General features: G+C 48.5%; 32 protein-coding genes and 1 other RNA gene (1 of these 33 running past the window's edge). 28 read left to right on the top strand and 5 right to left on the bottom strand.

Translation table 11 applies throughout. The features are described 5' to 3' along the window. Nucleotides 1-2: a 2-nt sliver of a hypothetical protein gene (locus MHN31_RS17730; RefSeq protein ID WP_155946265.1), read on the top strand. Its footprint begins 157 nt before the window's first position; only 2 of the gene's 159 nt are visible here; its start codon lies beyond the left edge, outside the window; only part of the stop codon is in view: it crosses the left edge, with 2 bases visible at nucleotides 1-2. A 635-nt stretch (nucleotides 3-637) separates the two neighbouring features. Here MHN31_RS17730 and rapA read toward each other — a convergent pair. After that, complete coding sequence (rapA, locus tag MHN31_RS17725) at nucleotides 638-3,532, bottom strand: RNA polymerase-associated protein RapA (RefSeq protein ID WP_239444935.1); 2,895 nt, start codon at nucleotides 3,530-3,532, stop codon at nucleotides 638-640. Between the two features lie 386 nt (nucleotides 3,533-3,918). Between rapA and MHN31_RS17720 the strand changes: the two genes are divergently transcribed. The 16 genes from MHN31_RS17720 to MHN31_RS17645 all read left to right on the top strand — a co-directional run bounded on the left by MHN31_RS17720 (nucleotide 3,919) and on the right by MHN31_RS17645 (nucleotide 42,213). Next, nucleotides 3,919-5,319 (top strand): PhoH family protein, encoded by a 1,401-nt coding sequence (locus MHN31_RS17720; protein ID WP_058797530.1) that lies wholly within the window; start codon nucleotides 3,919-3,921, stop codon nucleotides 5,317-5,319. A 753-nt stretch (nucleotides 5,320-6,072) separates the two neighbouring features. Continuing rightward, a complete protein-coding gene (locus tag MHN31_RS17715) occupies nucleotides 6,073-9,144 on the top strand; it encodes an efflux RND transporter permease subunit (RefSeq protein WP_343224703.1) in 3,072 nt (1,023 codons plus the stop codon). Further along, nucleotides 9,145-9,906 carry an HlyD family efflux transporter periplasmic adaptor subunit gene (locus MHN31_RS17710; protein ID WP_239444933.1) on the top strand — a complete coding sequence of 254 codons (762 nt, stop codon included), beginning with the start codon at nucleotides 9,145-9,147 and terminating at the stop codon, nucleotides 9,904-9,906. Between the two features lie 2 nt (nucleotides 9,907-9,908). Then, nucleotides 9,909-22,247: a non-ribosomal peptide synthetase gene (locus tag MHN31_RS17705; protein ID WP_239444932.1), complete on the top strand. Its 12,339-nt coding sequence runs from the start codon at nucleotides 9,909-9,911 to the stop codon at nucleotides 22,245-22,247. 112 nt (nucleotides 22,248-22,359) lie between these two features. Beyond that, complete coding sequence (locus MHN31_RS17700; protein ID WP_125562016.1) at nucleotides 22,360-23,643, top strand: ATP-grasp domain-containing protein; 1,284 nt, start codon at nucleotides 22,360-22,362, stop codon at nucleotides 23,641-23,643. Nucleotides 23,644-23,682: 39 nt separating this feature from the next. Then, complete coding sequence (locus MHN31_RS17695) at nucleotides 23,683-24,543, top strand: oxaloacetate decarboxylase (protein ID WP_125562014.1); 861 nt, start codon at nucleotides 23,683-23,685, stop codon at nucleotides 24,541-24,543. A 157-nt stretch (nucleotides 24,544-24,700) separates the two neighbouring features. Then, nucleotides 24,701-29,281 (top strand): non-ribosomal peptide synthetase, encoded by a 4,581-nt coding sequence (locus tag MHN31_RS17690; RefSeq protein ID WP_239444931.1) that lies wholly within the window; start codon nucleotides 24,701-24,703, stop codon nucleotides 29,279-29,281. Between the two features lie 11 nt (nucleotides 29,282-29,292). Next, a complete protein-coding gene (locus MHN31_RS17685) occupies nucleotides 29,293-30,555 on the top strand; it encodes a SidA/IucD/PvdA family monooxygenase (protein WP_239444930.1) in 1,263 nt (420 codons plus the stop codon). A gap of 10 nt (nucleotides 30,556-30,565) precedes the next feature. Continuing rightward, nucleotides 30,566-32,119, top strand: coding sequence for a class I tRNA ligase family protein (locus MHN31_RS17680; RefSeq protein WP_239444929.1), 1,554 nt, complete (start codon nucleotides 30,566-30,568; stop codon nucleotides 32,117-32,119). Between the two features lie 7 nt (nucleotides 32,120-32,126). Beyond that, entirely contained in the window at nucleotides 32,127-32,462 is a 336-nt protein-coding gene (locus MHN31_RS17675; protein ID WP_125562006.1) for a cupin domain-containing protein, read from the top strand. Beyond that, nucleotides 32,459-33,484, top strand: coding sequence for an FAD-dependent oxidoreductase (locus MHN31_RS17670; protein ID WP_239444928.1), 1,026 nt, complete (start codon nucleotides 32,459-32,461; stop codon nucleotides 33,482-33,484). Before MHN31_RS17675 ends, MHN31_RS17670 begins: the two co-directional genes overlap by 4 nt. A 12-nt stretch (nucleotides 33,485-33,496) precedes the next feature. Continuing rightward, entirely contained in the window at nucleotides 33,497-34,678 is a 1,182-nt protein-coding gene (locus MHN31_RS17665; protein ID WP_138538889.1) for a CaiB/BaiF CoA-transferase family protein, read from the top strand. 5 nt (nucleotides 34,679-34,683) lie between these two features. Further along, nucleotides 34,684-35,967, top strand: a complete 1,284-nt coding sequence (locus MHN31_RS17660) for an FAD-binding oxidoreductase (protein ID WP_239444927.1) — start codon at nucleotides 34,684-34,686, stop codon at nucleotides 35,965-35,967. A gap of 79 nt (nucleotides 35,968-36,046) precedes the next feature. After that, nucleotides 36,047-37,360 (top strand): hypothetical protein, encoded by a 1,314-nt coding sequence (locus MHN31_RS17655; protein WP_239444926.1) that lies wholly within the window; start codon nucleotides 36,047-36,049, stop codon nucleotides 37,358-37,360. 241 nt (nucleotides 37,361-37,601) lie between these two features. After that, nucleotides 37,602-41,306 carry a response regulator gene (locus MHN31_RS17650; RefSeq protein ID WP_239444925.1) on the top strand — a complete coding sequence of 1,235 codons (3,705 nt, stop codon included), beginning with the start codon at nucleotides 37,602-37,604 and terminating at the stop codon, nucleotides 41,304-41,306. 4 nt (nucleotides 41,307-41,310) lie between these two features. Continuing rightward, nucleotides 41,311-42,213: a diguanylate cyclase gene (locus tag MHN31_RS17645; protein ID WP_239444924.1), complete on the top strand. Its 903-nt coding sequence runs from the start codon at nucleotides 41,311-41,313 to the stop codon at nucleotides 42,211-42,213. Between the two features lie 43 nt (nucleotides 42,214-42,256). On the opposite strand, the gene MHN31_RS17640 is transcribed toward MHN31_RS17645, so the two are convergent. Both MHN31_RS17640 and MHN31_RS17635 read right to left on the bottom strand, forming a co-directional pair. Continuing rightward, nucleotides 42,257-42,622 carry a DUF3192 domain-containing protein gene (locus MHN31_RS17640; RefSeq protein WP_125561990.1) on the bottom strand — a complete coding sequence of 122 codons (366 nt, stop codon included), beginning with the start codon at nucleotides 42,620-42,622 and terminating at the stop codon, nucleotides 42,257-42,259. Nucleotides 42,623-42,998: 376 nt separating this feature from the next. Next, complete coding sequence (locus MHN31_RS17635; RefSeq protein ID WP_239444923.1) at nucleotides 42,999-43,946, bottom strand: D-2-hydroxyacid dehydrogenase; 948 nt, start codon at nucleotides 43,944-43,946, stop codon at nucleotides 42,999-43,001. 132 nt (nucleotides 43,947-44,078) lie between these two features. On the opposite strand from MHN31_RS17635, the gene zntR reads away from it, so the two are divergent. The 3 genes from zntR (at nucleotide 44,079) to MHN31_RS17620 (ending at nucleotide 46,931) form a co-directional block, all read left to right on the top strand. Continuing rightward, the gene (zntR, locus tag MHN31_RS17630) at nucleotides 44,079-44,492 is read left to right on the top strand and encodes a Zn(2+)-responsive transcriptional regulator (protein WP_138538883.1); all 414 of its coding nucleotides are present in this window, start codon (nucleotides 44,079-44,081) and stop codon (nucleotides 44,490-44,492) included. Continuing rightward, entirely contained in the window at nucleotides 44,479-45,699 is a 1,221-nt protein-coding gene (locus MHN31_RS17625) for an SO_0444 family Cu/Zn efflux transporter (RefSeq protein WP_239444922.1), read from the top strand. The genes zntR and MHN31_RS17625 overlap by 14 nt, the downstream gene beginning before the upstream one ends. Nucleotides 45,700-45,833: 134 nt before the next feature. Beyond that, complete coding sequence (locus tag MHN31_RS17620; RefSeq protein ID WP_125561984.1) at nucleotides 45,834-46,931, top strand: 1-acyl-sn-glycerol-3-phosphate acyltransferase; 1,098 nt, start codon at nucleotides 45,834-45,836, stop codon at nucleotides 46,929-46,931. Nucleotides 46,932-47,337: 406 nt separating this feature from the next. Here the strand turns inward: MHN31_RS17620 and ssrS are convergent. Further along, a non-coding RNA gene (gene ssrS, locus MHN31_RS17615) (6S RNA) lies at nucleotides 47,338-47,520 on the bottom strand. Nucleotides 47,521-47,740: 220 nt separating this feature from the next. Between ssrS and MHN31_RS17610 the strand changes: the two genes are divergently transcribed. The 5 genes from MHN31_RS17610 (at nucleotide 47,741) to MHN31_RS17590 (ending at nucleotide 54,092) form a co-directional block, all read left to right on the top strand. Beyond that, nucleotides 47,741-48,298, top strand: a complete 558-nt coding sequence (locus tag MHN31_RS17610) for a UPF0149 family protein (protein ID WP_010385254.1) — start codon at nucleotides 47,741-47,743, stop codon at nucleotides 48,296-48,298. A gap of 5 nt (nucleotides 48,299-48,303) precedes the next feature. Beyond that, nucleotides 48,304-49,620 carry a Xaa-Pro aminopeptidase gene (gene pepP, locus MHN31_RS17605; protein WP_239444957.1) on the top strand — a complete coding sequence of 439 codons (1,317 nt, stop codon included), beginning with the start codon at nucleotides 48,304-48,306 and terminating at the stop codon, nucleotides 49,618-49,620. Nucleotides 49,621-49,639: 19 nt separating this feature from the next. After that, a complete protein-coding gene (ubiH, locus tag MHN31_RS17600; protein ID WP_239444921.1) occupies nucleotides 49,640-50,812 on the top strand; it encodes a 2-octaprenyl-6-methoxyphenyl hydroxylase in 1,173 nt (390 codons plus the stop codon). A 9-nt stretch (nucleotides 50,813-50,821) separates the two neighbouring features. Continuing rightward, a complete protein-coding gene (locus MHN31_RS17595; protein WP_239444920.1) occupies nucleotides 50,822-51,988 on the top strand; it encodes an FAD-dependent monooxygenase in 1,167 nt (388 codons plus the stop codon). Nucleotides 51,989-52,511: 523 nt separating this feature from the next. After that, nucleotides 52,512-54,092: a hypothetical protein gene (locus MHN31_RS17590; protein WP_239444919.1), complete on the top strand. Its 1,581-nt coding sequence runs from the start codon at nucleotides 52,512-52,514 to the stop codon at nucleotides 54,090-54,092. 242 nt (nucleotides 54,093-54,334) lie between these two features. Here the strand turns inward: MHN31_RS17590 and MHN31_RS17585 are convergent, their stop codons facing one another. After that, nucleotides 54,335-55,180 carry a LysR family transcriptional regulator gene (locus MHN31_RS17585; RefSeq protein ID WP_125561976.1) on the bottom strand — a complete coding sequence of 282 codons (846 nt, stop codon included), beginning with the start codon at nucleotides 55,178-55,180 and terminating at the stop codon, nucleotides 54,335-54,337. A 129-nt stretch (nucleotides 55,181-55,309) separates the two neighbouring features. Here MHN31_RS17585 and MHN31_RS17580 point away from each other — a divergent pair, with 129 nt between their 5' ends. The 3 genes from MHN31_RS17580 (at nucleotide 55,310) to gcvH (ending at nucleotide 57,513) form a co-directional block, all read left to right on the top strand. Next, on the top strand, nucleotides 55,310-55,900 hold the full coding sequence (locus tag MHN31_RS17580) for a hypothetical protein (protein WP_125561974.1): 591 nt from the start codon (nucleotides 55,310-55,312) through the stop codon (nucleotides 55,898-55,900). 78 nt (nucleotides 55,901-55,978) lie between these two features. After that, complete coding sequence (gene gcvT, locus MHN31_RS17575) at nucleotides 55,979-57,061, top strand: glycine cleavage system aminomethyltransferase GcvT (protein WP_058797543.1); 1,083 nt, start codon at nucleotides 55,979-55,981, stop codon at nucleotides 57,059-57,061. 62 nt (nucleotides 57,062-57,123) lie between these two features. After that, the gene (gene gcvH / locus MHN31_RS17570; protein WP_010385245.1) at nucleotides 57,124-57,513 is read left to right on the top strand and encodes a glycine cleavage system protein GcvH; all 390 of its coding nucleotides are present in this window, start codon (nucleotides 57,124-57,126) and stop codon (nucleotides 57,511-57,513) included. Nucleotides 57,514-57,671 lie beyond the last annotated feature (158 nt).

The raw sequence follows: 57,671 nt of genomic DNA, 5'->3' as shown, positions 1-57,671 counted from the left end.
AATCGCTAATTTATGATCGACTCAGGGTGACCTGAGAGGTTATATCTTTAGTTTCTTGCTAGACAATGTTGTTGATCGTAGGCCAGTTTACTGGCCTGCTTTGTGTTTCTGCGGGCATCGTAGCGATGCATTTAATTGCGAAATGACTCTCCCTCTCTCATCTACAGGTGTAAATTTGATAACACTCGCGTTTGTCATCATCCGTGTGATTGTTATCACAGTGCACAGAAGTACCTATCAATGAGTGTTCTTGTACTCATGAATTTCAGATAACGCTTATATTGGGTAAATTTCTGCACATCGGTTTCTCTGTTGGCCGATTAATGTGGAAGAGGTGACCTGCCAGCTGTTTGTTTAAGCCAATGGCATGACACTGTATTGGGTCTGACGCAGGAAGTTTACGTAAAACTGATGAGCATCTCTCGCAAAATACGCTCAGATATAGAAAACTCTGTGGCAGCTACAAAACGAAAGTATCGAACAAAATCTTTAAGCCATCTGGCTTGAAGATAAGACGTGATTTCCACGCTCCGAACCATACTAATGGCTTTGTTAGGGGAGACAGAAACCTCTTACTTAGTAAATCAAAATGTATGGGACACACCAAATAGTGTGCCCCTGTTTCTTGCTATGGTGTTTAATGCGCCACTACAATCAGGCGAATGGCGTCCAGTTTTACCTGAGCCTTGCCGATGTGCTCGCTGAGCGCGCTGCGTTGTTTATCGAATACCTGAATTTCTTCGTCACGGATATTCGGGTTAACCGCTTTCAGTGCCTGCAAGCGGGCCTGCTCGTCGCTCAGGCGGGTTTCCATCTGTGCTTGTGCAGCTTGTTGCAGGTCAGCCATCTGTGCTTTGGCCTGCTCTTCGGCTTTGCTGATCAGCGGATGGATACCCGATTGCAGTGCATTGGCCAGTTTACTGGCGGTCTGACGACCAACGGCAGAGAGCTGGTTGTTAAAGGCATCAAATGCCACGTTTTGTGCCAGATCGTTACCGCTTTTATCCATCAGTACCCGGATCGGTGTGGGTGGCAGGAAACGGCCAATTTGCAGTGATTTCGGAGCCGATGTTTCGGCCACAAAGATCAGCTCAACAAAGAAAGTACCTACCGGCAGTTTGTTGTTTTTCAGCAGAGCAACAGAGGCACAGCCAAAATCATCGTCACAGATCATGTCCATCACACCTTCCACCATAGGGTGATCCCAGCTGATAAACTGAGCATCTTCTTGTGACAGCGACGTAGCACGGTCAAAAGTCACGGTGATGCCATCGTCTTTCAGGCTTGGGAAAGACGGGTTGAGCATATGCTCGGTGGGCTTCAGGATAATGGTGTTTTCACCTTTGTCTTCCTGGTTGACCCCAAAGATGTCGAACACATTGATCATGTAAGTGGGTAAGACAACGTCGTCGTCGAGCGCTTCAATTTCTTCAACAATGCCATCGGCTTTGCCCATACCGCTTGAATGCAGCTCTAGCAGACGGTCGCGACCTTGCTCCATTTTAGCGCGCAGCACAGTGTTTTGCTTGGCAACCTGCTCAAGTAACGGATCCAGTTCTTCTTCATCACAGTTATGCGCGGCAACCAGTTCGAGTAAATCCTCTGAGAATTCTTTATAAAGCAACTGGCCGGTGGTGCTGGTGGTTTCGAACGCATCCAGTGCTTCGTCATACCAGCGTAGCAGCACTTCCTGGGCTGTATTGGCAAAGTAAGGCACATGAATATTCACATCCTGCTGCTGACCAATGCGGTCCAGACGACCAATACGTTGTTCCAGCAGATCCGGGTTCAGCGGCAAATCGAACAGCACCAGGTGGTGGGCAAACTGGAAATTACGACCTTCCGAGCCAATTTCTGAACACAGCAGCACCTGGGCAGAGTCATATTCATCGGCAAAGTACGCCGCAGCGCGGTCACGCTCTAAGATAGACATCCCTTCATGGAATACGGCTGACTTAATGCCTTCGCGTTCACGCAGGGTTTGCTCCAGACTGATGGCGGTTTGTGCTTCAGCACAGATCAGTAGCACCTTTTGCTGTTTAAGCTCTTTGAGCTTATCGATCAGCCAGGCGACACGCGGGTCGAACTGGGTCCAGCTGGCGCTTTCGCCTTCAAACTCCTGGAAGATTTTTTCCGGGAACAGGGCACGCAGAGCACTTTTATCTGCACTTTGAATGCCGCCCAGATTACCCATGACAGAGATAGCGGTTTTGTATTGCTTTGGCATCTCAACAGGACAGGCATGCAGTATACGGCTTGGGTAGCCGTCAATACCACTGCGGCTGTTGCGGAATAAAATACGTCCGGTGCCATGGCGGTCCAGCAGGTTGTTTAGCAGCGTTTGCTTGGCCGACTCCTCGCCCTGTTCAACCTGGCTAAGCAGATCGGTGATGTCGGTTTCTTTTAACAGCTCAGTCAGGGTTGCTTTGGCTTTGTCGTCCAGCGCGGCGTCTTGTAGCAGTTTGTTGGCGGCATCGGCGACTTCTTTATAATGGCTTTCTTCTTCCACAAAGGCGTCGTAATCGTAGAATCTGTCCGGGTCAAGCAGTTGCAGACGAGCGAAGTGGCTGCGGTGGCCAAGTTGATCTGGCGTGGCGGTCAGCAAGATCAGGCCTGCGATGTCCTGGCTCAGTTCCGCAATGCGCTGGTACTCGGTGCTTGGTTTGTCTTTTTCTACCGTCAGATGGTGCGCTTCATCAACAACCAACAGATCCCAGTCCGCTAATGTTGCTTGCTCAAACCAGCGGCGTTTCTTGGTGATAAATTCCAGGCTCACCAACACCAATTGCTCGGTTTCAAATACGTTTGGTGAATCCGCAAAGGCTTCGTCACAGCGGTCTTCATCAAAAATAGAGAAGTGCAAGTTGAAGCGGCGCAGCATTTCAACCAGCCACTGATGTTGCAGGCTTTCAGGCACGACGATCAGTACACGGCTGGCACGGCCCGTCAGAATTTGCTGATGTAGGATCATGCCGGCTTCAATGGTTTTACCTAAACCAACTTCGTCCGACAGTAAAACTCTGGGCGCGAAACGTTTGCCTACTTCATCGGCTATGTAAAGCTGGTGGGGGATCAGACTGGCACGCTGACCAATGAGGCCTTTTAAATGAGACTGCTGGCGATTGAACTGATGTTGCCAGGTTTGATAGCGCAGCGTGTAACGGTCAAATCGATCAACCTGACCTGCAAATAGACGGTCCTGAGGCTTGTTAAACTTAATGAAGTGATCTAAAAAGGTTTCTTTCAGTGTGACCGGTTCTTCGTTATCGATACGTTCGCCGTGATAACACAGCAAGTCGCCTTGTTCTTCGACTTTTTCAACACGCATTTCCCATTCGTCAACACAGCGGATCACATCGCCGGGATTAAAAATCACGCGGGTAACCGGGGCTTCCTGTACAGAATACACGCGGTTTTCACCACTGGCAGGAAACAATATGGTCACCTGGCGACCTTCCAATGCCACTATGGTGCCCAATCCTAAATCTGATTCAGTATCACTGATCCAGCGCTGACCTAAGGAAAAATTCATGCTTGTCTCGTCTCGCGGAAAAAAGGCGGCCATGGTACCGAGAAGCACCGCCTTGTTCAAGGTTGTGAGACAACGATAAACGTACATAAACTGTGATTTTTTTCACATTATGCTATTGACCTGAGCGAACACAGGAGCCTGGGCTACTTGTTGTCCTGTTTGGCGTTATTTCTGGCCACAGTGTTTACGTCCTCACGACGAAAAATAAGCATAGCTCAAGTGTTCAAAATTGACGTAGCGATGGCGCATTGTCTTACCGGGTGGTTAACGTGGCTGTCATAAAAACGACTTTTGTGACAAATAGACTAAACTTAGGGTAAGAGCATTGGCTTGCTTGGCGACCAAGTCTTTGTTCAGTAGTAGTTTTCACTAAATAGGAACGCACTATGGGAAATGATGACCTCGACCGTAAAATGTATGTGTTAGATACCAACGTACTCCTTCACGAACCCCTCGCTTTCTTTTCATTTCAGGAACACGACGTAGTAATCCCCATGACAGTTCTGGAAGAGCTGGACCACATAAAAGACAGAAAACGCGACGTCAGCAGCGATGCCAGGGTGGCCATTCGCAGCCTTGATGACGTGTTGCGTAACGCCTCACCAGAGCAAATGCTGGAGGGGGTTTCTTTGCCCAAAGTGCAGCGCGATACGCATAAACCCGCGAGCAGTGGCAAGCTCATCGTGATCAACGATCACTTGTATCCGGATAGCATCTCTGGTTTACCGGGTAACGAAAATGACCACCGAATTATTAACTGCGCCATTCAATTACAGAAACAATACTCAGATAAAAAAGTGGTGCTAGTCACCAAAGACATTAATATGCGCCTCAAGGCCAAAGGGGCCGGCCTCAAATTTGTAGAGGACTACCGCACTGACCAGCTCATTGATGACATTAACCTGCTGACCTCGGGGTATAACAAGTTTACCGGGGATTTCTGGGCCAATGTGGGCGAGTGCCAGACAGAGCAGCAGGGCCGTTACACCTTGCATCAGGTGCCCGCAAAACTGATGCCGGAAGTCTTTGTCAATGAATACCTGATAGATGATGGGGAGCACTTTGCTGCCCGGGTGGTGGGTTATGATACAGAGCACGTGACACTAAAAGACATTAGCGTTGAGCGCCTGATGCACCAACAGGCCTGGGGCGTTGCGCCTAAAAATGTCTATCAGGGTATGGCGCTGGATGCGTTGCTGGACCCAAATATCGAGCTGGTGATCCTGACAGGCCCGGCTGGTTGCGGTAAAACCTTACTGGCGCTGGCCAGTGCGTTGGAAATGATCATTGAAAAAGGCGTATACGATAAGGTGATTGTGACCCGCAACACCCCGGAAATTGCCGAAAGCATAGGCTTTTTACCTGGCACGGAAGAAGAAAAAATGGCCCCATGGCTGGCGGCAATCACGGATACGCTGGAGGTATTACACAAACACGACGAAAGCCCGATTTCGAGCCGTAACTACATTATGGAAAAGGCCAACATTCAGTTTAAGTCGGTCAATTTTATGCGTGGACGCAGTATCCAAAATGCGGTGGTGATTCTGGACGAGAGTCAGAACCTGACCGCCTCTCAGTTAAAAACCATTATCACACGCTGTGGCGAGGGCACTAAACTTATCTGTACCGGAAACCTGGCGCAGATAGACAGCAATTATCTGACCCCTGTGACTTCAGGGCTTACTTATATTGTTGAGCGCTTTAAAGATTTTGAAGGCTCTGCGACGATTAATCTCAACGGAGTCGTTCGAAGTCGTCTGGCCTCATTTGCTGAGCAAAACCTGTAAGCGAGACAGCGCAGTGGCGTCAAGCCATTGCGCTGCATCAGTGCAGTATGTGTATTGCTCTTCTTGCAGATGGCACGTTTATCCGCATGGAAAATTACCAGTTATCGGCTGAGTATCTCATTCTACCCGAAACGTATTGCGATGGTTACTTGCCTATTTTCACACCAACGACTTCGCAGTGGGTAAATTATACCCATTTCACTTAATACCTACTCCATTTGAAGGAGCAAATAAGACGCTAATGGCGTTAAAAATTTCTCACTTAGAACCTTCACCTAAGGTATAGGTTCGTACATGTTTGCCACGCCTACTTGGACGTAGGTGCCTCAGCGATAGCAGGACACGGGAGCGGTGTTATCGACCCTATTTTCTCGCCTCAAAACAGAACACTTAATTAAGTAAATTGGTATTAGCAAACTCACCGACCAGAGTGAAAGCACACTCGATGCTTTAAAACATACCTCATTAATCTTTGTAAATGAGCTGGTGACTTTAAAGAATTTAAAGTGCTATATTTTTTACATCTTAGGGAATGGATAGCGCTTTTCTGAGCGCCAGCTTGAATATCATTATTGCTAAACTTGGCTTTTTTTGTTTTATTTATGTTTATCAAGTTAATTTTGTGGTGTTTTGTTTCTATTTTTGATAATGCAAGGTTTGGCCAGTTGTGTATCCTAGCTCTATTTTATTGACATTTGTTTTTCTCATGATACTTTTTTTGCGTTAAGTGAATGTAGTGTAGATGGACTTGTAGTGTTAAGTAGTTATCTTTATTCCAGAACATTGCTCTTTGTTACTTGCGTGTCCATATTCCTCTTCGGTTTAATTGGTGCCTATAAAAACAAAGTTCAGTTGTTGCCAGATGTTGAGCCTCCCAGGATCTCTTTTTCAGTGAAATGGCCTAATGCCAGTGAAGCATTTTTACTGGCCAATATCGTTGAGCCTTATGAAAAAGTGCTCAACAGTAAACTTAATACGCTTGAAACTATAAAAGTTACGTTTAGTGATGAAAGTGTCAGGTTCGAAGTTCAGTTTGAATACGGAACTAATCTTGAAACTACAGAGCAAAAGATGCGCACTTTGTTGTCTGGGGTGCGAGCATTTCCAACCTATGTTGCTCCGTTAAGGTTTCATCAAGGCGGTAACAATGTGTCGAATCAAGTTGTCGGCAGCTACTTCTTTACTTCAGAAAATGGTCAATTCACTCAGGCTCAGACTCAGTTAATCAAAGACATCGCTAAAAAACAGCTAGTCAGTATTTCGGGAGTGGAAAAGGCAGAACTGTTTCCTAACCTCGAGCAGCGAGTTGTTATCCGGCTTAAACCTGAGCAGCTAACGGCATTTGGGTTAACTCTTGGAGATGTACAGTCACGTGTTCGAACACTCTTGCAGGATTCAACGGGCACATTCGAACAAGATGCGTATTTATACACAGCAAGCTATCAAAGTGTTGACTCAATCAGTTCATTACAAAATGCAACTCTGGCAACCAAACTGGGGACTGTTATTCGTCTCAATCAAATCGCCAATGTCTCAGTTGAAGCTACACCTTCAAAATGGATGACTCGATTTAACGGACAATCGGGGATCCTGGTACGTGTTTTACGTCAGAAGCAGGCTGATCTGTTGACCATTCAAAACGCAGTTGACGAACAGCTTGCGCTTAATACCACTGCACTCGATGTGGTTGCGTTAAATTATGAAATCACCTTTGATACTGGCCTGTTTATCAAGCGAGCAGTGTGGATGATGGTAGAAGCCATTTCACTGGGATTTGCTTTGTCTTTGCTGGTGTCGTTTATCTTTTTTCGCAGGGTAATACCAACTCTGTTGAGCAGCCTTATCACCCTGTTATCGATTATGGGGGTCCTTGGTGTCCTTTATCTGTTCGATGTTTCAATCAATGTTATCTCTTTGGCCGGGATCACTTTCGCGATAGGTATGTTTGTAGATGGTGTCCTGATTTTAATTGAGTATCTCGACAGACAGCCACACGCACTCAAACGGTCTCCGCAAGCAATTTTTAATGCGATATCGACCATGATCCCTGCTTTATTAGCGTCTACGGTGACGTCTGTCGTGGTGTTTTTACCCATTATCTTTAGTGAAGGAGCGGAAGGGCAGTTATTTTCTGGTTTGTCACTGGCGTTTGTATCTGGGCTACTTATTTCTCTGGCATTGACCATTCTGATTGTGCCTGTGTTTGTGCACGCTTTTATGTCCGGCGAAGCAGGCCAAAAGGGTCGCTCTTTTGTGGCTGGTAAGTTGACGCATTTGGTTTTAAATAACATACCCGCCAGATTGGCGGTGATAGTTGTATCTACGGTGGTTTTTCTTTCATCGGCAATAATGTTGCTGCCCTCTTTGGGCTATTTACCTGATATTAAGCGTGATGCAATTGATGTTTATATTCCGCTTAAAAATACGGAGTCTAAGGAAAAAGTCAAAGAAGAGCTTGTTGAGCCATTAAATCGCCTTATTCCTCAATTAGTTGATGGGGATATTAAAAACTATTATGTGATTAGTCTGGGTCGGCTTGTTACCGTAGGTTTGCGCCTTGAGGACAACGAACAATTGCCTCAGACATTGGCGAAATTGAAGGCTGAGTTACCAGATGCATTTGCAAACTATAATGTCATCACAATCCATGGCAATTTATTCGGTGGAATTGAAGCAAAAAACAATCTAAAGATATATCTGCATGCGCATGATAAACAGTGGCTGGCGGCCAATCAGGACAATATTAAAGCACTATTTAATAAACACTTATCTGGCGTATCACTGCGTTTCAAACCCGATTTAACGGCACAAAAGAGTGTTTATAAAATTATCCCTAAATTCGACAACGCCAGTTTCATTGGTGTCAGCGAAGTCGAGCTTAAACAGTTATTTAAATCATTAACTCAGTCAAATTATCTTGAAACCTGGTCAATGAATGGCGAGGCCATCAACGTTTATATGACCCTCGGTGAGGGACAGTCTTTAAGTGAATATGCCAATGTGCCTTATGTCACACAGGCCGGGCGGCAGACCTATATAGGAGAACTTTTGGCGTTCGAGCAGACACAAGTCATTCCGTCACAAGTTCGCTTTAATAGCAGCTATGCCATTGAACTCAATATTGGGATCACCGATAAAGCCCTGTCTGTCAGTGACGTAATGAGCCAAATTGAACAACATATTGCGCCTGAGCTAACGGCGTTATTTGGTGACAAGGGACGGTTTGAATTAGAAGGCAGTGCTGCGAGCATCACGAAAGCTAAGCAGGCACTCAGCGGTATGTTTTTGTTTGTGGCTTTATCCCTGTTTGCAATCGTCACGTTCACCCTAAAAAACTATAAAGCCGGCTTGTATGTGCTTGCGAGTCTTATTACGCCGTTACTCGGAGGGGTGATAGCCATCATTTTACTTGAAGTGATGACTGGGATCCGACTCGATGTACTGAGTGTGATCGGGTTTATCATTATGCTTGGCACGGTTGCAAATAACTCAATTTTGCTGGTCGACACGGCTGCTCGTCTGGCAGAGTCTGGGTTGGCGCAATCACAGGCTATATTGCAGGCCATTGCGCAAAGGAAACGAGCAGTATTGATAAGCTCTTTGACAACCATTGCCGGGATGGTGCCGTTATTACTATTCCCGTCGGAAGCGGGACAGCTTTACAAGGGAATCGCCGCAATTATTATTGGCGGAATGGCGTTTAATTTACTCAGTATTTTTACAGTCGTTCCTGCTTTTATGGCCCAATTTGGCTGTAGCTCAAATAAATCCCCTGAAATCGAACAACAAGAAAAACATCAAAACGAGTATCAAGGAGCTGCTTAGATGAAATATTTGGTGGTCATGGCACTGCTTTGCCATGCAATCGGTGCTGCGTGCGCGTCAGAACTAAAACAGAGTCGTTTCCCTGCACAGGTCTACTCTAAACATAATTATGTTTTGTCTGTGGAGCTTTTCGGAACGTTGGAGATGGTGTTAGATGAGGGCGCTAAGTTTAAAAAAGGTGATACGGTGTTCCGCCTTGATACGTCCCTGGAGCAGGCTCAGTTAAAAGCATATCAGCAATTGGAACTGCTTACACAAGATCAGCTGGCGATCAATCGTACGATCTTTGCTAATTATAAGCAGATGCATGAAAGAAAGGCACTGAGTGAAGATCTGTTATCTGAAAAAGAACTTTCAGTCATTAACAGCGAAATTCAGCGCACGCGCAACTCTGTAGACATCGCACAAATGCGCAGTGCTATCAAAAGAAAGCAATTTATAGCGCCGTTCGACGGTGTCGTACTTGAACGCTTGTCCAGCCCTAGAGAAGTTGTACAGCAGGGTAAAAAAGTGGTCAGAATACTCAAAGACAATGATCTTTACCTCAAGGTAAAATTGCCTGTCTCCAGCCTGTCTAACTTTGCACTTGGTAAAGCGTCTGTGATCAACGGGCACTTGTCTTTGCCAATAGAGTTGGACTATGTATCTCAACAAGTTGATAAGCAGACGAATACTGTAGAGGTCAGCTACGCGTTACCTGATGCGCCGTTTAGGGTGAATGAGACCGTGATGATCACCATGCCATTGAACAAGGAGGTGTGATCATGACAACACAACTTAATGAAGCTCAGGCGCATTTTTTGTCTTTTTTTGTGCAGGTGCTTGGGCAGCCTCTGGGCTGGCAAGAGAACTTTTTTGAAGCCGGTGCCGACTCTGTTGATGTGATCACGCTAGTCGAACGACTCGAAGATGAGTGTGCTTTGTATGTTCCAGATAATCTGGTGTTTGAATATGAGACGCCAATGGCCATTTGGCAAGCGCTCGAAGAGAATGCACCGTTGGCACCTTTTCAGTCACCTGAGCATGCACAGGGGGATGTCCCAATTTCTGCCAGTCAGTATTCTTTCTGGCCCATCTATCAGGACCCGGATAAAACGCCCGCATACAATGTACCTTTGGTGCTAGAGTTGTCAGGAAGGGTGGATCTGGACAAACTCAAAGCGGTATTTCGTGATATTTATCTGGCACATGATGTGCTGCACAGCGTATTTCGCTATCAGCACAATGACGTGGTTATGTCTGCGGCCGTTGACCCGAACTGGTGTGTGACTGAGGTTGAGGCATCTGAGGATGATTTTGCTGAGTACATTTCAACTGAGATGGCCCATATTTTTGATCTGTTTTCAGGCCCTTTGTTTCGTGTCCAGATTGTCCGCTCTGGATCCGAGAAAGTGCTGGTTCAGCTCAATGCACCCCATATCATAATGGATGGTGTTGCTATGAACCTGCTTTGGCGTGAGTTCATCCAAAGGTATGAAAATAATTATAGGCCTAGCCCTGATCAATCAGATTACTTTGCTTATCTGGCAACTCAAAAAGTCGAAGACAACGCATTCTGGCAGCAGTACCTGAGTGGGTATCAGCCTTTTGCATTGCACTCCTTTGCGGAGCCTGCCAGGGACAACGCGTTTAACTGTCAACTGGCCTTAGATAACAAACTGAGCTCTCAGCTGGAGACGATGGCCAGTGAGCACAAAGTGTCAGTATTCACTGCCGCAATTCATGTTTTTGCTCACACTCTGGCACAGTATGTTGGTGAGCAAGAGGTGGTAATAAGTACCCCTTACGCTAACCGAACACAGCGCCAGACAAGAGCAACGATTGGTCAATTTGTGTCAATGTTGCCATTGCGTTTTCGCACCGCATCTCAATCGATATGGCAGCATGTGGACGAACAGGATAAAGCCATAAAGCAGGCAATGGCCTGCGCAGAGTTTGATTTAGCTGCACTCAGTGAGCAACTGGGACTAGCCAGTCAGGGAGGTATTCATCCTCTTCAGCAAGCCGTTTTTTCCTGGAAGTCTGGTTTACTGGAAGCTGATGATTTCGCTGCCGTTACTGTATCACGGCGCAATGACAGTCGGGCTGCGAGCAAGTTCCCGATTGCCCTAACCATGTACAAAGTGGGTGAGCAGTATCAGATGGACTGGGAGTTTGATACCCAGTTATTATCAAAATCAACCATTCAGGTGCTGCAATCTCGTTTTGAGCAGCTGGTAGCGCAAAACGGTGCACTGAGTTTTATCGATCAGACAGCCATTCCAGCAGACCCTGGGGTGACCGTCACACTGCCAGAACAGTTCAGTCAGGTTGTCGCACAATATGGTGATAAAACAGCTGTGCGACATGAATTACGCTCACTCAGTTATATTGAGTTAGATAAACACAGTAGTGCCATTGCTGCTTACCTTCAAGCACAGGGATACGGTCTTGGGGCGCCGATAGCTGTGGCCTTACCTCACGACTTGGAACTGATCATTGCCGTACTGGGTATCATCAAAGCGGGATGTGTATACGTCCCCTTATCGCTGAGGAACACGTCTGAGCAAAACTTAAAGATGATGCGCCTGGCACACTGTGATATGTGCTTCAGTGCACAGCAGGATTATACCGACATTACGCTCGCGTCGGTGTCGGAGATAATCGCAGCCGGTGCCGTCGATTACACTGATCCTCTCATTGCGCCTACCGCTGCGGCCTACATCAATTTTTCATCGGGAACCACTGGGGAGCCAAAAGGCATTGTATGCCCGCATCAGGGCATTACACGGATGGTGCTGAACCCCAATTATATGTCATTGAGCAGCGACACTATCATGCTCTGTACTTCCAGTATTGCTTTCGATGCATTTACGTTTGAGCTGTGGGGTGGGCTGCTCAATGGGGGCACTCTGGTTCTGAAAGAAAACGGCACCTTAGACACGCAGGGTTTACGCCAACTGGCAGCCGAGACTCAGGTCAATACTGCCTTACTGACCTCAGCATTGTTTAATACATTAGTCGATATTGATGTTGGGGCATTTGAGGGGATAACTCAACTCCTGGTGGGAGGGGATGTCGTCAGTGCCGGACACGTAGCCTCTTTGTATGCCAGCAATGAAAATATTCAGGTTATCAATGCCTATGGGCCGACCGAAAATACCACGATGACCAGTTGCTATTTGGTCCCCAGAAGTGTTGCGGCAGGGAGTAAATTGCCGATTGGCAGGCCGCTAAATGGTACTCAGGTTGTGATTTGTGATCCGCAAGGTCAGATCCTGCCGCCTGGTTTTACGGGTGAAATAGTGACAACTGGTGCTGGGTTGGCACTTGGCTATCTGGACAACGCGTTAAACGCAGGCAAGTTTATCGAGTTAAACATTGCCGGAAACACAGTACGGGCTTATCGTACCGGTGACTTGGGCTACTTTGATGCGCAGCATACTCTGCAATTTCTGGGGCGACGCGATCAACAGGTTAAAGTGAACGGCCAACGAGTTGAATTAGAGGCTGTCAATCACTGTGTCGCCCAACTGACCGGAACGCACACTGTTGAAACCTTGGTTATTAAAGCAAATGGCACGGGATTTTTAGTCAGTTTTGTCTCTGGCCAGAGTGTCGATATGGACGAAGATACGCTATTGTCGGCTGTTTCTGCACAGCTTCCTCCTCATCTGACACCGAACAGTATTCTGGGCATGGAAACCTTGCCTGTCACCTCAAATGGTAAGGTCGATAAACGTGCCCTGGAGCAGCATTATTATGCCCATACCGTGCGCCAAAATGCCGAGCCTGTCAGCCTTACGCCGGCGCAATCTGAACTGGCCGATATGTGGCGTGCAGAGCTGGGAGACGTTGCCTTACATCCTAGAGCGCACTTTTTTAAACTCGGTGGTAATTCTATTCTGGCACTGAAAGTAAAAAATCGGATCGAGCAGAAGCTGGGACACAGTATTGCGTTTTCTCGGTTGCTGACAGCACCGTTATTAATGGATATGGCGAAGCTGTTGCAAGCGAGGCAGCCGGAGCAACCTAGGTTCAATGAGTCCATGGATGAGGTTAACCGTGGCGTTGCCTTGTCGGCGCAACAGCAGGGGCTTTGGCCAATCTATCAGGATCCGACACTGAGTCCGGATTACAACATTGTATTTGCCATCGCCGTAGATGGTCCATTGGACACGGCCAGGCTGGAGCAGGTACTAAAAGATGTTTATGAGCAGCACGATGCGCTCCACGGCAGGTTTGTGCAAGATGGCGAGCAAGTATGGTTTGCCAGCCACTCCACTTCTCAGTGGTGTGCCCAGACCATCAGGGTGACACCCGAGACACAACAGGAGCACATTACACTGGAGTGTCAGCGGGTGTTTGGGTTATGCACTGATCCCTTGTTTGTCGCAAAAATTCTAAAGCAAGACACAAATACGCATACCGTGTTACTTAATATGCCGCACATTGTGAGTGATGGCTGGTCGATGAACAAATTATGGGCGGATATTGTGGCTCGTTACGAAGGGCTGGATAAGCCGGCACCTCAGCCTGGCTTCAAAGCGTATCTGGCCCAACAGGTCACTCCTGCAGACAACGCTGTGTGGCGCGATGTATTACAGGGATATGAACCGTTTAGCCTGCATAGTGTCTCAGTGCCACAACAGACTGGGCAATACGTTGTTCACTCGACTTTATCCGCACAACAGACTGAGGCATTGCGGAAACTTGCAGAGCAGTACGAATGCTCTGTATTTTGTGCTGCCCTGAGCGTGTTTGGTCAGAGTATTGCTCAGTATACGGGCAAAGACGATGTTGTTATTAGTACGCCTTTTGCCAATCGCCTGGACGCCCAGTTTGCTGAAGTCGTCGGTTTTATGGTCACTATGTTGCCGATCCGGATGCGGTGTGGCAATTTAACTCGGGATCAGCGTTTTACTCAGCTAAAACAAGACTTAACAAGTTTGTTTGATCACACTGATGTGGATATTAATCAGCTGGTGTCTGACCTGGCTTTAGCGGTTACAGAGGGGCACAATCCGCTTCAGGAGGTCGTGTTTTCGTGGCAGGAGAGCTTGTTATCGCTGGACGCATTCACTGATACGACAGTGTCCAAACAGGAGGTGATGCTATCTCGTGCTAAGTTCCCGGTATCACTCACGGCGTGCCAAAATGGTGATGAGACTGCGCTGAGGTGGGAGTTTGATACGACACGTATTTCCGCGCAGACTATCGAGCTATTGGATGAGTTGTTTAAGGCCAACTTGCTGGAGACATCTCATGTTAAAGCATTGGATGTATCGTTTGATGAACCACTGAAAGCAGACCTGAATCGCCGTTTTGCAACGGTCGCTGCTGAAAACGCCAATGCCATTGCCCTCAGGCAGGGCACACAAACACTGACTTACACACAGCTGGATGAGCTGTCGAATAACGTATGTGCTCATTTGCAGGCCGCGGGCGTTACTGCTGGCACCCGGGTAGGGATCACCCTTGCCCACGGACTTAAGCAGGCGATTGCCTTGCTGGGGATTGTGAAAGCGGGTGCTGTTTACGTGCCATTGGATATGTCAGATCCTGATGAGCGGTTAGTGAGCCTAATTGAGCTGTGTGAGATAACACATCATGTTCACGCCGAACAACCAATTGTGCATATCATTCACAATCACCCTATCTCAGCCTTACTTGAGCCGTCGGCTCAGCCTGTGTTAGTTGCTCAACTTGATGGTCCTGCGCCGTTATACATAAACTTTTCATCTGGCACTACGGGCGAACCCAAAGGCATTGAATGCTGTCATCAGGGAGTATTACGCCTGGTGGATCAGCCGAACTTTATGCGTTTAGATGCCGCTACTACCATGCTGTGTTCAGCACCACTGGCCTTTGATGCTTTTACTTTGGAATTCTGGGGGCCGCTACTCAACGGTGGTCAGGTCAGTTTTCGTCAGGCTGGACAGATCGACAATGCTGAGTTGAGCTACCAAATCCAGACATTGGGTGTTAATACAGCCTGGCTGACTTCGGCCTTATTTAACACCTTGGTAGACATTGACGTGAGTGCATTTAAAGGCCTTAAGACGCTCCTGGTTGGTGGGGATGTTGTGTCTCCTGCGCATGTTCAGCGTGCTTACCGTGAACATAGTGAGCTAAGCATAATCAATGGTTATGGCCCAACGGAAAATACTACTTTCACTTGTTGCTTTCATATTCCCAGAGACTGGCCACAACAAGCAAGCTTGCCTGTCGGGCAGCCTATTCAGGGGGGGGCAGTGCATGTACTCAATAATCGGGGAATGCGTTTGCCAGACGGTTGTGTGGGGGAAATTGCCGCTGCGGGACTAGGGCTGGCAACGGGCTATCTGGATAGCGCCCAAAATACCGGGCGATTCGCTTACCTTGAAGAGCAGGGTATACGCACTCGTATCTACAAAACCGGCGATCTGGGTTTTATTGATGTTCAGGGAGACGTGCACTTTATGGGACGCCGCGATGGCCAGCTTAAAGTGAATGGATTCCGGGTGGAACTGGATGCCATTGATCGAGTGCTGGCTGAGCAACGAGGAGTCCAGCAGGCACAGACAATCGCATATAAGCAGCAAACTCAACAGCAGTTGATTAGTTTCCTGGTTCTGGACGCAGAGACTATGTGCTTCGATGCAGATGAGGTCGCGCGGCTTATCAATGAGTATAAACCAGACATCAGTACTGCTTTGCCATCCTACATGCTGCCAAATACCATATTGGCTATACCGGCCTTGCCTGTGACGGCCAATGGTAAAGCGGACCGTCGTGCGCTGAAGCGTATTTATCAGCAATGGCTGACTACACGAACTCAGACAAGTCATACCGGGTTTTCTGCACTGCAAGCCACTGTTGCCCAGGTTTGGTGTGATATTCTGGGTTGCGTCGATGTCACGCTTTACGATCACTTTATGCAGCTGGGAGGGACGTCTCTTCTGGCGCTGAAAGTATCTCATCAGTTATCACAACAACTTGGTTTTGAGGTCAGCTTTATTGATGTGATGCAGAACCCCGTTTTGCAGCAGTTATGTGATGAGCTAGCTGCTCGCAAGTTGACGTTTAACCACACCAAAGAAGCCATTTTTAAACGCAATATCACAGCTGCACAGCTGGATGCACGGCAGATGCAGTTGTGGCCTTTGTACGTGCAAAAACAGGCCGCACATTACAATATACCATTGTGTTATGACCTCAAAGGGTCACTGAATACCCGCAGATTGTGCAGTGCATTTAAATATGAATATCTGCACAGGCAGGCGCTGCACAGTGTGTTTGAACAACGTGGCGATGCTATTTGTATGGTGCCCAGACCACAGCTTGACTGGCAGGTTGAGCTTCATCAAGGGACAGAATCAGACTGTGTTGCCTTGCTACACCGCGAGCAGCATAGAGTGTTTGATCTCAGTTCGGACCCTTTATTAACCGTGCACCTTATAAAGCTGACGGACGAGCACCATGTACTACTAATGAATACGCCACATATTGTCACCGATGGCATGTCGCTTGATGTGCTTTGGCAAAGCGTCGCTGAGGCATATAACTCGGGAATAGGCCGCAGTCAGAGTATTGATTTTTATGACTATGTGGATGCCAGTACACAAGGTGATTTGGATCAACATTACTGGCAAAGTCGGTTAGCAGGTTACGACCCTGTGACGTTACACAGCTTTGGCCGGACAAATACATCGGGACCTCGTCGCCATCGGGTGACTGTCTCGGCTGAGCATACCCGGTTGCTGAAAGAGGCTGCTCAATCTCATGATGTGAGCCTATTCAGCTATACATTACAACAATGGGGTCAGACGGTTGCAAGGTACCTGGGTGAGCAGGATTTAGTGATCAGTGTTCCCCTGGCCAATCGTCAGGACGCTCAATGGCAGTCAGTGGTCGGCTATCTGGCTTCGGTCGTGCCAGTCAGGTTAGATACCAGCCTGGCAGCACAGCCCTTTTATCAGTCTCTGCTGCGCGATTTAGATGCCCCGGCATGTGACTATCGGGCAATCTTACCCGAACTTGGGCTGCAGATGGCCGGAACAAGCCACCCTCTGCAACAGCTGGTGTTTTCCTGGCAAAGTGGTTTACAGCTATCAGCTGAATTAGACCAGCTAACCACATCGCGAAGGGATACATCGGGTGTCAGTGCCAAGTTCCCATTGAGTGTGTCCGTTACGGAGCAGGATGACACGCTCGTGATGCACTGGGAGTTTGATAATCACACTCTGAGCTTGTCAACTATCGAACAGTTACAGCTCATGTTCGTTGCGCAACTCGAAAATGCGTATTGCCGGGAGCTGCCAAAGTCTGTACCTCAGGCAAACTACCCTGACGTGATCACGGTCTTTGCAAAGCAGGTTGCACAGCACCCGGAGGCTATCGCCCTCAGAGCCGGTACCATGTCAATGACCTATCAAGCACTGTGGCAGCAAAGCAGTCAGGTGGCACACTATTTAGTTGCTCAGCAGGTTAGACCTGGTGAGCGCGTGGGTATCTGTATGGCACGTGAGCACAGTCTGGTACCTGCTATTATCGGTATTGTGATGGCCGGAGGCGTGTATGTACCTATGTCGGCAGAAGACCCCTCAGAGCGCTTGTCCGAACTAGCGACGCTGGCAAAAATAAGCCATTGTCTGGTTGATTTACCTCGGGAAGGGGCCTTTACTGCACATCAAATATCTGAGGTGCTTGCACAGACCACCGCGGTGCAGCCTCTGCCAGAGCGTTCCGGAAATGACCCAATTTATATTAACTTCTCGTCCGGGACTACAGGCAAGCCCAAGGGAATTGAATGTGTGCATCAGGGGGTGACACGACTGGTGTGCGCGCCGGACTTCATGCAGCTGAACACACACACCCAGATGTTGTGTGCAGCGGCTCAGACGTTTGATGCTTTCACCCTTGAGTTCTGGGGGCCTTTACTGAATGGCGGTTGCTTGCATTTGCTGACAGAGCCGCAGCTCAATGGCGCATTATTAAACACCTACAGTGAAACCAATGGCGTGTGTACCGCATGGCTCACAGCTGCGCTATTTCATACCCTAGTAGACATCGACCCCAGTGTGTTTAAACACCTTAAACAATTGCTGGTCGGTGGCGACGTCGTTTCGCCTGCTCATGTTCAGAAAGTTTATGCAGTCAACCCGCAGATTGACATTATCAATGGTTATGGACCAACTGAAAATACGACCTTCACGACCTGTTATCGGATCCCAAGAGATTGGCCAGCAGATGAAGCATTACCCGTAGGTAAGGCCATTCAGGGGACTGCTGTTTATGTTATGGATGCACACAGGCAGATACTCCCTCATGGCTGTGTAGGTGAGATAGTGACGTCAGGTTACGGTCTGGCTAAAGGCTATCTGGAAATAGCATTGAATCAGGATAAGTTTATTACCCTGTCGCTACCCACAGGAGACGGTCGGGCCTACAGAACCGGTGACTTCGGTTACTTTGACAGCGAAGGGTTGCTGCGTTTTGTCGGGCGTAAGGATCATCAGGTCAAAGTGAACGGCTACCGTATTGAGCTGGATGCCATTGATAGAGCGTTACAAACGCTGGAGCCGGTGGAGTCAGCACTGACACTGGCAATAACTCAGGGGAATAGCCAGATTCTGGTAAGCTTCGTGGTTGCCCCCAATTTGCCTGTACAGCCGGACGGGGCGGCACAATTGCTGCACCCGTTGGCTAATCTGCTACCTGGTTATATGCAACCAGGCACGCTAATCCAGTTACCCGCACTTCCTTTAACTGCGTCCGGTAAAGCGGATCGCAAACGACTCACTGACATTTACGCTCAGTGGCAGGCTAACACCCAGCAAAGCGATCGTCAGATGACACCGACAGAGTGCTGTGTGGTATCCATCTGGAAGGAGGTGCTGGGTGTTGAACAGATTTTTGCACAGTCACACTTTTATCAATTAGGCGGTAACTCGTTGCTAATGTTGAAGGTTCATGCGGCGCTCAGCGAGCAGTTGGAGCAAGATGTTCCTCTGACTACGCTGATGCAAAATCTTACCGTAGCCACCTTGGCCCGTGCGTTAGAGGCGTTAACGAGTCAGGCTGTGGCAGTGTACCCGGAGGGCATCGATGACTTTGAAGAGGGTGCCGCTTTACGATTGACTGCCCAGCAGGAGAGTCTGTATCTGGCAATGGCCAAACATCCTGACAGTGCCTATAACGTCCCTTTATTTGTTCCAGTGGATACAACATACAGCACGGCACATATTTTGGCGTGTGTCACAGCGTTGCTAGACGCATACCCTTCACTGCGTTTGTGCCTTTCGGAATCTGCAAACGGTGTTACGCAAACGGCACTACCAAGTCATGAGGTTGCACTGAATCATACTCGTATGAGCCAGCAACAGTGGCAGGAGTTTAGACATACAGCTAACAGTGCACGTATTGACCTGAGCCAGTGTGTTTCCGATATACAGCTGGTTGATGTGGATAATGGTACGCGCTGGTTGTGTTTGAATGTGCACCATATTGCGATTGACGGACAGTCCGCTGCGCCACTGATTAATGCGCTTTCCCGCGTGCTACAGGGTGAGTCTTTACATCAGGATACGGGCTTTATGCGGCAAGCGAAATGGCAACAAAGTGACGACTACCAGGCATTGCTAGCTACTCAGTTGCATTACTGGTCAGACAGACTTGCAGGATTACCAGAGTTTACCGGGGTAAGCTACCTGAGCACGCCGGATAACGCCCGCCCCGCGGCATATCTGGATACTACATTCTCCTCTGAACTCAGCACAGCGGTGACGCGTCTGGCTCAACAGCTGGAGATCAGTGAATTTACCTTTTGGTCCGCTATTGTGACTTATGTGTTGGGACGTCTAAATCAGACGACTTACGCCAGTGTGCTAACGCCAGCTGCAAATCGTCAGTTTGCTGAAGACCGCAACAGTGTTGGGTATTTTGCTAACACCGTTTTACTTTATGCTCATTGGGATGAACAGAGTAGCATCTCCAGTTACTTACAAAACTGGCAATCCCGGATCACTGACGATCTGTGTCATCAGGCTGCTCCCATTGATCGTGTTCTGGCGCAACGAGCACTGCAACAGGCTGCACCAGAGGGGGCGCCGGGCGTCATGTTTAGTTTCCTGGCAGGCGGAGAACCTCCGTTTGAAACAGGGCGTAATAGTGAAGTGAAGGTTGATCTGGGGATTAGCATTCGTAAAGGTACCGACAGTACCCACTTAACGCTCGAATACAGAGCTAATGCATACAGTGCACAGATGCAACGTGCATTGGCTGATACAATTAGCCTGGTTGCTGAGCAGTTTGTCTCTGCAGATACTTTGACGTTAGGTGAAGTAGCTTTATATCAGGGGATGATGGCAGGTGATACGCTGGCACCTGACTATGTGCATAACATTGCTGATGTGATTCTGACCAAGGCGCTGATGCAGCCTCGTAGTTTTGCATTGTCATGTCAGGCTGAGCGCTATACCTATCAGGAAGTCGCTGAGCAGGCGCAGAGCATAGCAGCCAGCCTGCAGCACCGGGGAATTGTAAAAGGCGACCGTGTTGCGGTGCTGATGGGACGCCATGCTGGACTGCCTATTACGCTGCTGGGGATCTGGCTTGCGGGAGGAGTTTATGTGCCACTGGATCCGGACTACCCTGAGTCACGAACAGAATACATTTTGCAAGATACTCAGCCCAAGTTGGTGATTTGTGACAGTAAGACACAGTATCAGTCTGAGCAATTTACCCTGGTTGAGCAGTCCATGCTTACCTCATCGACTGGACAGGCCCTGCGCACGTTAGTGCGTGTTACTGAGTCCGATCTCTCCCATCTGATCTATACATCAGGATCAACCGGAAAGCCCAAAGGCGTTATGGTTCGTCATGGCGGCGTACTGGCGTTGCATCAGTGGGCCAAAGCTTACTACACACCGGCGGAGCTGGCTCTGGTTTACGGTGGTACATCTGTTTGCTTTGACTTATCCGTGTTTGAGATTTTTATTACCTGGAGTCTTGGCGGGCAGTTGCACTTTGCGAACAACGCACTGCAATTGCTGGATGATGCATCTGAATTGCCGATTACTCTGCTTAATACCGTGCCTTCAGTACTCACAGAAGTGCTGAAACACCAGCCTCTGAGTGACACTGTGAAAGTGGTCAACCTGGCTGGAGAGCCTTTGCCCCCTGAACTGGCAACCACACTCTATGAGCAGCAGCCAAAGTGCCGGGTGGTCAACTTGTATGGTCCGAGTGAGGACACGACCTATTCTACCTATTATCAGGTACCGAAAGAACAGTCTGAACCTATGCTAATTGGTGCGCCACTGACAGGCACACAGGCTTTTGTGGCCGATCAGTCAGGCCGGTTGATGCCGCCTTTATTCAGTGGCGAATTGTATTTAAGCGGTGCCGGATTGGCACGAGGTTATTGGGACCGGGAGGACCTGACAGCCGAAAAATTCGTCACTCTACACGGCAGCCTGAGCTATAAAACGGGCGATCTGGTGCGTGATATGGGCCAGGGGCAATATGCCTACCTTGGCCGTATTGATAACCAGGTTAAGCTCAATGGATTTCGCATAGAACTAGATGAAATTGATAATGTGTTGCTCCGTTGTGACGGTATTGTCGAATCCTGTTCGATTGTGGTTGAGCTGCCCGCTGGCAAGCAGATAGTGTCTTTCGTTGTGACAAATGGGATGTTCATGGACCTCAATCTTGCTTATCAGAGGGCAGGTGAGTACTTACCACCATACATGGTGCCGGCGCATATTCAGCTGATAGATACTATGCCTAAGACGCTGTCTGGCAAACAGGATCGTAACGCATTGCAGCAACAGGCTCAGACGCTTGAAAGTCCGGTCTGTGAGATAGACTGGTCTAAGTATTCAGCAACGGTCAAGTGGTGCTGCGAGCTATACCGTGAGCTGCTCGGCTCAGACGTGATCACGCCACAAAGTGGGTTTCTTGCTTGCGGAGGTAACTCATTGTTGGTGGTGTCGGTGATTAAGCGTATCAACTCGGAATTTGAAGTTGAAATATCGTTTGCGGATGTCTTTGCTGCCTCAACACCTGAGCAGCTTGGAGCCGTTATTGATGGCCTTGGCGTGGAAGATAACGCCGACGACGAGTTAATTTTGATTTAAGTGTGCACCGGGGTATCCGGTAAATACATCCGATTGACAGGATATAGAGTGGCGCTCAGGTAGCCACAAAAGCAAAAATAGTGAAACAAAAACAACCCAATAAGGAACGTCAATGTTAGACAAGTACCAACAAAATGGAAGCAAAGTACTCTTATACCTAGATACCCGGGAGCTCCCTCTGGAGAGAAAACAGGAGATAGCTGCGGCAAAACAACAGGGTTACAAGATACTCATGGCGACCCCAACCCCGCGCGCTTACGATGCGTATTGTCTTGACTACGTGCTGGACGTAAATGTCGGTAATTTTGCTGAAGCTGAGCCGGTGATTCTCGACTATATCGCGACACATAAACTCAATGTGACCGGTATTTTGGTCTGGAAAGATCGCGAAGTCGTACTGGCATCCAAACTAGGACAGGCACTGGGATTACCCCATACCACACCTGAGCATGCTGAAAATGTTCGTGATAAAAGTAAAACACGTGCCTTACTGGAGAAGTTTCCGGGTCTGAATCCTCGCTTTTCAGTGGTAAGAGATGAAGCTTCTTTCATGAGCGGATTAGCTGAAGTAGGCGTTCCCGCAGTATTAAAACAAGCTGGTAATTCAGGTAGTCGTGGTATGTGTGTGATCACTGACCTGGAAACGGCTCTGGATAAGTACCGCGAAGTGGTTGCTGTTAACAAACAGCAGGCCGGTGATATGTATCATTACTATGAAGATATCATGCTACTGGAGCAACGCCTGACAGGCAGTGAACACTCTCTAGCTGGGGTTGTGGCCGATGGCGAGGTGATCACATTTACCATTGCTGATAAGAAGTTTGATACAAGTCTGCCTTTGCAGTATGAAAATGTAGTACCCTCTAAGTTAGCAGTTGATCTACAAACAGAAATTGTAGCACAACTGAAACAAGCTGTAGCTGAAACAGGTATAAATTGGTGCGGCTTCCATGTCGATTTTATGATCACCGAAGCAGGCCTGAAGATCCTGGAAATTGGCGGTCGTCTGGGTGGTGAGATGATTAACTCTCATCTTATCCCACTGACCCTGCCTGGTGTCAGCAGTTACGCTGCACTGATTGAGGTTGTGCAGGGTAATAACCCGCTTGCACATACGGATTACACCCAGCTTGCTCACTCCCGTGCTGCATCTCGTGTTGTGATGCCAACAGCGAAAGGCGTGATAAGTAAGATCGAAGGGGTACAAAATGTGATCAAAGATCCCCGTTGCCGCGAGTTTATGCAAACCTGGGGTGTGGGAGATGAAATGGTCTATCCGGACGTCAAATTCAAAGGGTATGAAATCGGCTACTTTATCGCTCAGGTTGGCCTGGATGACGATATTGAACAGGCTATCGAAGCACTGAATAACAAAATAACAATCACAATTGAATAGAATTTTCTCACAGGATAGTTCTACACAGAGGCAAGCGAAATGAAAAAAACAACTCTTTTAAGACAAATGCTAAATGACCAAAACATCCACATTGCACCGGGTGTCTTTGATGGAATGAGTGCACGACTGGCAGAGCAGACAGGCTTTGATGTCATTTATGCCAGTGGTGGTGCGATTGCCCGAAGCTGTGGTTTCCCGGACATTGGTATCATCAGCTTTACTGAAGTCATGAATCGCGTTGGTCAGATGGCGGAAGTTACGAAAGTCCCTGTGATTGCGGATGCGGACACAGGGTTTGGTAATGCAATTAATGTCAGCCGAACAATCAAAGCGTTCGAGCGTGCTGGCATTGCTGGTGTGCACCTGGAAGATCAGACGTTCCCGAAACGTTGTGGTCACCTTGATGATAAATCACTGATCAGTGCAAAAGAAATGGCACACAAAATTCGTGTAGCTAAAGACAGCCAAACTGATGAAGACTTTGTGTTGATCGCGCGCACCGATGCCATCGCCGTTGAAGGGTTTGATGCGGCTATTGAGCGCTCACAAATGTATATGGAAGCGGGTGCTGATGTGATCTTCGTTGAAGCGCCTGAAACTATCGAGCAGATTGAGCTGATCGCTAAACATATTCCACAACCTAAACTTATCAACATGTTCCACAGTGGTAAAACCCCTCTGGTACCAAAAGAGCGCTTACAAGAGCTAGGCTACAAGTTTGTTATCATTCCATCCGACTTGCAGCGTGCCACGATTCAGGCTTGTCAGAATACTCTGAGCACCATTTTAAAATATGGCGACAGTGGCAGTATTGCTGACAGCATGGCGTCATTTTCTGACCGAGAGCAAATCATCCGTACTAAGGATTACCTGGCCATCGACGACGGTTATGAAAAATAACCGTTAGCTCGGGATAAACGAGCCAGGGGGGCTCAGCTAAGTTAGCTGAGCACTTCTCCCAATACGTTAATGAAAAAAATCATGGGCCTGTTTGGCTTCGGCCTCATGCGGCCAAAATTTAATGATTTATCAGCTCTGTGGGAAAGTGGAGTTAAATGTGAAAAAAAGAACAATAAAGGAATTGTTGCAGCGAGTATGGCAGGCAGGTTGTCAGCTGACGCTCAAATCGCAACAGCTAGCTCTAAGTGGAAATACCAAGAATATCGACCGTGCACTGTTACAGGAAATCAAAGATCACAAAAGCGATATTATCAGTTACCTGAGTAACACGAGTGACAACCTGGTACTGACGGATCAACGACCAGCTCAGTTACCACCGACTGCTAGTCAGTCTTCACTGTGGATGGCGCACAAGCTGGCTGAACTGGGTAACGCCTATTCAATGCCGTTAGTTAAAACATTCGATAGCTTGCTGGATATTCAGCGGGTTGAGCAGGCTTTTCAGGCCTTGCAGATTCGTCATGAAGCGTTACGTACGAATCTTGAAGACACAGACGGCGATGTATACCAGGTGATCCATCAGACGGCGAGAGCCTCTGTAGTGCATCTGACGCAGGAAGCAGATTTATCTGCACAGGTACAAAGATTATTGGCGGTGCCTTTTTCGTTGCAACAGGAACCGTTGATCCGGCTGTATTGCATACGGGGTGAAGCGCAGACGACCCTAGTGTTTAATATGCACCATGTCATCAGTGATGGTGTGTCTTTGGGTATTCTTAGCCAGGAATTCGCAAAATTATATCATGGCGAGGCCTTGTTACCGCTGACCTACCATTATGCGGATTATGCTGTTGCACAGGCAGCCTGGTTGGACTCGCCTAAGTTGCATGCAGCGGTCAGTGCCCTATGCGGGCCTCTACAAGATCTGCCTGATTACACTAACCTACCGATAAAAACGGCGCGCACCGCTGAGCGTTCAACACTCGGGGAAACCTATTCGTTTGCCATTGAGGCGGCGCATACCAAGCTGGCTGGTGAGGTGGCTAACCGCGCGCAAGTAACCCGGTTTACAGTCATGATGGCAGCCTTTTTCGTGATGCTGAATAAGGTCAGTAGCCAGGACTCTCTGTGTATCGGTGTGCCATTTTCAAATCGTCAGGCAAACCACACCGACGACATGCTGGGGTTATTTGCCAACACGCTGCCAATTGCCGCTCATATTTCTGGCCAGCTGGGCTTTAGTGAGTTTGTTGAGCAGTTGCAGACGCAAATTCTGGATACCTATGAATGGCAGGGTGTACCACTTGATCTCATGCTTAATGAGCTGAAACTCAAACGCAGTGCGACTTATGCACCGCTGTTTCAGGTGATGTTTGCTTACCAGAATATCGCGGCGGATCCTTTAGTGCTGGACGGTGTTAGCAGCAAAGACATTGAGTTTGATGTTAGCCATATCAAGTACGATTTGAAGTTGACAATAATTGAAGAGGACGACGAGTTGCGCGCTGTGTTTGAATACAGTAGTGCATTGTTTGAACGCGACACCATAGTGCAGCTAGGTCATAACTACCTGCAAGTGTTGTCTAACCTTGCATCGGCCGCTCCGTTGTCTCAATGGTCGCTGTTAAGCGAAGCTGATCAGAGTCAACTATTGGAACACACGAGCAATCGCTCGAATGACACGCCTGTTAGCCCCTTGTGCTTACATCAGCTTTATGAGCAGCAGGTCAAGGCACAACCAGACTTTGCAGTATTGAAGTGTGGTAGTGAGACTTTGAGTTACGCGGCGCTTGATAGCAGAGTAAATCAGCTTGCCAATGGGCTGATCGCACTGCCCGGTTACCAGGCTGGCAAGCTCATCGGTGTGTGCACCGATCGCAGTTTTGACATGGTTGCGGCCATCCTGGCTGTACTCAAAGCCGGCTGTGCTTACGTGCCTTTAGACCCGGAATATCCGTCTGACCGCATCGCTTATATTTGTAAAGACGCAGCGTTGGAGTTGGTGCTGACTCAGCCAGAATTGAGTGCACAGTTTGAGGCCATGGGAGTTACGCCGCTGAATGTCAGTGATACTCATGGCGAACTCTGGTATCAGGCTTATAGCAGTACAGAGCCTGATACAGCGGCTCAGGTAACAGCAGATCAACTTGCCTATATCATCTATACCTCTGGTTCAACGGGTAATCCGAAAGGGGTGATGGTTGAGCATGGTAATGCCGTGGCAATGCTTGAATGGGCAAAGCGTACGTACTCAGAGCAGGAGCTGGCTAAGGTATTGGCTAGCACGTCGTTATGTTTTGACTTGTCTATTTATGAGTTGTTCTTGCCGCTGTGTTTCGGTTCTCAATGTGTGATCGTCGATAACCTAATTGCGTTGTTGGCGGAGCCGGTCGAAGTAACGCTGATTAACTCAGTACCTACCGCCATTGAGCTGATCCTGGAACAGGACGGATTACCGTCCGAAACATTGGTAGTGAACTCCGCTGGTGAACCTTTGTCAGCCACGTTGGTGAATAAATTACTATCGGCTGGGGTGACTAAAGTGTGTAACCTCTATGGGCCTTCTGAAGACACCACTTACTCAACGTATGCAGAGTTTACATCACCGCTGAGCGCTGCGCCCAGTATTGGCCGGGTCATAGACAATACTCAGGGTTACGTATTGTCAGAACACAACCAGCTGCTGCCTTTTGGGGCGGTAGGAGAGTTGCATTTGACTGGTAAAGGGCTGGCCCGTGGCTACCTGAATCAGCCACAGCTAACAGACGACAAGTTTATTACGAACCCTTTCTATCACCCTGAATGTGCCTCGACCAGTGATCGTATGTACAAGACCGGTGACTTAGTACGCTATTTGCCCAGTGGTGAGCTGGAGTATATTGGTCGTGCTGATGAGCAGGTAAAACTGCGCGGCTACCGGATAGAACTCAATGAGATTAAAGCGCAGGTTGAATCTCAGCAGGCGGTTGAGTCAGCACTGGTGGTGGTACGTCAAAGTGGCACTCAAAAACAGCTGGTGGCATATCTAAAACCAGCTTGTGAGGATTTTACCCCTTACTTGGCACCGCTTAAGGCAGCACTCGAATCCCAGTTACCTGGTTATATGGTGCCGGATGCTTTTGTGGTACTCGAGAACTGGCCGCTATTACCAAATGGTAAAATTAATAAACGCGCCTTACCCGAGCCGGAGCTTACTAACCTGACTGACAATTATGTGGCGCCACAGACGCAACTGCAGACTGAATTGGTGGCCTTGTGGTCGACGCTACTGAGTCTGCCTGAGAGTGAAATTGGTATCCGTCACAACTTTTTTGAGCTCGGAGGTAACTCCATTTTGGTGGCCAAAATGTTGTCTTCTATCGCCAAGCAATATCAGGTTTCTATATCGTTTACCGATGTGTTTAATAACGCAGCGATTGTTGAGCTGGCTCGCTATATTGAACAGGGTGAATTGTCTGATCTGCCGCAGCTATGCAATACAGATCCTGTTGATTCATTACCTGCATCACCGCAACAGATCCGTTATTTCGAAACCTATAACATAGATGCCCCAACGTCTAAGCGGATGACGAATACCTTTGACTACTGGGAAGACATTGAGATTTTGCAGCAGGCGGTTCAGGTTCTGGTTGAGCAAAACGATATTTTCCACACGGGTTACGACTTTGATGAGCAAGGCAAGTTGCGCATTTCATTCAATCCTAACCCGGTGGTAGAGCCCATTTTCTTTACACAAGAAGTGGAAAGCGACCATGAATTGCAAAAAGCTATGTATGGACGCATTGCTCAGGAAACATTTGAGCTGGCTCACCCACCGCTACTCAAACTATTGATCTGCAAGTCGCCTAACGGTGGTGGTCATGCGGTGATAGGGATCTTTAATGGGATCCTGGATGCCTACTCGGGCGGTCTGGTGACGACTGAAGTTCGACGACTTTATAACCTGATTGCTGAAGGGAAAACCTGTGCAGCGCCGGATGTTGCCTATCGGGACTTTGTGCAGTGGCAATATGCCCTGACGGACAGTGAAAAATACACTGAAGCCCGCACATTCTGGCGCACTCAATATCCTGACGGGTTCACGCCTTTTTATCTGACCGATCACCCTCAGGGTAGTCAGGGCGGCACCATGTTCGCGTTTTTACTGGGCGAAACTTTGTCAGAGCAGGCTGCAGCAAAAGCAAAGCAAACGGAATCAAGCTTGTTTAACTTTTTGCTTGCTAACTTCGTGGAAGTGGCAAGCGGCTGGTATAAGCGCGATGACGTGTCGGTAGGTCTGTTATATCACGGCCGCGATCAGGCCGAACTGGAAGATAAAATTGGTTACTTTGTTGACTTGTTATGTCTCAAAGCAGAGTACCAGGCAGGCCAGCCATTTGCGCAGTTGGTAGAGCAGGTTAATAAAAACCTCTTTGAAAGCATAGATAATCGCATTTATCAGTACCAGGATTTGGCTGCTGATTTTGGTCAGTCACTGACGGAGCCACGTTTTCCATTGACGGGATTTCACGTCAACAATGTCATCGTACCTGGCGAGGAGAAGCAAGTCCCGGCGCACTTCGAACAGCAAACAGCGCCGCTGCCCTATGAACCTAAGTTTGACTTCAACATTTATGTTCATGAATCAAACCGCGGCATTTTAATCCGCATGGCGTACGCAAACCGCATCTTAACCGCAGAAGAGGCAGAGCAGTTTGTTACCACCTTCAAAAATACCGTTAATAAAAATAGTCAATAAGGAAGTCTTACGTGAATAATAATAAGGTATATGATCTCATCGGGATTGGCGGCGGCGTGTTTAACCTGTCGCTTGCAGTTATGTTAGAAGAGCAGGGCTTTGAAAACGCCATTTTCTTCGAGCGCAATGAAACCATCCATTGGCATCCTGGGTTACTGCTGGATACCTCAGAGCTTCAGGTTAACTTTATGAAGGACCTGATCCTGCCGGTGTCGCCCACCAGCAAATACACTTTCATTAACTATCTGCACCACAGGAACTTGTTGTATCAATTCTTGAACCGTAAAACGGATACGATCTCCAGAAACCAGTTCCAGGCGTACTTTCGTTGGGTGGCTGACATGTTGCCGTCACTGAGAATGAATAGCACCGTTGAGCAGATCCGTCATGACGGTGAGCTATTCATTGTGACGGTGAATGGAGAGGATTACTTCGCCAAGGATATTTCGATTGCGGCGGGGATTAAGTCAAATGTCCCTGAATGTGCCAAAGAGGTTATCTCTGATGATGTTTTTCATGTCACAGAGTTTGCCAGACGTCGAGATGCACTGGCGGGACAAAGAGTATCCGTGATCGGTAGTGGCCAGAGTAGTGCTGAAGTCTTTGCAGATGTTTTCTCGCAGAATCATTGTAAATCCATTCACTGGCTGGGAAGACGTTATTCCTTTGCTCAGCTTGAAGATAACTGCTTTGTGAACGAGTTTTATTCGCCAAGTTTTATCAAGGTGTTTAAGGGACTGACTACAGATAAGAAGAAAGACTTCATTCAACGTATGGAAATGTCCAGTGATGGTATCAATCAAGGCCTGCTGGACAACATCTATCGCAGTATCTTTGACAGAAAGTTCTTTACGGAGCACGACTGTGATTATGCGATCCGTCCTTATCATGAGCTTCAGGCCATTGAAAAGTCAGGTAGTGCTTATGTATTGACCTTCAAGAACCTACTTCAGGGTGACACCTATACGCTCGAATCTGACAAAGTGATATTGGCAACCGGATTTAAGTCTGCGTCCTGGGATCTGTTGCAGTCTTTGGTGAGTGATGAATATCAAAGCGTGGACGAACTAAAAATTTCCGACGACTATGAGTTGCACTGGCAGCACATGGGGAAAAATCGAATTTACGTGCAAAACACCAGTAAAATGCAACTTGGACTGGGTGATCCGAACCTTAGTATCTCAGCTTATAGAGCTGCGATGATAGCGAATTCTATCTTGAAAAAACCGGTATTCCAGACCCAACCTGATACGCCGTTGCTAGGCTACATGTAGGAGCTGAGCGATGAAAAAGAAACAGTACTTACTGATTTCAGCTAAGCCTGCGCCAAATGGTCAGTTGCATTTGGGGCATTTGTCAGGTCCTTATTTGTCACAGGACATGTACTACCGCAAGTTGTGTGCAGACGGACACGATGTGAAGGTGATTTCAGGAACCGATGCGATTGACTCGTTTATTCAGTTGAAAGCTGTCCAGCAAGGTGTGCAGCCCGCACACCTGGCTGCGCAGCACTTTGCAACGATTGTTGACAGCTTCGCAGGCTTTTCAATCCATTATGATAACTTCATTAATCCTTTCTCCGAACAGTGGCAACCTCGTTATGTCGCCACGATGCAGGAGGTGGTGACGGTTGCCGAACGTGAAGGCAAAGTCATCACAAAGGAAGCTCCGTTTCCTGAGAATGAGGCGGGCGAGCCTGCATCGGGTGCCTGGATTGAGGGAATTTGCTGTGATTGTGATTCCCCCATGAGTGGCTACTTCTGTGAGCAATGCGGCGCGCATCTGGAACCTGGTGAAATCCTCGATGCTCGGCACAGAAACACTGCACATACCTTGTGTTTTGAGCCGCAGAGTGACGTGTTTTTTCAGATAGCGAACAGTGATGGCTTATTGCAATCGCTACAACAGGCTCAGGTTCGTGAACAGGAATATGCCATTGTCGAAAAACAGTTTCAGAATAACCGTACTCAGGTGCGGTTGACGGAACGTGCTGCTTGGGGTGTCTCGTGTGGCGATAATCAACAGGTATATTTCGGGCACGGTATGTTGTATGCCTACTGCCGTATGATAGGTGAATCTTATCAGGCGCTGACCGGGTGTCAGACCCATCCATTTGATGCCGAGTCTGAAGTGACCACCATCAACTTCTTCGGCATGGATAACACGGTATCACACATGGTTAATATTAATGCCATTGGTGCAGAGATCCCTCAGTGGAAAGGGTTTGACCACTTTGTGGTGAACCAGTTTTATCTGCTCAACGGCCGTAAGTTTTCCACCAGTGCTGGCCATGTTGTGAACGGTAATGAAGTCATCAGTAATCCGATGATACAGGCCGAAGGCGTGCGTTTTGTACTGGCAGCTACCTCACCGGCAAAACACACGATGGACTTTACTCAGGCGTCTTTGCTGCATTGGTATAACAATGTATTGATCAACGAGCTGATGCAGCCACTGGTGATGGCTGCGGAGCAATTGAGCGGTAAAACCTGGCCAGTATTACCAGCTGGACAAGACTTCGCGCCGGTGTGGGAAAAACTCACACATATCTATGAATATCGCAACTTTGACCCGCAAGAGGTTGTAGCCATTGCGCGGGATTATATTGCTACTGGTGCGGGGATTAAGCGTGAGGATGCACTGGCACAGTATCTTGCTCAGTCGGCGTTACTGCTGTATCCGCTGATCCCCGAAACGGCACGCACCCTATGGCAGGCCTGCGGCTTGTCGGGCGACCCAAGCCTTGCCGGGTTGGCCTGTGACAGTGCGGCTTTTAACGCATTTCCTTGTCCGTTCGAACGGATCTCTATGCATATGATTGATGGATTATTTAGGTAACAGTACTATGTTGAACAAATTTACATTACTTCCGCCCACCTCAAGCCGTCCGGGCGTTGAACTTAAGATGGTGGATTTTGACCAGTTTGGTGAGCAGCGTATTCCGTTTGAAGGCGGGCAGTTTTTTGTCGAGCCTGGTAAAACCTCTAAGCCGGATACGCATGATGTTTCTGAATGTTGGTTTATTGCACAGGGTCAGGGGATCATCAATTACGATGGTCAGGAGTATCACATTACGCAGGGAGATTACTTGTATTTTGAGCCGCGCAAAACCCATTTTGTCCATAATGATGGTGAGCAGCAGCTGGTGATTTTCACTGTGTGGTGGATGGCACAGTCATGATGCAAGCATATGATATTGCTGTGATAGGCGCGGGTGTCATGGGCACCAATGTCGCCTATCAGGCAGCACGAGAACATCCTGATAAACGCATTGCCCTAATTGACAGAGATAAAATTGGAGCTGGCTGTAGTGGTTATGCGGGGGCGATTATTTCACCGATTTCATTGACTGCAGCTCATCAACAGCAAACCGCTTTGTCGAGGGATTGGTATGAAGACCCGGCATTGGGCTGTCAGCACTTGTTACGTCAGCTAGATACACTGATTGTATATAGTGATGCATCGCAAGAGACACTGAATCAAAAAACCGATCTGCTGACGCCGGTGCAGTGTGAGGTACCAGGGTGGTTGTCGCCCCCGTCTGATCTGCAGTTGTCGCAAAGTCGTGCCACGTTATGGGGCAATGTGTTTGAGATCTGTCAACATCTGGCGTACGCAAACGACAGTGTCGATGTCTATGAGTGTCTGGCTGTTCGAGATTTTAAGCGCTCTAACGACGGTTGGCAGTTATCTATGAGTGACGGCAGGACGTTGCATGCAGGCCAGGTCGTGGTTGCCAAAGGTGCCTGGCTTAGCGCAGAGGAACAGTCTTGCGACTTGATTATAAACCGCAAGAAAGTCGTTGCCTATGAAATTGATGCACCTGTTGATGAAACCAGTCCGCTGGTCTACCTCTATGATCATGGGGCGTTTTTATTGCCCCTACTGCATAAACAACGCTGGATCATGAGTATTACCTCTCAGCAGTGGGGTTGCATGCCTGAGCGTAATGAATGCGAAATCTCACAGGAAGACCGTCAGATTGCAGAAACCATTTTGCAGCAGCATGCTCCCAGCCTGATTGGCGCTTTACGTGGCGGACGGTGCCACAGCGATGGCTATGTTCGTGAGCGTCGTCCTCAGGTAGTGGCCAGTCAACCGGGTCAGCTGGTTATCGGAGGTGGCTCGGGGAGTGGCTTTCGATTTGCCCCAGCGGTAGGGCGGCAGGCTTGTGAACTGCTATTTTCAAATTCAACAGTTTAAAGAAGAATAATAATGATAAATCAAACTCAAGAAAAACCGCTTAGTGGGATCACGGTGATCGATCTTACCCGGGTGTTGGCCGGTCCTTTTTGTACCATGATGCTGGCCGATCAGGGGGCACGTGTTATCAAAGTTGAGCTCAGCGGCAGTGGTGATGATGCTCGCCTGTATGGTCCCAATGTGAACGAGATGTCTGGCTATTTTGCTTCCATTAACAGGGGCAAGGAAAGCATAGCGTTGAACCTAAAAGATGAAGAAGATCGGAAGGTCTTTGAAGCCTTACTGGCCAAAGCGGATGTACTGACCGAAAACTTCAGGCCGGGCGTAATGGAGCGGCTTGGTTATGACTGGCCGACTTTACACAGTAAATTCCCTCGCCTTATTTACGGTGCGATATCAGGGTTTGGTCAGCATGGCAGCCCTCACCGTGATAAGCCAGCGTATGATATGGTGGTTCAGGGCATGGGTGGCATTATGACGGTGACGGGACACAAAAATACCCCTCCGACCCGTGTGGGTGTCAGTATTGGGGATCTCAGCTCGGGCTTGTATCTGACCATTGGTGTTCTGATGTCACTGAACATGCGTCATCGCACTCAGGTTGGCAACCAAATTGATATCGCGATGCTGGATTGTCAGCTGGCATTACTTGAATACTCTATTATGCGCCATCACGCAACGGGAGAAATTCCCAGTCCTGTAGGTACTTATCGTCCAGCAATTGCCCCACCATTTGGCATGTTTGCTGCGCGCGGTGGTTACATGGTCATTGCTACGGGTAACGAAACCTTGTTTGGTAAATTATGTGATGTGCTGGGTCACAGTGAACTGAAAACAGATCCGCGCTTTAATGGCCCTGAGGCACGTAAAGATAATGAAGAGGAATTACAGCAGCTATTGGAAGACATCTTGTCTCAGGCAACACCCCAAGTCTGGGTCGAGCGGCTGAGTGCACATGGGGTACCGTGTGGACCAGTTAATAATGTTGCACAAATGCTGAGTGATCCACATGTGCAGTTGCGCAATATGCTGGTGACTACAGAGGGCGGATTTGGGCCTGAGCAGATAGTGGGTACGCCGCTGAAGTTTTCCAATGTGGCAGACATGACCAGCGTACGTTGTGCTCCGACACTGGATCAGGACAGAGACACTATCCTCCGAGACTTTGGTATTGTTGAGGAGGCACTAGGGTGAAACCCGTGAACACTCAACCTCTATGGCTTGAGGAAGCGGTTACGCTCGAGACGCAAGCGCCATTGGCTAAGGCCGATGCCGTTTTCGTCGGTGGCGGTATCACGGCATTGAGTGCCGCGATACCTTTGCTCAAAGCGGGATTTACGGTACAAGTTCTGGAGGCAAATGCACCACTCTCAGGGGCCAGTAGCCGGGCCTTTGGTAACCTTGATGTGGGTGTATCTGTGTCTAACAGTGCTTTACGCGCGCAGTATGGTACTCAGTTGGGTGACGAATTGTGGCTCGAAGCGGCAAATGCAGCAATAGAATTGCAGGCATACATCGCTCGGTGCCAGATCGCGTGTGATCTGGATACCAGCGGTCATTTGAAAGTTGCCTTCAATTCGCGTCAGGAAGCGGGGCTGGTGAACGAGTACCATGAGCTTAACGCAGTTTTTCCTCACTCGCAGGCAAAGTTAGTGCGTGGTCAGGAAGTGAGCCACTATTGGCCGGGCCGTAAAGCAACTTTGGGGTTTTTTAATCCGCTGAGTGCGACCGTCAATCCCTACAAGTTTGCCAGCGCGCTGTATGCACAGTTTTTAGCGCTCGGTGGTCATTATAGCGCCTATTGTGCTGTCAAACAGGTGAGACCAGACAAAGGTGAAGGCTATACTGTGGTGCATCAAGCAGGACATACACAAGCGGAGCATGTCGTGCATACCACCAATGGTTATACTTCTAAAGTTTCGGGTGCGCTAAGGCAACACATATTGCCCATTGGTAGCTACATTATGGCCACCAACCCTTTAAGCGAGCAGGAGTATCAAGCGTTTACCCATCCTCATCAGGTAGTCACCACAGCCTATCATTTCAAACAATATATGCGACTGGATCAGCAGCGTCGTTTGATTTTTGGCGGGCGCCTGGGGCTGTCCACTGGATTACAGGAACACAAAGTTGAACGGGAATTACGCAATCTCGCGACTCATTTGTTACCGTTTGTGGACATCCAAAGTAGCCATGTGTGGGGCGGGAAGCTAGCCATGACCCGAACTATGTTACCTTCTATGGGAGCGCTGGCACACAAGCAATACTATGCCATGGGGTACTGTGGTCGCGGGATACCTATGGCCTGGTGGTGCGGTATTAAGCTTGCCGAAATGATCGTTCAGGGGTCCACGCGCAACATTACCAGCTTTACACGTGCACCCAATCAGTCTTTTCGGTTACTCAATCTTATCCCGTTAAGAAATGAGCTATTGTCTGGCTATTTTTACCTAAAAGACCGTGCATACCGGGAGTTTCAGTAAGCACTTCGGGGCCAGTCAATATGCGCTTCCTGGGCTGGCCTGCATCATCAATTACAATAAAAAATAAAGGCATACATATATGTCACAAGAAAAAAGTTGGCTCTCTAACGGCCTTGTTGTGTTTATTTCCTCTGGCGTTATTGCTGTCAAAGCATTGCTGGACAGCTTTTTGCTGGAATCTGTTGATCAGGTTTTCCTGCAGGCGTTTGCATTGGTGTTTCCGGTGATTATCTTGTCCAATATCGCATCAGTGTCTATTTCAAACGCGGTAATAGGTACAGCGTCCAGCTGGATAGACAAAGAGCGCGTCTCAGGGTCTGTGATAGTGCTGAGCATATCAGCCGCCGCTTTGTTGGGGCTAAGCGTATCCGCAGGGCTCTATGTGTTGCAAAGTAGTTTGATTGAATGGTTTGGCGCACAACAATTAGGTACTGCAATCGGTAGTTTTCTTGACCACCTGGCACTGTGGTTGCCTCTTCAGTTTTGCTCCGCCGTATTGCTACAGATTGCCCGATACCTTGGCCTGTTCAAATCATCAGGTTTATTGCAGGTTAGTTCAGGTGCCGTGGGTATGCTGACGAGTGTGGTGTTGCTTATGTGGTTGCCGCTGTTGCCCCCTTTGGTGAGTGTGGTGGTTTCCAATGCCATTATCGCTTTTTGTTCTGTATGTACGTTGCTGTACATGATGAAGTCGCGAATCCACTGGCAAGCCTGTGAGCGAGAGCCTGTCCAACGTGGGGTGGTTGGCAAAGCACTGAGTATCTGTAGTACGACTTTCCTGGGGCAGAGCGCTGCGGTGGTGTTTATTTTCTTTATTACCAAATCAGTATCAGAGCAGGGAGAGGCTATGGTTGCTGTGTTTGCCTATCTGACCAGATTAGAGCAACTTATTTTGATGCTCGCGGTGGCATTTATGAATGTCATGCTGCCAGAAGTGGCCAAGTTGATTAAAGATGAACAGGCTGATTTACAAAACTACCTGAAAAAAGCACAGCGATTTTTATTGATAAATGGCGTTATTGTTGCGTGTCTTCTGACCGGGTTGTTAGTGATGAAAATTAACCTGGAATATTCAATGTCAGAGCAAGCCTGGACACTGAGCTTGGTGTCAGTTATCTGGCTGAGCGGCACAGTGCTGCAGGGCATCACGGTATTCTACTCTCAGTTACTGAATGTTTTACTGTCGCCTAAAGTTGCCGTTGTGCTTAACTTGTTCCGCTTTACTTTGCTTGGTATGCCTTTGGTGTATGCTGGTAGTGTGTGGGCGGATGCAATTGGTATAGCAACGGGCTTGCTGATGATGCACACCATATCTCTGCTTATTTATCAGCACAAAGTCAATCAGCATATCGTGGGGAATAATGGCATTTCAAGAGCAGGCTTGAACACCTAATATGTGAGGGCGTATAACAGTAGTTTATAAATGGGCTGACGGATGCAGCCCTTTTTTATTAAGCAAATTGGTATTAGTATGCATTTATTCTCATTGGTGTGTCCATCCGTTGCACTGTCTTGATGTCGGGCTCTGAGTATGACAATCGAGCGGCTTTCCACGGTGATGAATGCTCGCACTTGAAAGATTGGCATGTGCTAGTTACTCTTGCTAAAACAAGGAACTAACGTCGAGCCACTGCGTGCCGGAATTTCTCCCTCTTAAGAACTATCGTAAGGCGATCAGTATTGCCTTGCTGGTGCCCATGTTGCTGGCCGTGGTGCTGTGTTTTCACCTGTACCAAATTAAGCTTGAGCGTCAGTATCAAGTGTATCAGGCCCAATTTTTTGTACTTGCCGGCCAAGTTGAGCAAGAAACGCTGGCTGCGCAAACGGTCATCACCAGTGTCCGCAATAGTCTCGCTGAACCTATCCGTTATCAGCTCGATGCACAGTGGCAGCAGAATATTCGTCAGCAGGCAGGTTATTTTTATCGCCAGCTGCCAGATAATGGAGGCGAGGTGGTGGGACTAGGCCGCTTTGTGCCAACGCCACAACTGATAGACCAATGGCAGCAAATTATGGCATTGGGCCCCAGTTTTAATACCGCGCTCGCCCTAATCGATGAGCTTGAAGCGGTGGTCTTTATTCAGGAAAACGGCTTTGCGTTTGTTAAACGGCGTGATACCAGCCAGAGCAATCTGCTAACAGCCATTGTTGAGTCGCGTTTCACGCCACAATTTAGTCAGGGGATCACGGCCACCAGCATGCCTACCCGGGTATTTGGTAAGCACTATTTTGCACTGGGACAGCGCCTTGCCAGTGGCTCGCAGTCGCAGATCCTGCTGATTTATGATGTTGATAAGCTTGCCAGCAGGCTACAACAGATGACATTTGGTGGAGGAACTTTGGCACTTAGAGGCACTCAGCCGGGTGTCATATTGGCTTCCAGCAAAGGTTATCAGGATCTGGACGATGACCTGATACGAAACGCTAAGCTACCCTGGGAGGGGGGCGTTCTCTTTAACTATCGTCCGACCGGGCAGCCTTTTACCTTAAGATTTGTCCAGGAAGAAGCCCGTTTTTCTGCACCGGCGCGATATGAAGTGTTACTGGAGCTCGGGTTTTTGATCATATTTATTGTGTTTACCTTTGCCGCTTACGTTTGGCTTAACGCACAAGTATTTATCCGACCACTCAAGCATTTTGTCAGATACCTGACTTATCAGGAACATACCCCGGAAGCGACGATGAATTATGCTGTTCCGAGAGACTGGCAGCCATGGTTCAGAGAAATCAAACAGGTCGTGACACAAAAGCGGCATGCGCTACAACAGTTGCAGGAAAACAATACCAAACTGGATGAGCAAGTACAGCGGCAAAAGAAAGCCCTGTCGCGCAGTTTAGAAGCCAAAGAACGCCAGGCGGCCTTACTAAAAACGGTCTTGAACTCAGTGCCTGATCTGGTTTATTACAAGAATATTGACGGCTCATTTATTGGCTGTAATGAAGCGTTTGAACGGTTTATGGGAATACCTCAGGTTGACCTGGTTGCGCGAGAACATCAGGAAGTGACAGAGCGTCACCTGGCTTTGCTGGATCTCGAGCACACGATGAATTTCCAGGGACAAAGCCTCACCGATACTTTGGTTCTGGAGGGGAGTAGTTATCTGATCACCGTTTCACCTTTGTATAACGACCAGCGCAAACGAATTGGGACTTTGGGGGTGGCACGGGATATCAGTGAGCAACAGCAAGCGTTGACGGCTTTGCGGGCGTCGGAGCAGAATTTTAAAGCTGCTATTGAGTACGCCCCTAATGGGGTCATTTTACTGTCTATTGACCGGCTTGTGCTGGAACTCAACCGAACAGCACGTAAGTTATTTGTGCGCGTTGATATTGGCAGTAGTTTGTACAGCGTGTTTGAAGATGCCGATGTTGAGGCGCTGAACGATGTGCTGGATCATTGCTTACAGGAACGACAGGGGGCCAGTGAACTGAGTCTGGCGCAGCAAGATCCCAAACGCTGGTTGCACCTGAGTGTCTCTCTGGTTTGGGACAAACAAAAGAACCCTAAATACTTTGTTATTCACGTGCAGAATGTGACTGCACTGGTGCGCGCCCGGTTGGATGCCGAGCGGGCCAATCATGCCAAAAGCCGCTTTATTGCTAACATCAGCCATGAGATCCGTACGCCCATTAATGCCATTTTGGGTATGGTAAGTATTCTCAAGCCCGAGCTGGATAGCCAAAAAGAGCAACGGAAGCTCGGACAAATTGAAAGCGCCGCACAACAGTTGTTGACCATGCTGAATGACATTCTTAATTTTGCCCGGCTGGAAAGCGGGCAGGGTAAACCCAATAACCAACCGTTTTGTCTGGTCGATCTAATCGCTAGTTTGAGTGGTCTGATTGCACCATTGAGCAGTGCCAAACAACTTGAATTCGAGATAGAAGTTGACCCTTTTATCTGGCCTAGATTGATCGGTGATGAAGCACGTATCAAGCTGGTATTAATGAACCTGTTGGGCAATGCAGTTAAGTTCACAGAGCATGGCAGGGTGGGACTGAGCCTGTCTTTACAACCTGGCATACAGGCACCTGAACAGACTATCCGGTTTTGTGTCTGGGATACTGGCCCCGGGATCAGTGAGCATGATCAGGCGCGTTTGTTCGATGCCTTTACTCAGGGCAATGAAACGAGCTCACGTCCCCATGAAGGCATTGGGCTGGGTCTGGCGATTGTGAAGCAGGTGCTCCAGTTATTAGGGGGTGAAGTGACGCTATCGAGTAAGCCTGAAGTCGGCAGTCGATTTGAGTTTACCCTGCGATTGGAGCGTGCGGCGTTATCTGATGAGCAAAACCGAAAGTCGCTCTTTTTGATTTTGGACGGGCAGGCACCTTTGCCTTATCTGACCCATCAGGGTATCCACCAGGGCAGTTTGGCTGATTTGAAGTCGCTCACTCAGTCGACCCCGGTTCATTACCTGGCGTCTAACGAACCTGCCCATGTTCGTGCTCTGAGTCAGTCGGAACCAGCGTTGGACGCACAGTGGTTGGTGCCTGACACAGCCGCATTTTCACAGCTGTTACCCGCTGATTCTGAGGCGATCAGGTTAGCTCAGCCGGTGTTTTACCAGAGCCTGAGTACCTGCACTTTAGAAGTCCCAAAAGCGGCGTTACCGAATACCTGCATCTTATCGCCTTTGCTGTGTATTGTGGTGGACGATAACCCGGTTAATCTGGATATCAGCAGGACGGTACTGGAGCAGCGCGGTGCCACGGTGGTTGCACTAAGTAGTGCTGAAAATATCGTTGCTATTTGTCAGAAGCTGCGCCCGGATGTGGTGCTGATGGATTTGTACATGCCTAACATTGATGGCTATGAAGCTAGCCGACAATTACGTAGTCAGTTTGATCGACAAAGCTTGCCCATTATTGCACTAACCGCCAATGCTCATGAGCAGGAAAAGCAGCAGGCTATGGCGACCGGGTTAAACGGTTTTTTAGTTAAGCCTGTGGCCCCGGTTGATCTGTGTGCTGCGCTTCAGGAGTATGTGCCCAGCAACGACTTGATATTAGATAGTTCGTTTGCGCTGACGCAAATGATGGGCAATGAAGCGCTGGTGCGCGCCATGTTGGAAAAGTTTGCTAAGCTTGGTGAAGAGTACATCGTATCTTTACAACAAACGCTGAGTGCATCCGAGTTATTTAGCCTGGCTCACACCATAAAAGGGTCAGCAGCAGGGTTAGGATTACATCGATTAGCGGCTCAGGCACGAATATGTGAGGCCGCCGCGAAGCAAGTGGATGAAGATGTATCAGATCAATTACCGTGTGATCAAGCACAGTTGCTGGCAGCTGTAGAACAAACTTTGTGTTTTATTTCGTTTTGGCTAAAAGGATAAGAAAATGCACAAATCGGCTCATATTTTAGTCTTAGACCCGGACCCGCTCAACCGGGTGGTGTTACAGAACACCCTGGAAGAAACCTATCTGGTGACGTTGAGTTCGTCACCAGAACAGGCGTTGACACAGCTGCAAGGCACCCGTATTGACCTCATCATCATGGACAATCAGCAGCTTGGTGAAGAGGCTGAGGCGTTCTTGCAAACGTTAAAGGCAAACCCCGAAACAGTGCAATTGCCTGTGATAGTGATCTCCGCAAGCGCCAGCTTTTTGGATGAAGCACAGAGCTTGCAACAGGGCGCGGTCGACTACATTACCAAGCCGTTTAACCCCAATATTGTTAAGGCGCGGGTAAAAATTCACCTGGGTATAAAGCAGCGCAGTGACCAGCTCAGTCAACAAGCTTTGATAGATGGCATGACATCATTACCCAACCGACGGGCACTGGATAAAACTTTGGCAATGTTCTGGCGGCAATGCGCTTCGGGGGTTCGGCCACTGGCCGTGTTTGTATTGGGTGTTGATCATTTTGAGCGTTATAACAAGTTATTCGGCCATGCCCGAGGCGATGAGTGTCTATATAAAATTGCCCAGGTAGTGGCGGGTATTATTAATAATATGGATGGCTTTACGGCGCGCTATGATGGCGGACGTTTTGTGGCGTTGCTGCGTGATATCAGTGAAGTTGAAGCTCAGGAAGTGGCCGAGGCTATTCATATGGCGGTTGCAGCCTTAGCTATTCGGCATCCTGAATCTCCGACTTGTGCCCATGTGACAGTGAGTGCGGGCATTTGCTATACCAAAGCCGATTTTGCCCGAGCACACCGGGATCCGCTGGACTTGGCTGCTACAGCCCTGAATGATGCACGCGAACGGCAACAAAAAGCGGTGTTGAGTGTGGTGTGAAGGTCCAGTGTTGAGTTGCACTGAACCGGGTCAGTTGTGCTGGCTACAGCAGTTGCGCCAGGGCCGTGTCACCAAATCCAACGAGTTTGCTGTCTTTAAACAGTAGAGGGGTGCACTCATCTTTGGTGACAACGCCATCTGAATGTTTACTGTTGGTTGCGAAATACAGTACCTGATAGACAGTATCTCCCTTGGACAGCATATCTGTGAAGTCAGGTGTACCAAGCTTGTTCAGTACACTTTGATATTCAGTGCCCATTTTAAGTTGGCTGATTTTCTCGCGATTTTGTTTTTGCTCTTTTTTCCAGCCATAGTGGCTGCCGTTAACTTCACCATCCGTGACCGCGACTACACAGCCTGTCAGTACGGTTGAACTTAATAGCGCAGTTGCAAGTAGTAGTTTTTTCATCTTTTATATCCCAGGCTTAGCCGTCTTTGTTTTCTTTGAAGTGTAGTCTGCAAAGAGTTTGCCAGTTTTTAATTTCTTAAAAATCAAACGGTTACTATTTTAAGTGAAATGGCTGTTATTTAAAAGGACTAAGTTTTGAATAAAAAAACTAATAGTTAGTTAAAAAAATAACAACTTACGATTTCGCGCCAGATGTCATTACTACTCGTTACCGGATATCGCTTCGGATGATTTGTTGCTGGGCGGCTACTTACCCGTTGTACGTGAATAGTTCCCGGCTCGGAAGCCGGGGATGATGGTGCTTAGCTGGATGGATCAAGCGCTCAATGGCGTTGAGCTGACTCGTTGTTGAGCGTAAACACCAGAAGCGACCTGTTTACACCAGGCGATTGCGCTCACTTCCTTGTAAAAAGCTGGTGATATTCGCGGCAATACCGTCAATCAGACGGGTGATAGACTCCTGACTGGCCCAGGCGGTGTGAGGGGTCAGTAATAAGTTATCGCCTTTGTACTGCACCAGCGGGTTTGTCGCTGTTGCAGGCTCGACACTGAGTACATCAACGCCTGCACCGCCAAGCTGCTTCTGGGCTAATGCATCTGCCAGTGCCTGCTCATTGACAATGCCGCCTCGCGCGGTATTCAATAAAATGGCGTGAGTCGGGAGTAAGGCCAGTGTACTGGCGTCAAATAAATCTCGGGTGGTGTCTGTCAAAGGGCAGTGGACTGAGACAATATCTGCGTTTCGCAGTGCTTCTTCAAATGCAACGCGTGAGTCACGTATCACCTCTTGTCCGGGGCGCTCTGCGATAATAACCTCGGCACCAAAAGCGGCGGCAACCTTTGCCACGGCCTGGCCAAGATTACCATACCCGACGATCACAAAACGTTTGCCCGACAAGTCGTGTATGGGGTAGTCCAGACGACAAAATATGTCACTCTGTTGCCAGGCGTCATTCGCACAATCTTGTGCATACCGGTGAATATTGCTCATTAAGTTGCCGAGCAGCGTAAAGGTGTGAAGGACCACAGAGGGAGTGGAGTAACCAGCGACATTAGTTACGGCGATATTGTGACTACGCGCGGCTTCCAGATCGATATTGTTGGTGCCGGTTGCGGCCACACAGATCAATTTGAGATCAGGCAGCTTACTCAGTGTGTCGGCATTGAGCACGACTTTGTTCGTCACTACCACATCTGCACCGTTAAGGCGGGATAGTAGCTGGTTGGGTGACGTGGTTTGGTACTCGGTGACGGTACCGTGTTTTCTCAGAGGATCCAGGCTGACGCCCGCTAATGTGGCGGCATCTAAAACTACAATATTCATGGGGCAAATATTCCTTACTAACAGATGGTGTGAGTGTATCATTTTTATGGTTAGTTTATCTTTGCACTTGACCTTGAACTCAACTCCAAGGTTTATACTCTAAGTAGATTCATAAGGACGGCAAAACTGACGATGTATAAGATTGGCCATATTGCAAAACAATTGAATGTGTCTACCGACACACTGCGTTATTATGAACGCCAGGGTCTGTTGCAAGCGCGTACACGCAGCTCGGCGGGCTATCGGTTGTATGATGACAGCGCGGTTGAACAGATGCGCTTTATCGTACGAGCCAAAACTGTGGGCTTCAGTCTCAAAGATATTCAGGAGTTGCTGGCCATTAAAATTGATAAACATAATCACAGCTGTGAAGAGGTTAAATCACTCACTGTGCAAAAACTGGCACAAACCCGGCAAAGGATTGAAGAACTGGTGAAGTTTGAGCGTTCTTTGAGTGTGCTCGCTGAGCGATGTTGTGGTGGTGAGGAAAGCGCTGATGATTGTTCTATTTTGACTGCGTTGGAGGATATAGATGGCTCTGCTTAGTAATTTTTGGCAACTCTTTTTGGTTTCGGCACCCTGGCTGATGCTGGGCCTGTTACTTGCCGGGTTGCTTAATGTATTTATTCCCAAAGACTTTTTACAAAAGCACCTGGGCAAAGAAGGGCTCTGGACCACCATAAAAGCCGCCTTGATTGGGGCACCCATGCCGCTGTGTTCTTGTGGTGTTATTCCGGCTGCGATTGGGCTCAGACGTGCAGGCGGGTCAAAAAGTGCTACCACGGCCTTTTTAGTGTCGACACCCGAAACCGGGGTGGATTCTATCTCTGTGTCCTATGCACTGTTGGGTCCATTCATGGCTGTGATACGGCCCATTGCGGCCGTCGCCAGTGCCATTACGGCCGGTGTACTGGTTGGCAAAGATGAAGGCAAAACGCCGCAAAATGCGGCGAGCAACTCAGCGGGGGGCTGTTGTGGCAGCTCGGTAAAAAAAGTCCAGCCTGAAAAAAGTAGTTGCTGCGCCAGTGAGCACACTCCGGTTGCAACGCAATCTGCAAGTTGTTGCGCTGGTCAAAATAAGACTGAACCAGAGTCTGAAAAAGGCTGTTGTGATAGTGAGCCTTCACACAACAAGGCAGAGCCTGTGGCTTCCTGTTGTACGGCAGCTGAGCCTAAGCCGGGGCTGTGGCAAAAACTGGTTTCTGCTGTGCAATTTAGTTGTAACAAATTACTCGCAGATACTATGCAATGGCTACTGATTGGTCTATTCTTTGCGGCTTTAGTGCAAACCTATGTTCCCGAAGCCTTTTTGGCTCAGTGGGGCAATGGGATCCTGGCCATGATAGTGGTTATTCTGGTCAGCATTCCGATGTACATATGCGCCACAGCGTCGACGCCGATTGCTGCCGGGTTGCTACTGGCGGGCGTATCTCCGGGTGCTGTGCTGGTATTTATGCTGGCCGGGCCGGCCACCAATGTTGCCACCATAGGGGTGGTCGCTAAAGAGCTGGGACGTCGTGCTGTATTTGCTTATCTGGGGGCTGTCATCGGGGTGGCGATTGTATTCGGGTTCTTGACCGACTGGTTGGTTGCTCAGTTTGGCTTTACCGTTGCTCCAATGATGGGGCACGACCATGAAGTCTTACCTGGTTGGCTGACGTTGGCCAGTGGTGTGGTATTGGCTTTGTTAATGATCAGGTTGATGCTGATGGGAATTAAGCAACGCTTTGCACCAACACAGGTTTCGGCGTAGTAAACGTGCGCCGACATCAGGCAGCGCGTCGTGCTAGGACTTCTGGTCAGACTTGATATTCTTAGCTTCCGATCCGGGCACACGATAGAATAAGACGTTTTGATGACAACCACCAATAATAAAAGAGTAGTTTAGTGGATAAATACGCAGATATCAGACCTTACAATGACGATGAAGTCCCCGCAGCTTTGCAGCGTTTGTTGGACGATGATCAGTTTATTGATGTGATTGCGGAGCATAACTTGCCCAAATGGCTGGCAGGATGGGCGCTGATATCCCGGCCACTAGTGCGCAGCCGGTTGAAGAAAAAGTGGCAGTCTGTGAACAATGTCGATGCGGTTCAGGATGAGGTAGCCGGGTATCTGGCGATGCTGATTGAGCGCACCACCAGCAAGGTGACCTATTCAGGGCTAGATCAGCTTGATGGCCAGGGGGCTTATCTGTTTATCTCTAATCACAGAGACATTGTCCTGGACCCGGCCCTGGTTAACTGGGGTTTGCATCAGCAAAAAATGAAAACAGTGCGTATCGCCATTGGTGATAACCTGCTTCAGGTCCCTTACATCACTGAGTTAATGCGCTTAAATAAGAGTTTTATTGTTAAGCGCTCTGCCAAAGCGCCAAAAGAAATGTTACGCGCTTTGTCTCAGCTGTCGGCTTATATTTATGATTCACTGACTGAGGGTAATTCAATCTGGATTGCACAAAAAGAGGGCCGCGCTAAAGATGGTGTCGACTTTACCGATCCGGCGTTGCTGAAGATGCTGCAACTACAAGGGCGCAAGCTAAAACTGCCGTTTGCTGAATATGTGCGCCAGCTTAAGATTGTACCGGTATCGATTTCCTATCAGTACGAGCCATGCGCCGTGTCAAAAGCGCGTGAGCTGTATCATAAACAGCAGTTTGGGGAATATGTTAAAGCTGAAGGTGAAGACATTAACAGCATCATCGAAGGATTTAGCAGTGACAAAGGCCATGTACACGTGGCATTTGGTACGCCCATTGATGATGACTTTGAAACACCGGAGCAGCTTGCTGAAATTATCGATCAGCAGATTGTCAGCAACTACTATCTGCATTCCAGTAACTATCTGGCTGCGGGCGACGAAAGCCAAAGCAGTGAGCAGGATAAAAACCATTTTACGAATGCGCTGGAGCAGGTGCCGGAAGAGTTACGTCAACTGGTGCTGTCTATTTACGCGCAGCCTGCCAAACGCAAATTGTCGCAGTAACGTGACGGTTTAGCGATTCAGTTAAAAACGCCTCTTGAGGCGTTTTTTTGTGTCTATCAAAAAGCACTTAGCAAAATTATACCAATTTGCTTAATTAAGTGATCTATTTTGAGGCGAGAAAATAGGCTCGATAACACCGCTCCCGCGTCCTGCTATCGCTGAGGCACCTACATCCCTATAGGCGAGGCAAAAATTTTGCTATTTAGTTGTTCTAAATGAGAAATTTTTAACGCTGTTAGCGTCCTATTTGCTCCTTCAAATAGACCAAGTATTAAGTGAAATTGGTATTAATATCTCAGTTGAATATGGAAACCAAATCGTCATCATGCTGGGTGGTTAGCACTGAGTAAGCTAGAGCTGAATTATTCGGAGTTTCTGTATCTGATTAGACAATGAAAGTGGGAAAGGTGTCCCCGGCAACGCGGATGCAGATGTCAGTCCTTGAACCCTAAGGTTCAAGGCGGAAAGCAACAGCCTACCGTAGGCTTCTCGGTACCTGCCGAGCCTGCGCAATAGTAAGCAAACTGCGTTCCTAAGAAAAAGTTATCGGCTCAGGGACATCATCCACTGTCCGACGTGCTAGGGAACGATTTCAGTATATAAGACCCAGCCGCATCTAGAAACCTTTATCCGTAAATATCTGCAAAAAGTCGTTCGACTGGCTGTGATTTATGCACTTTTTGATTGCCATCTGAGCAGGGCAAAAAAGTGCGCAGATTATTTGTACACAAACAGACAAGTCGTTGCTGTTGCTATACTTCGGGTGGTAGCATTAACTAAGCAGACGAAAGCAAACGAGAACAATATCCATGAGTGAATTTAGAGATTATCAGCAAGCGCAGCTACTGCTGGAACAACACGATATCTACATTGCCCCGGCTGAAGTGCACGGTACCATCAGCGGACTACTAGCATGTGGCCTGAATATCGAAGAGCAGGAATACCTTGGGCTGCTGAGCGATGTCTTTAACGATGGTCAGAAGTTTGCCGCGCCATTAAAAGAATTTTTTGCCGAGTTGTATAAGCTGGTGGTTGCGCATTTTAATGATCCAGAGCACCACTTCGAACTGTATTTACCACTAGAAGAAAGCCTGAGCGATCAGGCCAATGCACTGGTAGCCTGGGTGTCCGGGTTCTTGCTCGGCTTTGGCCTTAAGCAAAAAGACTATGGTAAGTTTTCGGCTGACGTAAAGGAAGTGATTGGTGACTTTAGCGAGATCACTAAGTTAGATACTCATTTCGATGAAAGTGAAGAAGACAAACAGGCGCTGCATGAAGTGATTGAATACATCCGTGTATCGGCACTGCTGTGTTTTGCTGAGCTTGGTAAAGACGCCGCTTCATCGACCTCTAAAACAGTGCATTAATTATGATGATAGCCAATTTGGAATTTGTAATGCGCCGCACTCAGTTGCTGGCGCAGATGGATAACAACGCCGTGGCGGTGATCCCCGCCGCCGTTGAGCTGACCCGCAGCCGCGATACTGAATATCCGTTTCGTCAGGACAGCGACTTTTTCTACCTGACCGGGTTTAAAGAACCGGACGCGGTACTGGTTCTGAGCAAAGACAAAGACGGCGCAACACAACAGACACTGTTTTGTCGTAACAAAGATAAGCTGGCGGAGATTTGGCATGGTCGACGTATGGGCCATGAAAAAGCCAAAGCAGCGCTTGAGCTGGACCAGACTTTTCCATTGAGTGAGCTGGACGACGAGCTGCTGGGGTTGGTGAATGGTCGTAAGGCACTGTATTACGGTCAGGGCACATACACAGCGTTTGACGATAAGATCTGGGCCTTGCTTGGCACATTGCGCAGCGCACCGAAAAAAGGCTACCGGGCACCAGAAATCATCAAAGATGTGCGGCCATTGCTGCATGAAATGCGACTGTTTAAGTCAGACGCTGAAATAGCAGTGATGCGCAAAGCGGGCGAGATCAGTGCGCATGCACACAAGCGTGCCATGCAATTTGCTAAACCCGGTGCCACCGAGTTCCAGCTGGAAGCTGAAATCCACCATCATTATGCCATGAATGGGGCCCGGCACCCGGCCTATGGCACCATCGTGGGCTCGGGTAACAACGCCAATATTTTGCACTATACCGACAACTGCGATGAACTAACCGACGGAGATTTGATCCTGATCGACTCCGGCTGTGAGCTTGAAGGGTATGCTGCCGACATTACCCGTACCTTCCCGGTAAGTGGCCGCTTTAGTGCGCCACAAAAAGCGGTGTACGAATTAGTCCTGGCCTCACAACTGGCGGCTTTTGAGCAGGTTAAGCCGGGTGGCACTTTGGTCAAAGCCAATGAAGCGGCCATGCGAGTGATGACCGAAGGGTTGATTTATTTGGGTATTCTCGCCGGTGAAGTGGACGAGTTACTCGATAAACAGGCTTGTAAAGCGTTCTACATGCATGGTCTTGGCCACTGGCTGGGACTGGATGTGCACGATGTTGGTGAATACAAACTGGATGAAGCCGACAGACCATTTGAACCTGGCATGGTACTGACCATAGAGCCAGGCCTGTACTTTGATGAAGATGCCGAAGTGCCGGAGCAATTTAAAGGGATTGGAGTGCGAATTGAAGATGATCTACTGGTCACCCCGGATGGCTTTGAAAACCTCACCGCAGCGGTGCCTAAAACCATTGCTGAGATAGAAGCTTTAATGCGTTCAGGCGAATAACGATAAGCAGGAGCAAGACTTGCAACACTTTGATGTGTTAATCGTGGGGGGCGGCATGGCAGGTGCTACGGCCGCCGTCACGATAAAAAAACAGCAACCCGATAGCCGGATAGCGGTTATTGAAGCATTTGAACCTAAAACTGCACATCATCCCAGCTTTGACGACCGTAGCCTGGCATTGGCCGAGCAATCGGTATCTTATTTGCGTGCTTTAGGCTTGTTTGATCCAAACTGGGATTTTGCTGAGCCTATCACTCAGGTACATGTGTCAGATCGGGGTCATTTTGGCAAAGCCACAATTACCCATGATGAGTTTGCCGTTGATGCGCTGGGCTATGTGGTTGAGGTCAACCCTTATGGCGCTTATCTGCATCAGCAGCTCAGCAAGCTGGATATAGCACTGTATTGCCCTGCTAAGATAGCCAAGCTGACGCAGCAACAGGCGCAGGTCGAGGTGTTGCTAGACAGTGGCGAGAGCCTGTCGGGTAAGTTACTGGTTGTGGCCGATGGTGCGCAATCGCCGACTCGCAGCAAGCTGAATATTGGCTTTGACAGTGTCGCATACACACAAGGTGCCCTGATTGCTAACGTACAGATCAGCGACAAGCATCAAGGTCAGGCGTTTGAGCGTTTCACAGAGCATGGCCCGATGGCGCTGTTGCCCATGAGCAGCAATCGCTACTCTCTGGTGTGGTGTATGCCTGAGCAGGCACTGGCGTCTTTAAGCGAGTGCGAAGAGTCTGAATTTTTGACTCGTTTGCAAGCGGCCTTTGGCTATCGTGCCGGGATGTTTGAACGGGTTGGCAGACGAACCAGTTATCCGCTGGTACTGGGGCGGGTAGAGCAGCTGGTGCATCATCGCTGCGTACTTATAGGGAACGCCGCACATGCCATTCACCCGATTGCCGGACAAGGCTTTAATCTGGGGCTGCGTGATATTCAGGCGCTGGCTGAGCAACTGCAAAAGACTGACCGACAGCAGTGGGGCAGTCATAGCTTTACGCACGGCTATAAAATCGCGCGCGAGTCAGATATCCACCGTGTTATGACGCTAACCGATGCACTGGTCAGGCTGTTCTCTAATGATTCTCGTATGTTGGCATTGGGACGCAGTTGCGGTCTGTTGTCGATGAGCCTGTTCTCACAACTGAAAGCGCCACTGGCGCGACAACTCATGGGACGAACCCTGTAAGGAATAATCATGCAACAAGTACAAGTGTGCATAGTCGGTGGTGGGTGTGTTGGTCTGGCGCTGGCGCTGGGCCTGGCAAAGCACAATGTCTCGGTGATGGTGCTGGATGCCGGTCCTGAGCCGCAGCCACTCAATGAGGCGTATGCCGCGCGGGTCAGTGCCATTAGTTTAGCCAGTCAGAGTTTGTTTGAATCGTTGGGTGTATGGGACGCCATCAAAGCGCAGCGTGCTACGGCTTATCGTAAAATGTCGGTGTGCGATGCCGATAGCTTTGGCCGTATTCAGTTTAATGCACAGCAACTGGCTTTACCTGAACTGGGTCATATCATTGAGAACGATGCGATTCGCTATGCTTTATATCAGGCTTTGCAGCAGCACAGTCAGGCAAGTTTGATGTTTGACAGCCGTTACCAGTCTATCCACCAGACCGACAGCGACGTGCTGATCACGCTCGAACAGGGGATGCCGGTAATGGCCAAATTGCTGGTTGCAGCAGATGGGGCAAACTCAGGAGTACGTAGTCAGTTTAAGTTGCCGATCAGCTTTTGGGATTACGACCATCATGCCATTGTCGCGACCATCAAAACCGAGCAGCCTCACGATGCCACTGCGCGGCAAGTGTTCCTGTCGGAAGGCCCGCTGGCACTGTTGCCTTTATCTGATCCGCATACCCAGTCAATCGTCTGGTCAACTGCACCTGACCATGCCCGCGAATTAATGGAGATGGACGAGCAAAGCTTTAACAAAGCATTGAGTGCGGCCAGTGACCTCCAGTGTGGCTTGTGCAGCGTTCAGGGCGAGCGCGCAGTATTTCCACTAACGATGCGTTACGCACAGCAGTGGTTGACGGGTAAAGTGGTGTTAATGGGCGATGCGGCACATACCATCCACCCACTTGCCGGATTGGGCATGAATTTGGGCCTTAAAGATGCGGCGCATCTGATCAAAGCAATCAGCGAAGACAGTGAGGAGTTTGCCTCTCACCGAACACTGCGTGAGTATGAGCGCAGCCGCAAACTCGATGCACAAAAGCACATTGCGATGATGCAGGGGTTAAAGGAGCTGTTCAGCGGCAGTCACCCGCTGAAAAAGTTAGTCCGTGGTGTGGGTCTGAATGTAGTAGATAACCTCGGCCCCATTAAAGATTTATTTGTACAACAGGCCATCGGCGAATAGCAGGTGCCTAAGGGCTACTGTGTGCAAAGCAGTGGCCCTTTCAAATCGGCAGATTCATTACCCGGTTATCAAGCTCAACACGCGTTAGCTCGTGTTCATTCTCAGCCATCCCGCACTTGATGCGGAAACTACCAACAGGCGACTGGGACAAGCATTAAGCATAATTCATCAAACCCAACCCCAGTCATCCCGCACTTGATGCGGAAACTACCAACAGGCGACTGGAGCGAGCATTAAGCATAACTCATCAAACCCAACACCCGTCATTCCGCACTTTATACGGGAACCATAGACAGGCAACTCGCAGGCACCATAACCCACCAATCTCCGAACTTACCACCTGTCATTTTTTACTGTGATATGCAAAAGAGGCATGTAAGCAAGTGAAATATCTTTTTGGTGTGGGTTAGTTAATAATATCAACAAGTTAATCCATTACCTATCTTGATGTGTATTGCAATACGTCAGAGTAGCTAGGATCGAAGTAAACAGTATCGCGGAACTAAGTAGTCCAGGAGTAGATATGTCAGAGACAAAAACCAAAGTAGAAGAAAACCAGCAAAAACTGGTGGATGGTCTGGTCAGAGCCGCAGTGGGCACCTATACCGGGGTGCGTTCAAAGAACACAATGCTTCCCATATTGGAAGGAGCGCAGGAATATAGCAAAGCTTTGCCTAAAAATCGTCTGAGATATGGTTTTGGTATGGGGGGAGCCGTGTTATTTAGCTTTTTGTTTTCGAGTATCTTTGACAACGAAGTAACGGAAAGCGAAAAGCTGAGTGAGGCGCTGAATAAGCTGGATGATCTCCACTTTGCTATGCTCAAAAATCAGCAGAAACTGGTACAGTTAATTGCCAACTATCATACTTATCAGGAAGTTCTGCGGTTTAATGACCTGATGCGGGGGATCCACAGCATCAGCAGAGATCTATACAAGTTTAATAATTTGGAAGACAAAAGTCAGACAGCCTGTCAGGATTTACTAAACAAAATAGAAATCGCAAGAAACCTGGGGGTAGTCTCTAATTTACTTTACCCGCTCGTTGAGAAAAAGAACTATACCAAAGACCTCATGCATGAAGTCATTGAGCCTCTGATTGAGTGCCATGGCACCATTACCAGGCATGAAGAATTTGCAATGAATCTGTTTTTCCTGCAGTTTTTTACCAATCTCGGCGCTTTTATCAGAATCGGCCGGGTACTGTATGAAAACATGCAGAGTGTGATCCACTCAGACATGAAGTGTCGTGAGCGGAACCTGCTGATAAGGCAATACCTTGACGACACACTGGACTTCATGGGCAGTACAAACACCATATATGACCTGAAATATCGTGATTCACTGATACTGCCGTCAGTGGTTTATGATGAATTGCGTTATGCAAACAAAGGCATACAGGCTCTGAGTGAAAAGACCAGCTTGCGGATCCAGCAAGTCTGTGAAGCGAATATCAATCAAAATATCCGGGATTACGTTGCGACACACATTAATTTTGGCAAAATGAAATCGAACGGGAAGCATCTCTATGAGTTTCAGGCACAGCTTGAGAAAAATTATCCGTCTTACGCTTTCTTTTCTGTGATCACGCCCTCAACGAAAGGCACACGCAGCTTTGATATTGGAAGCGATAAGTTTGACAGTATTTTGTTTTTCAAGAAAAAGCTATCCGGCGACGAGCGCAATATCCAGGTCTTTTTTATTCACAGGCGTCATCTGAACAGCGCCACACAGGAATTTGTTAAACAGAGACTGGAATGCAAAAAGCCAGAAAAGTATAGGCATGTTGTACCTAAAGATAAGTATACGCGTAAGGGAGATAAAAAGCTTGATGCAGCGGTAAAAGAGAGCCGAAATTACAGCGAAGCGTTGTCTTTATACTGGCACTATAACACGTCTAACCTGTTGCTGAAGACCTATGATCCCAAAACATGCTCTAGTGTAGTGACTTGTGCTGCAGGTCAAGAGCAGATAAAAACCAGATGGGGCAAGAGCATTTACTTTTATTTGGGCAACGATTTTATGTTTGAGCCTATCTCTACGACAGAGACTGGTATGTATGGTAATAATGGTCTGGCATTACACTTTTTCCCGAAATATAAATAAGTGGCCGTCAGGGGCGAGAACCCTTCGGTCAGCTTCAAGTAGTTCCCGGCTCTCTGTCCGGGATATCGAGTTGCATTAATACAAAGCCAGATCTGTTTAAAGCCACACAATGGGGTTGCAAAACGCCACCCCAGCATTGACTGCCGATCACCTCGCACCACTTTCTGTCATCCCGCACTTGATGCGGGAACTACGAACAGGCAGCGCCTCGATACACTATGAGCGGATCTCAAAAGCAGTGCTTACCCCAAGCGCAGTGCAATAAACTCGGCCAGCTTATTCACCGCGTGCGCAGACTCCTGGGTGTTTTTAACCAGGCTGATACCAATCTGACCCAGCTCTGGCAAAAAGGACGTTTGCGCCTGGTAACTGAGCGTAGCCGGCACGGTGCTTTTGGCCAGTACCGTAATGCCCAGACCTTCTTTGAGGGCTGCCGTCAGGCCGGTTAAATCCGCATTACTATATACAATGCGGTATTGCAGCCCGGCCTGTTGTAATGCTTCGATGGCACGGCGACGATAAATGCAGCCTTCCGGCGCTGTCACCAAAGTGACAGTTTGTTGTTGTGCCAAAGACAGGTCGCCCACCCACACCAGCTGGTCCTGCATAAACACCGGGTAGTTAGACGAATTAAGGTCTTCGTTTAGCGCCAAGACCAAATCGAACTGATCCTGGCGTGATACAGATAGTAAGTGTTTACTAAGTCGGGATTTCACTTCCAGCGCGACATCCGGATATAAAGACACAAAATCGCCGATAATGGCGGGCAGAATACGCGCGGCAAACTCACTGGGGATCCCCAGACGCACCCGGCCGGTGACGCTCTCTGAGGTAAATTGCTGAATGATCCCATCGTTAAATTGCAGCATTTGCTTGGCCTGAGGCAGCAGTAGCTCACCATACTGATTGAGTACCTGGCGTTGACCCTGTTTTTTAAATAGTTTACAGCCCAGTTGTTCTTCAAGACGTTTGATCTGCAAACTCACAGCGGGCTGAGAGAGGCCCAGCAGCTCACCTGCTTTGGCAAAACCGCCCACTTCAACCACAGTCACCAGGGTGCGCAGGCCATCAATCGATAAGTTTTTCATATTAATAAAATCAATTTATAAAACCCAAATACATTAATATTATTTATCAAACGATAAATAAATACAATTTGTTGTTGCGCAGGCGGATCCCTATACTTTTCTCCATCTTAATTTCATCAGGATAGTCGCATGATGAGCACGCCAATCATCTTCGCTAAACACCGTCAGGGTACGGTGGCGGCGGAAAATCGCCTTTTTTCGCCACAGGATCTGGTTGTACTGGATTTCAGCGGATTTGAAACCACGCCTTTTCTTAATCAGGAATTGGGGCTGAACCTCAATAAACTGATGGCACCCGGGCTGGGTGTACAAGGTCTGTTGGTTGGCGGTCAGTCTTTTGCCGTGTACTACTTCAGCGAAACAGCCTACCGTTTTGTGCTGAGTGAAAGCGCTGCTCAGGCCCTTTCTGCGCTGGTAAGTAAACATGACAGTGACTACGATATTGAACTGGTACGTCGCAGCGACCTGGCGATTGCTCAACTGAGTGGTCAGGCAGCGCTTGAGACGGTGCTGAACAGTTTTTCTCTGACGCCGGGTCTGCAAATTTCAGATGAACTGGCCTGCTATGGTAAACAAAGTGGCGATGTGTTTGTGACCACTTTAGTACAGCAGGGTCAGCAGCACTATCAGCTGATTGCAAATCAGGAATCTTTGAGCCTGTGGCAGGCTCGACTGGTTGAGCAAGGTTTTGCTCATTCAGACGAACACGCCCCAAATTAACCCCAATCGCCAGTGTTGCGCTGGTGAACACAATCTGGACCTTGCCGGATGTGTGATGACAATAAGTGAAGAAAGAGTATGACTTCTAAAACAGTACTGCATGCCAAGCATCTAGAAGCTGGCGCGAAAATGGTCGATTTCCACGGCTGGGAAATGCCAATCAACTATGGCTCACAAATCGAAGAGCACAACGCTGTGCGTGAAGACGCAGGCATGTTTGACGTATCTCACATGACAATCGTTGATGTGAAAGGCGCAGATGCACAGGCGTTCCTGCGTAAGCTGGTTGCTAACGATGTGGCAAAGCTCAAAGTAGCGGGTAAAGCACTTTACACTGGCATGCTGAACGAGCAGGGCGGCGTGATTGATGATTTGATCATCTACTTCTTCACTGAAACTGAATACCGCCTGGTTGTAAACTCTGCCACACGCGAAAAAGACTTAGCGCACATGAACGGTGTTGCTGCTGACTTTGATGTGGCGATCACTGAGCGTCCAGAGTACGCGATGATTGCGGTACAGGGTCCAAATGCCAAAGCAAAAACAGCGACCATTCTGAGCGATGCGCAAAATGCAGCAGTAGAAGGCATGAAGCCTTTCTTTGGTGTACAAGCCGAAGAGCTGTTCATTGCGACCACGGGCTACACAGGTGAAGACGGCTACGAAATCGTTGTACACAACGATGATGCTGCGCAACTGTGGCAAAAATTATTAGATGCGGGCGTCCGTCCGGCTGGCCTAGGTGCACGTGATACGCTACGTTTAGAAGCAGGCATGAACCTTTATGGCTCAGATATGGATGAAAGCGTTTCTCCACTGGCTGCTAACATGGCATGGACCATTGCCTGGGAGCCGGCAGAGCGTGACTTTATCGGTCGTAAGGTGATCGAGCAGCAACGTGCAGACAAGAGCACTGATAAGCTGGTTGGCCTGGTACTTGAGAGCAAAGGCGTTCTGCGCGGCGGCTCTAAAGTTATCGTAGAAGGTGGCGAAGGTGTTATCACTTCTGGTACATTCTCGCCGACGTTAGGCTTTAGCGTAGCTTTGGCCCGTGTACCTCGCTCTACGGGTGACACAGCTCAGGTTGAAATGCGCAAAAAGCTGGTAGACGTTAAAGTGGTTAAACCTTGCTTTGTACGCAATGGTAAGTCGGTTCTGTAACGAACAGAGCATTAAAGAATAACGGGCGATGGCCCACATAAATCGACCAAAGGAACAAAAAAATGAGCAACATTCCTAGCGAGTTAAAGTACGCAACGTCACACGAGTGGGTTCGCGCTGAAGGCGACGGCACTTACACAGTAGGTATCACTGAGCATGCACAGGAGCTTCTGGGTGACATGGTATTCGTAGACCTGCCTGACGTAGGTGACGAAGTTGACGCTGGTGAAGACTGCGCGGTTGCTGAGTCTGTAAAGGCAGCTTCTGACATCTACGCGCCAATCGGCGGTGAGATTGTTGCTGTTAACGAAGAGCTGGAAGACTCTCCTGAATCAGTAAACAACGACCCTTACGGTGACGGCTGGTTGTTCCGTGTTAAAGCGTCTGATGAAAGCGAGCTTGAAAACCTGCTTGACGCAGAAGGCTACGAAGCCAACATCGACGAAGACTAATTCGTTGTAGATACCGTAAAAGCCCCCTGTGTGGGGCTTTTATAGTTGCGCCCTGTGTAATACCAATTTCACTTAATACCTGTTCAATTTGACGGAGCAAATATGACGCTAACTGTGTTAAAAATTTCTCATTTAGAACAACTAAATAGCAAAATTTT

This window comes from Pseudoalteromonas sp. McH1-42, assembly GCF_022347845.1.
Lineage (GTDB): Bacteria > Pseudomonadota > Gammaproteobacteria > Enterobacterales > Alteromonadaceae > Pseudoalteromonas > Pseudoalteromonas rubra_D.
The sequence above is the reverse complement of the archived record's forward strand: the minus strand, read 5'-3'. Positions and strand labels throughout refer to the sequence as shown.

What these genes read in the sequence shown, in the direction of transcription:
- rapA (WP_239444935.1), bottom strand. Translation starts at nt 3,532, where the DNA reads ATGAATTTTTCCTTAGGTCAGCGCTGGATCAGTGATACTGAATCAGAT.
- MHN31_RS17720 (WP_058797530.1), top strand. Translation starts at nt 3,919, where the DNA reads ATGGGAAATGATGACCTCGACCGTAAAATGTATGTGTTAGATACCAAC.
- MHN31_RS17710 (WP_239444933.1), top strand. Translation starts at nt 9,145, where the DNA reads ATGAAATATTTGGTGGTCATGGCACTGCTTTGCCATGCAATCGGTGCT.
- MHN31_RS17705 (WP_239444932.1), top strand. Translation starts at nt 9,909, where the DNA reads ATGACAACACAACTTAATGAAGCTCAGGCGCATTTTTTGTCTTTTTTT.
- MHN31_RS17700 (WP_125562016.1), top strand. Translation starts at nt 22,360, where the DNA reads ATGTTAGACAAGTACCAACAAAATGGAAGCAAAGTACTCTTATACCTA.
- MHN31_RS17695 (WP_125562014.1), top strand. Translation starts at nt 23,683, where the DNA reads ATGAAAAAAACAACTCTTTTAAGACAAATGCTAAATGACCAAAACATC.
- MHN31_RS17680 (WP_239444929.1), top strand. Translation starts at nt 30,566, where the DNA reads ATGAAAAAGAAACAGTACTTACTGATTTCAGCTAAGCCTGCGCCAAAT.
- MHN31_RS17675 (WP_125562006.1), top strand. Translation starts at nt 32,127, where the DNA reads ATGTTGAACAAATTTACATTACTTCCGCCCACCTCAAGCCGTCCGGGC.
- MHN31_RS17670 (WP_239444928.1), top strand. Translation starts at nt 32,459, where the DNA reads ATGATGCAAGCATATGATATTGCTGTGATAGGCGCGGGTGTCATGGGC.
- MHN31_RS17665 (WP_138538889.1), top strand. Translation starts at nt 33,497, where the DNA reads ATGATAAATCAAACTCAAGAAAAACCGCTTAGTGGGATCACGGTGATC.
- MHN31_RS17655 (WP_239444926.1), top strand. Translation starts at nt 36,047, where the DNA reads ATGTCACAAGAAAAAAGTTGGCTCTCTAACGGCCTTGTTGTGTTTATT.
- MHN31_RS17645 (WP_239444924.1), top strand. Translation starts at nt 41,311, where the DNA reads ATGCACAAATCGGCTCATATTTTAGTCTTAGACCCGGACCCGCTCAAC.
- MHN31_RS17640 (WP_125561990.1), bottom strand. Translation starts at nt 42,622, where the DNA reads ATGAAAAAACTACTACTTGCAACTGCGCTATTAAGTTCAACCGTACTG.
- MHN31_RS17635 (WP_239444923.1), bottom strand. Translation starts at nt 43,946, where the DNA reads ATGAATATTGTAGTTTTAGATGCCGCCACATTAGCGGGCGTCAGCCTG.
- zntR (WP_138538883.1), top strand. Translation starts at nt 44,079, where the DNA reads ATGTATAAGATTGGCCATATTGCAAAACAATTGAATGTGTCTACCGAC.
- MHN31_RS17625 (WP_239444922.1), top strand. Translation starts at nt 44,479, where the DNA reads ATGGCTCTGCTTAGTAATTTTTGGCAACTCTTTTTGGTTTCGGCACCC.
- MHN31_RS17610 (WP_010385254.1), top strand. Translation starts at nt 47,741, where the DNA reads ATGAGTGAATTTAGAGATTATCAGCAAGCGCAGCTACTGCTGGAACAA.
- pepP (WP_239444957.1), top strand. Translation starts at nt 48,304, where the DNA reads ATGATAGCCAATTTGGAATTTGTAATGCGCCGCACTCAGTTGCTGGCG.
- MHN31_RS17595 (WP_239444920.1), top strand. Translation starts at nt 50,822, where the DNA reads ATGCAACAAGTACAAGTGTGCATAGTCGGTGGTGGGTGTGTTGGTCTG.
- MHN31_RS17590 (WP_239444919.1), top strand. Translation starts at nt 52,512, where the DNA reads ATGTCAGAGACAAAAACCAAAGTAGAAGAAAACCAGCAAAAACTGGTG.
- MHN31_RS17585 (WP_125561976.1), bottom strand. Translation starts at nt 55,180, where the DNA reads ATGAAAAACTTATCGATTGATGGCCTGCGCACCCTGGTGACTGTGGTT.
- MHN31_RS17580 (WP_125561974.1), top strand. Translation starts at nt 55,310, where the DNA reads ATGATGAGCACGCCAATCATCTTCGCTAAACACCGTCAGGGTACGGTG.
- gcvT (WP_058797543.1), top strand. Translation starts at nt 55,979, where the DNA reads ATGACTTCTAAAACAGTACTGCATGCCAAGCATCTAGAAGCTGGCGCG.
- gcvH (WP_010385245.1), top strand. Translation starts at nt 57,124, where the DNA reads ATGAGCAACATTCCTAGCGAGTTAAAGTACGCAACGTCACACGAGTGG.